The 56,125-nt window shown below is 73.4% G+C and carries 48 protein-coding genes and 1 riboswitch (2 of these 49 running past the window's edge); of the genes, 13 read left to right on the top strand and 35 right to left on the bottom strand.

Annotated elements, in window-relative coordinates:
- The 4 genes from fxsA to AB0O07_RS25735 form a co-directional block, all read right to left on the bottom strand.
- Positions 1-573, bottom strand: partial view of an FxsA family membrane protein gene (fxsA, locus tag AB0O07_RS25750; RefSeq protein ID WP_365637240.1) — the 5' portion only. The gene continues 15 nt to the left of window position 1, outside the view; 573 of the gene's 588 nt are visible here — the first part of the coding sequence; the start codon lies at positions 571-573; its stop codon lies off the left edge, out of view.
- A 115-nt stretch (positions 574-688) separates the two neighbouring features.
- Positions 689-1,498 (bottom strand): polyprenol monophosphomannose synthase, encoded by an 810-nt coding sequence (locus AB0O07_RS25745; RefSeq protein WP_365637238.1) that lies wholly within the window; start codon positions 1,496-1,498, stop codon positions 689-691.
- 568 nt (positions 1,499-2,066) lie between these two features.
- Positions 2,067-3,686: an amidohydrolase gene (locus tag AB0O07_RS25740; protein WP_365637236.1), complete on the bottom strand. Its 1,620-nt coding sequence runs from the start codon at positions 3,684-3,686 to the stop codon at positions 2,067-2,069.
- Between the two features lie 94 nt (positions 3,687-3,780).
- Positions 3,781-4,221, bottom strand: coding sequence for an Lrp/AsnC family transcriptional regulator (locus AB0O07_RS25735; protein WP_365637234.1), 441 nt, complete (start codon positions 4,219-4,221; stop codon positions 3,781-3,783).
- A gap of 227 nt (positions 4,222-4,448) precedes the next feature.
- Here AB0O07_RS25735 and AB0O07_RS25730 point away from each other — a divergent pair, with 227 nt between their 5' ends.
- The gene (locus tag AB0O07_RS25730; protein WP_365637232.1) at positions 4,449-4,895 is read left to right on the top strand and encodes a hypothetical protein; all 447 of its coding nucleotides are present in this window, start codon (positions 4,449-4,451) and stop codon (positions 4,893-4,895) included.
- A 61-nt stretch (positions 4,896-4,956) separates the two neighbouring features.
- Here the strand turns inward: AB0O07_RS25730 and AB0O07_RS25725 are convergent, their stop codons facing one another.
- Entirely contained in the window at positions 4,957-6,138 is a 1,182-nt protein-coding gene (locus tag AB0O07_RS25725; protein ID WP_365637229.1) for an acyl-CoA dehydrogenase family protein, read from the bottom strand.
- A 390-nt stretch (positions 6,139-6,528) separates the two neighbouring features.
- Between AB0O07_RS25725 and AB0O07_RS25720 the strand changes: the two genes are divergently transcribed.
- Entirely contained in the window at positions 6,529-7,809 is a 1,281-nt protein-coding gene (locus AB0O07_RS25720) for a glycoside hydrolase family 18 protein (RefSeq protein WP_365637226.1), read from the top strand.
- 216 nt (positions 7,810-8,025) lie between these two features.
- Here the strand turns inward: AB0O07_RS25720 and AB0O07_RS25715 are convergent, their stop codons facing one another.
- Positions 8,026-8,703 (bottom strand): TetR/AcrR family transcriptional regulator, encoded by a 678-nt coding sequence (locus AB0O07_RS25715; RefSeq protein WP_365637223.1) that lies wholly within the window; start codon positions 8,701-8,703, stop codon positions 8,026-8,028.
- Positions 8,704-8,822: 119 nt separating this feature from the next.
- Positions 8,823-8,996: an SCO1431 family membrane protein gene (locus AB0O07_RS25710; RefSeq protein WP_365637221.1), complete on the bottom strand. Its 174-nt coding sequence runs from the start codon at positions 8,994-8,996 to the stop codon at positions 8,823-8,825.
- 258 nt (positions 8,997-9,254) lie between these two features.
- Here AB0O07_RS25710 and AB0O07_RS25705 point away from each other — a divergent pair, with 258 nt between their 5' ends.
- Entirely contained in the window at positions 9,255-10,226 is a 972-nt protein-coding gene (locus tag AB0O07_RS25705) for an alpha/beta hydrolase (protein ID WP_365637219.1), read from the top strand.
- 149 nt (positions 10,227-10,375) lie between these two features.
- The gene (locus AB0O07_RS25700) at positions 10,376-10,903 is read left to right on the top strand and encodes an excalibur calcium-binding domain-containing protein (RefSeq protein WP_365637216.1); all 528 of its coding nucleotides are present in this window, start codon (positions 10,376-10,378) and stop codon (positions 10,901-10,903) included.
- Positions 10,904-10,958: 55 nt separating this feature from the next.
- On the opposite strand, the gene AB0O07_RS25695 is transcribed toward AB0O07_RS25700, so the two are convergent.
- Positions 10,959-12,344 (bottom strand): peptidase C39 family protein, encoded by a 1,386-nt coding sequence (locus tag AB0O07_RS25695; protein WP_365637213.1) that lies wholly within the window; start codon positions 12,342-12,344, stop codon positions 10,959-10,961.
- A 330-nt stretch (positions 12,345-12,674) separates the two neighbouring features.
- Between AB0O07_RS25695 and AB0O07_RS25690 the strand changes: the two genes are divergently transcribed.
- Together AB0O07_RS25690 and AB0O07_RS25685 are read left to right on the top strand one after the other, a co-directional pair.
- The gene (locus AB0O07_RS25690) at positions 12,675-13,349 is read left to right on the top strand and encodes a hypothetical protein (protein WP_365637211.1); all 675 of its coding nucleotides are present in this window, start codon (positions 12,675-12,677) and stop codon (positions 13,347-13,349) included.
- Positions 13,350-13,710: 361 nt separating this feature from the next.
- Entirely contained in the window at positions 13,711-15,642 is a 1,932-nt protein-coding gene (locus AB0O07_RS25685; protein ID WP_365637209.1) for an AAA family ATPase, read from the top strand.
- 143 nt (positions 15,643-15,785) lie between these two features.
- Here AB0O07_RS25685 and AB0O07_RS25680 read toward each other — a convergent pair whose 3' ends face one another.
- From AB0O07_RS25680 to AB0O07_RS25630, 11 genes are all read right to left on the bottom strand, one after another.
- Entirely contained in the window at positions 15,786-16,886 is a 1,101-nt protein-coding gene (locus AB0O07_RS25680) for a hemolysin family protein (protein ID WP_365637206.1), read from the bottom strand.
- On the bottom strand, positions 16,883-18,517 hold the full coding sequence (locus AB0O07_RS25675) for a CNNM domain-containing protein (RefSeq protein ID WP_365637203.1): 1,635 nt from the start codon (positions 18,515-18,517) through the stop codon (positions 16,883-16,885). Before AB0O07_RS25675 ends, AB0O07_RS25680 begins: the two co-directional genes overlap by 4 nt.
- 247 nt (positions 18,518-18,764) lie before the next feature.
- Complete coding sequence (locus tag AB0O07_RS25670) at positions 18,765-19,238, bottom strand: PH domain-containing protein (protein WP_365637200.1); 474 nt, start codon at positions 19,236-19,238, stop codon at positions 18,765-18,767.
- 30 nt (positions 19,239-19,268) lie between these two features.
- On the bottom strand, positions 19,269-20,117 hold the full coding sequence (gene hisG, locus AB0O07_RS25665; RefSeq protein WP_365637198.1) for an ATP phosphoribosyltransferase: 849 nt from the start codon (positions 20,115-20,117) through the stop codon (positions 19,269-19,271).
- Between the two features lie 95 nt (positions 20,118-20,212).
- Positions 20,213-20,485 carry a phosphoribosyl-ATP diphosphatase gene (locus AB0O07_RS25660; RefSeq protein ID WP_029383007.1) on the bottom strand — a complete coding sequence of 91 codons (273 nt, stop codon included), beginning with the start codon at positions 20,483-20,485 and terminating at the stop codon, positions 20,213-20,215.
- An 8-nt stretch (positions 20,486-20,493) separates the two neighbouring features.
- Complete coding sequence (ribH, locus tag AB0O07_RS25655) at positions 20,494-21,006, bottom strand: 6,7-dimethyl-8-ribityllumazine synthase (RefSeq protein WP_365637195.1); 513 nt, start codon at positions 21,004-21,006, stop codon at positions 20,494-20,496.
- A 130-nt stretch (positions 21,007-21,136) separates the two neighbouring features.
- Positions 21,137-22,552 carry a 3,4-dihydroxy-2-butanone-4-phosphate synthase gene (gene ribB, locus AB0O07_RS25650; RefSeq protein WP_365637192.1) on the bottom strand — a complete coding sequence of 472 codons (1,416 nt, stop codon included), beginning with the start codon at positions 22,550-22,552 and terminating at the stop codon, positions 21,137-21,139.
- Complete coding sequence (locus tag AB0O07_RS25645) at positions 22,549-23,208, bottom strand: nicotinamide mononucleotide transporter family protein (protein ID WP_365637190.1); 660 nt, start codon at positions 23,206-23,208, stop codon at positions 22,549-22,551. The genes ribB and AB0O07_RS25645 overlap by 4 nt, the downstream gene beginning before the upstream one ends.
- Positions 23,205-23,828, bottom strand: a complete 624-nt coding sequence (locus tag AB0O07_RS25640) for a riboflavin synthase (RefSeq protein ID WP_365637187.1) — start codon at positions 23,826-23,828, stop codon at positions 23,205-23,207. The genes AB0O07_RS25645 and AB0O07_RS25640 overlap by 4 nt, the downstream gene beginning before the upstream one ends.
- Positions 23,829-25,019: a bifunctional diaminohydroxyphosphoribosylaminopyrimidine deaminase/5-amino-6-(5-phosphoribosylamino)uracil reductase RibD gene (gene ribD, locus AB0O07_RS25635; protein ID WP_365637325.1), complete on the bottom strand. Its 1,191-nt coding sequence runs from the start codon at positions 25,017-25,019 to the stop codon at positions 23,829-23,831.
- 183 nt (positions 25,020-25,202) lie between these two features.
- A riboswitch (FMN riboswitch) is annotated at positions 25,203-25,333 on the bottom strand.
- Between the two features lie 257 nt (positions 25,334-25,590).
- Positions 25,591-26,853: an ROK family transcriptional regulator gene (locus tag AB0O07_RS25630; protein WP_365637184.1), complete on the bottom strand. Its 1,263-nt coding sequence runs from the start codon at positions 26,851-26,853 to the stop codon at positions 25,591-25,593.
- Between the two features lie 110 nt (positions 26,854-26,963).
- Here AB0O07_RS25630 and AB0O07_RS25625 point away from each other — a divergent pair, with 110 nt between their 5' ends.
- Positions 26,964-28,205 carry an MFS transporter gene (locus AB0O07_RS25625; protein ID WP_365637182.1) on the top strand — a complete coding sequence of 414 codons (1,242 nt, stop codon included), beginning with the start codon at positions 26,964-26,966 and terminating at the stop codon, positions 28,203-28,205.
- 293 nt (positions 28,206-28,498) lie between these two features.
- Complete coding sequence (locus AB0O07_RS25620; RefSeq protein WP_365637180.1) at positions 28,499-29,836, top strand: solute carrier family 23 protein; 1,338 nt, start codon at positions 28,499-28,501, stop codon at positions 29,834-29,836.
- 61 nt (positions 29,837-29,897) lie between these two features.
- Here the strand turns inward: AB0O07_RS25620 and AB0O07_RS25615 are convergent, their stop codons facing one another.
- The 7 genes from AB0O07_RS25615 to fmt form a co-directional block, all read right to left on the bottom strand.
- A complete protein-coding gene (locus tag AB0O07_RS25615) occupies positions 29,898-31,604 on the bottom strand; it encodes an NAD(P)/FAD-dependent oxidoreductase (RefSeq protein WP_365637178.1) in 1,707 nt (568 codons plus the stop codon).
- Between the two features lie 195 nt (positions 31,605-31,799).
- Entirely contained in the window at positions 31,800-32,609 is an 810-nt protein-coding gene (locus AB0O07_RS25610) for a carbon-nitrogen hydrolase family protein (RefSeq protein ID WP_365637175.1), read from the bottom strand.
- 209 nt (positions 32,610-32,818) lie between these two features.
- Entirely contained in the window at positions 32,819-34,261 is a 1,443-nt protein-coding gene (locus AB0O07_RS25605) for a GuaB1 family IMP dehydrogenase-related protein (RefSeq protein WP_365637173.1), read from the bottom strand.
- A 299-nt stretch (positions 34,262-34,560) separates the two neighbouring features.
- Positions 34,561-35,550 carry a sugar-binding domain-containing protein gene (locus AB0O07_RS25600; protein ID WP_365637323.1) on the bottom strand — a complete coding sequence of 330 codons (990 nt, stop codon included), beginning with the start codon at positions 35,548-35,550 and terminating at the stop codon, positions 34,561-34,563.
- A 184-nt stretch (positions 35,551-35,734) separates the two neighbouring features.
- Positions 35,735-36,418: a ribulose-phosphate 3-epimerase gene (rpe, locus tag AB0O07_RS25595; protein WP_365637171.1), complete on the bottom strand. Its 684-nt coding sequence runs from the start codon at positions 36,416-36,418 to the stop codon at positions 35,735-35,737.
- Between the two features lie 182 nt (positions 36,419-36,600).
- Complete coding sequence (locus tag AB0O07_RS25590; RefSeq protein WP_365637170.1) at positions 36,601-38,043, bottom strand: transcription antitermination factor NusB; 1,443 nt, start codon at positions 38,041-38,043, stop codon at positions 36,601-36,603.
- 313 nt (positions 38,044-38,356) lie between these two features.
- On the bottom strand, positions 38,357-39,286 hold the full coding sequence (gene fmt / locus AB0O07_RS25585; protein WP_365637167.1) for a methionyl-tRNA formyltransferase: 930 nt from the start codon (positions 39,284-39,286) through the stop codon (positions 38,357-38,359).
- A gap of 447 nt (positions 39,287-39,733) precedes the next feature.
- On the opposite strand from fmt, the gene AB0O07_RS25580 reads away from it, so the two are divergent.
- Complete coding sequence (locus tag AB0O07_RS25580; RefSeq protein WP_365637164.1) at positions 39,734-40,309, top strand: hypothetical protein; 576 nt, start codon at positions 39,734-39,736, stop codon at positions 40,307-40,309.
- 254 nt (positions 40,310-40,563) lie between these two features.
- Here AB0O07_RS25580 and AB0O07_RS25575 read toward each other — a convergent pair whose 3' ends face one another.
- Positions 40,564-42,708 carry a primosomal protein N' gene (locus tag AB0O07_RS25575; RefSeq protein WP_365637161.1) on the bottom strand — a complete coding sequence of 715 codons (2,145 nt, stop codon included), beginning with the start codon at positions 42,706-42,708 and terminating at the stop codon, positions 40,564-40,566.
- Positions 42,709-42,915: 207 nt separating this feature from the next.
- On the opposite strand from AB0O07_RS25575, the gene AB0O07_RS25570 reads away from it, so the two are divergent.
- The 4 genes from AB0O07_RS25570 (at position 42,916) to AB0O07_RS25555 (ending at position 48,340) form a co-directional block, all read left to right on the top strand.
- Positions 42,916-44,238: a helix-turn-helix domain-containing protein gene (locus AB0O07_RS25570; RefSeq protein ID WP_365637158.1), complete on the top strand. Its 1,323-nt coding sequence runs from the start codon at positions 42,916-42,918 to the stop codon at positions 44,236-44,238.
- A 111-nt stretch (positions 44,239-44,349) separates the two neighbouring features.
- Positions 44,350-45,105: a toll/interleukin-1 receptor domain-containing protein gene (locus AB0O07_RS25565; RefSeq protein WP_365637156.1), complete on the top strand. Its 756-nt coding sequence runs from the start codon at positions 44,350-44,352 to the stop codon at positions 45,103-45,105.
- Positions 45,102-47,171 carry a hypothetical protein gene (locus tag AB0O07_RS25560; RefSeq protein WP_365637153.1) on the top strand — a complete coding sequence of 690 codons (2,070 nt, stop codon included), beginning with the start codon at positions 45,102-45,104 and terminating at the stop codon, positions 47,169-47,171. Before AB0O07_RS25565 ends, AB0O07_RS25560 begins: the two co-directional genes overlap by 4 nt.
- Positions 47,168-48,340 (top strand): hypothetical protein, encoded by a 1,173-nt coding sequence (locus AB0O07_RS25555; protein ID WP_365637150.1) that lies wholly within the window; start codon positions 47,168-47,170, stop codon positions 48,338-48,340. The genes AB0O07_RS25560 and AB0O07_RS25555 overlap by 4 nt, the downstream gene beginning before the upstream one ends.
- A 135-nt stretch (positions 48,341-48,475) precedes the next feature.
- On the opposite strand, the gene metK is transcribed toward AB0O07_RS25555, so the two are convergent.
- The 8 genes from metK to carB form a co-directional block, all read right to left on the bottom strand.
- Positions 48,476-49,699, bottom strand: a complete 1,224-nt coding sequence (gene metK / locus AB0O07_RS25550) for a methionine adenosyltransferase (RefSeq protein WP_365637148.1) — start codon at positions 49,697-49,699, stop codon at positions 48,476-48,478.
- Positions 49,700-49,995: 296 nt separating this feature from the next.
- Positions 49,996-51,252, bottom strand: a complete 1,257-nt coding sequence (gene coaBC, locus AB0O07_RS25545) for a bifunctional phosphopantothenoylcysteine decarboxylase/phosphopantothenate--cysteine ligase CoaBC (protein WP_365637320.1) — start codon at positions 51,250-51,252, stop codon at positions 49,996-49,998.
- A 178-nt stretch (positions 51,253-51,430) separates the two neighbouring features.
- Complete coding sequence (gene rpoZ, locus AB0O07_RS25540) at positions 51,431-51,703, bottom strand: DNA-directed RNA polymerase subunit omega (RefSeq protein ID WP_003970369.1); 273 nt, start codon at positions 51,701-51,703, stop codon at positions 51,431-51,433.
- A 143-nt stretch (positions 51,704-51,846) separates the two neighbouring features.
- Positions 51,847-52,410 (bottom strand): guanylate kinase, encoded by a 564-nt coding sequence (gene gmk, locus AB0O07_RS25535; RefSeq protein ID WP_365637147.1) that lies wholly within the window; start codon positions 52,408-52,410, stop codon positions 51,847-51,849.
- A 38-nt stretch (positions 52,411-52,448) separates the two neighbouring features.
- On the bottom strand, positions 52,449-52,772 hold the full coding sequence (locus AB0O07_RS25530) for an integration host factor (RefSeq protein WP_329828420.1): 324 nt from the start codon (positions 52,770-52,772) through the stop codon (positions 52,449-52,451).
- A gap of 233 nt (positions 52,773-53,005) precedes the next feature.
- Positions 53,006-53,962 carry an orotidine-5'-phosphate decarboxylase gene (pyrF, locus tag AB0O07_RS25525; RefSeq protein ID WP_365637144.1) on the bottom strand — a complete coding sequence of 319 codons (957 nt, stop codon included), beginning with the start codon at positions 53,960-53,962 and terminating at the stop codon, positions 53,006-53,008.
- On the bottom strand, positions 53,959-55,104 hold the full coding sequence (locus tag AB0O07_RS25520; protein WP_365637317.1) for a quinone-dependent dihydroorotate dehydrogenase: 1,146 nt from the start codon (positions 55,102-55,104) through the stop codon (positions 53,959-53,961). The genes pyrF and AB0O07_RS25520 overlap by 4 nt, the downstream gene beginning before the upstream one ends.
- A 14-nt stretch (positions 55,105-55,118) precedes the next feature.
- Positions 55,119-56,125, bottom strand: partial view of a carbamoyl-phosphate synthase large subunit gene (gene carB / locus AB0O07_RS25515; protein ID WP_365637142.1) — the end only. It continues 2,314 nt past the right edge of the window; 1,007 of the gene's 3,321 nt are visible here — the last part of the coding sequence; the start codon falls outside the window, past its right edge; the stop codon is at positions 55,119-55,121.

Below are 56,125 nucleotides of genomic sequence, written 5' to 3'. Positions count from 1 at the left end.
TGGCCGCGGTCCTTCGCCGTCCGGCCGCCGCGGTTCGCCCTTGTCCTCCGGATGGATGACTTCGCCCTGGACGACCTTGCCGTCGGGCTGCCGCATGCGGGCCTGCTGGAAGGCGTCACCGAGGGAGCCGGGCGGCGCGGTGCGCATCCGGCGCTCCAGGGAGCGTTCCGCGTACCGGCCGAGCGCGGTCCGTACGGGCGGCACCAGGAGCAGCAGCCCCAGAACATCCGTGATCAGCCCGGGCAGCATGATCAGCAGCCCGCCCAGCATCAGGAAGCCGTTGCCGGTGGTCCCCGTCCCCGCCCCCGGCTCGGGAGCGGCGCCGGGGTGCTGCTGCCGCTGAAGCGTCTCGGTCAGGTTCTGGAAGGCGCGCCGCCCGGCGCTCTTGATCACCACGGCGCCGAGGACGACCGCGCCCAGCAGGAGCAGCAGGACGGTGAGGCCGCCGGCGGCTTCGGCCACCACGGTCAGCAGCCAGATCTCCAGCACCAGCCAGACGGCGATGGCGAGGGGGAGGAAGGTGCGGGCGCGGGAGCGCTTGGGAACGGGCCGGGGCGATTGCGCGGTCGTCATGGTTCCAGTGTGCCTGGCGGCCCACCGTTACGGGACAACGGGGAGCCGCCGACGATCTTGTCCGCGATCTTTTCTGTGATCTTTTCTTTGATCTTGCCGGGGACCGGCGGCGCGTTCAGGCCACGGGCCCGGAGGAGTCGGCCGACCCGACCGGCCTCCCGGCCGGTTTACGGCCGAGCAGCCGGTTGGCGCGGGCCTCGACGCCCCAGGCGGTGACCCGCCACAGCGCCTCCACGAGAATGTCCTTGCTCATCTTGGAGTCGCCGAGTTCCCGCTCGACGAAGGTGATGGGCACCTCGACCACATGGCAGCCGGCCTCGACCGCCCGGCGGGCCAGATCGACCTGGAAGCAGTACCCCTGCGAGGAGACGGCGTCGAGGCCGAGCGCCTCCAGGGTCTCGCGGCGGAAGGCCCGGTAGCCGCCGGTGACATCGCGGATCGGCACCCCGAGCAGGACGCGGGAGTAGGTGGAGCCGCCCCGGGAGATGAACTGCCGGCTCCGGGGCCAGTTGACGACCCGGCCGCCGGGCACCCAGCGCGAGCCGAGCACGAGATCGGCGCCCTTGAGCGCGGTGAGCAGCCGGGGCAGTTCCTCGGGCTGGTGGGAGCCGTCGGCGTCCATCTCGACGAGGACCCCGTAGCCGCGCTCCATGCCCCAGCGGAATCCGGCCAGATAGGCGGCGCCCAGACCCTCCTTGCCCTTCCGGTGGAGGACCTTGACCTGAGGGTCGGCGGCGGCCAGTTCGTCGGCGATCCTGCCGGTGCCGTCGGGGCTGTTGTCGTCGGCGATCAGGATATCGGCCGCCGGCACCGCGGCGCGCACGCGGGTGACGATGGGGGCGATGTTCTCGGCCTCGTTGAAGGTCGGGATGATCACCAAGGCTGTACCGAGCGGGCCGTACCGCCTCTGGCCACCGTCGTTCACTGCTGCCCCTTCATCGCCGTACGCAGAGGGCCCAGCTTAGCGAGCGGAGGGGCGGCGCCGTCCACGGCGGGCGGCCCGGTGTCGGGCGACTTGATGGCCGATGTCCGGAAACCGCCGATCGGAAAGCCTGTACGGGAGGTGAACTCATCGGGGGGGGCCTCGCTGCGGACCGGGACCCGGCGTCCTTCGGGCCGACCTCGGACCCGCTGGCTGCGGATCGACCGAAAGCCGTTGTCTACTGAACGCCGGGGCCCCGTCCGGGTCGCACCTGCCGCCCGGCGGAAACCTTCCCCTCGCCTCCGAGACGCGGGCGCTGGACCTGGCTCCCAGTGGTGGTGCGCCGGTGCGGCACACCGCCCCATGGCCCAGCGGCGTTCGACGACGTGTGCGGAGGTTGCCGGACGGACGTCCTGTGGTGGACCCGGCCGAACCTACCCGCCGGTGGCGGCTCGCTGTCAATACCCCTGTGACCTGGGACGTCTATGAGAAACCCCAGGTCAGCCCGGAGGATCCGCAGGTGACGGCGGGGCCCGGCGGCCATCGGTCGGCGGTACGAAATGTCCCTACGTCACTCGTTCGGGCCCACGAACACGGTCCGCCCGCCGACCACGGTCTCCAGGCAGACGGGGAGCGGCCGTCCCGGGGTGAGATCGGGCAGCCCCGGCGTCCCGGAGCGCGGGTCGGTGGACCAGCGCGCCACCCGGTCGTCGGGCGCCTGGACCACCAGTTCCTCGGTGCGCCAGAGCGCGTAGTCGGCGGGCGCCCCCGGCACCAGCGTCCCCGCGTCGTCCCGCCCGGCGGCCCGCCAACCGCCGCGGGTATGGGCCGTGAACGCGGCCCGCACGGAGATCCGGTGCTCCGGGTTCCGGTGAAAGGCCGCGGCCCGGACGGTGCCCCACGGATCGAGCGGGGTGACGGGCGCGTCGGACCCCAGCGCCAGCGGCACCCCGGCCCGCAGCAGCGCCGCGTACGGGTTGAGCGTCCGGGCCCGCTCGACGCCGAGGCGGCGCGCGTACATCCCGTCGTCGCCGCCCCAGAGCGCGTCGAAGGCGGGCTGCACGGAGGCGGTGAGCCCCAGTTCGGCGAAGGCCTCGACGGCCCCCGGAGTGAGCATCTCGGCATGCTCGACCCGGTGCCTGGCCGCGCGGATCCGGGCGATCCCCAGCTTCTCCGCGGCGGCCCGCACCCCGTCCACCACGGTACGGAGCGCGGCATCCCCGATGGCGTGGAACCCGGCCTGGAGCCCCGCCTCGGTACAGGCGGCGACATGCGCGGCCACCTCATCGGCACCGAGGTGCGCCGTACCCCCGTGCGGGGCATCGGCGTACGGCGCGCAGAGGGCGGCGGTGTGCGAGCCGAGCGACCCGTCCACGAAAAGGTCCCCGGCCGCCCCGACGGCCCCCAACTCCCAAACCTTTCCGGCCCCCTTGGCGTCGCCGACCCACTCCCCCCAGTACCCGAGGACCCGCGGCCCGGCCGCTTCCCCCGCGATCGCCAGCAGCCCGGTGAAATCCTCCTCGTCGGAGATGTCGGGCCCCGCGCACTCATGGACGGTGCCGATACCGAGCGAGGCGGCCCTGCGGAGCGCGGCGCGCTGCGCCTCGGCGCGCTGACGGCCGCTGACGGCGCCATGGGCGGCCGCGCGTACGGCGTGGTGGGCGGCGTCGGTGAGCGGCCCTTCGGCCCGGTATCCGGCCAGCGAGGCGACCTGGGGCACGAGATCGAGCAGGGCGGTGGTGACGACGGCGGAGTGCACGTCGATACGCGGCAGATAGAGGGGGCGCCCGCCGGCCGCCTCGTCCAGCTCCTCCCGCGTCGGCGCCCGCCGCTCGGGCCACCGCTCGGCGTCCCAGCCGTGCCCGAGCAGGATCCGCTCCTCGCTCCGCGCGGCGGCGTGCGCCCGTACGAGCTCCAGGGCCTCGGTGAGGCTCCGGGCGCCGGAGAGATCGAGCCCCGTGAGGGCGAGCCCGGTGGCGGTGGTGTGCACATGGGCGTCGGTGAAGGCCGGCGTGACCAGCGCCCCGTCCAGGTCCACGACCTCATCGGCCCCGGCGACGAACGAGTCGGCGGCCCCCTCCGACCCGACCCAGGCGATATGCCCGCGCTCGACGAGCATGGCGGTGGCGAAGGGGTCGGCGGGGCTGTGGACTTCTCCACGGCGGAGCAGAACGGTGCGGTGGTCACTCATACCCCTCAGTCTCCCCCTCCCCGCCACACCCCCGTCACGGGCCCCCGCACCCCGAGCCCTTCGCCGCGGGCCCGCCCGCCTCCGTCCGTACCACCTAAAAGGCCGGCCCCCGGGCCTCGTAGGGCGTGGAGAGCACGACCGTCGTCCGGGTGGAGACCCCCGCCAGCGACCGGATCCGGGTGAGCAGGTCCTCCAGTTCCAGCGGGGTGGAGACGCGGACCTTGAGGATGTAGTTCTCGTCTCCGGCCACGCTGTGGCACGCCTCGATCTCCGCGAGCCCGGAGAGCCGTTCCGCGATGTCGTCGGGGGCGCTGGGGTCGAAGGGTTTGACGGAGATGAACGCGGTGAGGGGGAGGCCGACGGCCTCCGGGTCCACCACCGCGGCGTATCCGCGGATCACCCCGCGCTGCTCCAGACGGCGTACCCGCTGATGTACCGCCGACGTGGACAGGCCGGTGGCCTTGCCCAGGTCGGTGTAGCTCATGCGGCCGTCCTTGACGAGCAATTCCACAATCTGCCGATCCAGCTCCTCCATGCGGATCAACCTATTGCCCCGAGCCCTCTCCGGCACAGTCGAACCCCGGCGGCCGGATGCCCCGCGGGCGGCGCGGGGGGCACCTGCGGGTGGCATGTGACGAAGACCACAGATCTCGGGCCGGGTCCTTCGAGACCTTACGGTTACCTGGCGCGCGCGACGGGAAGTGCTTGCTGTGGTCGAGACCACAAGTGCCTGGTCGGCCCATTCCGAGGGGGAATGTCTCCATGCAGAACCAGAAGCGCGCCGGTCGTATCGAACCGGCCCCCGTCGATCTCGACGACAGCGACGAGATCGATTCCTACAACTCCCACACCTCCGACGACGCCTACAGCTCCTACGACGCGTACGACACGTCGGAGATGTACCGGGTCGTCTGCCCGGACTGCGTCCGGCCGATCGGGGTGCTCGCCGAGGAGGACACGCTCCCGGAGCACGCGCTGTGCCCGACGCCGTGGAACCCGTTCGTGCTGTCGGTGTGCGCCGGTACGGGACGCGCCGCCTCGGAGGCCCGTCCCGTCGACGGAGCCGCCTCGCACGAGGCGCGGGAGCAGAGCACCGGGGTGGTGCTGACGCTCCCTCAGGGGCTGGACTGGCGTACGCAGCCCTTCTCGCACGTAGGCGGCCCGGGCTCGCGCCCCTTCAAACTGCCTGCGCTGCGCCAGGCGGCCTGAGCCGTCGCAGGACGGCCCGAGCCCCCGTCAGCCGGTCCGGGACTCCGTCACCGGCTCTCCGTCACCGGCTCTCCGGCCCCGCGAGATGGCGGGCGATCACCATCCGCTGGATCTGGTTGGTGCCCTCGACGATCTGCAGCACCTTCGCCTCGCGGAGATAGCGCTCCGCGGGGAAGTCCGCCGTGTACCCGTAGCCGCCGAGCACCTGGACGGCGTCGATGGTGACCCGCATCGCCATGTCGGTGCAGAACAGCTTGGCCATGGCCGCCTCGGCCGAGAAGGACCGGCCCGTGTCGCGCCGCCGTGCGGCGGCGAGGTAGAGGGCCCGTCCGGCCTCGATCTGGGTGGCCATGTCGGCGAGCAGGAAGCGCAGCCCCTGGAAGTCCGCCACCGGGCGGCCGAACTGGCGCCGTCCGGTGGCGTATCCGAGCGCCTCGTCCAGTGCGGCCCGGGCGACGCCGACGGCGCAGGCGGCGATGCCGAGGCGGCCCGAGTCGAGGGCGGAGAGCGCGATGGCGAACCCCTGGCCCTCCTCGCCGATCCGGCGGTCGTCGGCCACCCGTACGCCGTCGAAGTGAAGTTGGGCGGTGGGCGAGCCCTTCAGGCCCATCTTCCGCTCGGGCGGCGCGGCGTGGAGCCCGGGGGCGTCGCCCGGGACGAGGAACGCGGTGATGCCCCGGGGGCCTTCGCCGCCGGTCCTGGCGAGCACGGTGTAGAAGTCGGCGAGCCCGCCGTGGGTGATCCACGCCTTGGTACCGGTGAGGATCCAGTCACCGCCGCCCCCGCCGTCGCGCACGGCCCGCGTGGTGAGCGAGGCGGCGTCGGAGCCCGCTGTGGGCTCGGAAAGGCAGTACGCGCCGAGCAGCCCGCCGCCGAGCATGGCGGGGAGGTGCTCGGTCCGCTGCTCCTTGGTGCCGTAGCCGGCGAGGGCGTGGCAGGCCAGGGTGTGGACGCTGGCGCCGAGGCCCACGGTGAGCCGGGCCGCGGCGAGTTCTTCGAGGACCTGGAGGTAGACCTCGTACGGCTGGCCCCCGCCGCCGTCGGCGGTGTCGTACGGGAGGGCGAGCAGCCCGGACGTGGAGAGCAGCCGGAAGAGTTCGCGGGGGAAGTGCCCGGCGTCCTCCTCCTCGGCGGCCGTAGGGGCGATCTCGCGGCGGATGATGTCGCTCACGAGGGCGAGAAGGTCCTGGGCCTCCTCGGTGGGCAGCGGACGGTCCACCGGTCGCGGGGCGCGGTCGGTCATGGCGGCGCTCTCCTCCCTGTCGGGTCCCTGTCGGGCGCTGCGGCGTCGCGCGCGGGGTGGGCGCACGCCGCCGGTATGAGGATCCGGGTGGCCCCGGACGGTCGTACCTGCCCCGTCGATGGTGCCGTCCCGGATCACGGGAGCGGCTGATCAGCGGCGGTGGCGCGTTGAGTATGCCCGATCGGGGGGTGCGCGTCACCGGGTCGGTGATCACGTACGTACGTGGCCGCGGGGGCACGTAGTTGGTCCGAACCATTGACCCTAGTGGTCTAGTCCTTCTAACGTCCCTTCCGAAGCCCACCGCGCCCCTCGTACCACGGGCGCACCATCGGCCTCCCCCCACCTGCACGTCCCTGCACGTCCCGCTTCCTCTCCCCCACGAGGAGACACATGTTCAGGCTCCATCCTTCGCGCCATCCTTCGCGCCTTCCCTCACGCCGCCCTGCGCGCTCCCGCTTCCGGGCGCTGACCGCCGCCGCGTGCACCGCCGTTCTGGGCGTGACGCTGCTCTCCGGGGCGGGCGCCGCCTCCGCCGGTGAGAACCCGGCCGAGGAGACCACGGTGGCGGCGGCCGGCGACAAGGTCATCGGCTACTTCACCAACTGGGGCGTCTACGGGCGCAATTACCATGTGAAGAACATCGAGACCTCCGGCTCGGCCGGCAAACTGACCCACATCAACTACGCGTTCGGCAATGTCCAGGGCGGCAAGTGCACCGTCGGCGACTCGTTCGCGGATTACGAGAAGACGTACACGGCCGAGGAGAGCGTGGACGGCGTGGCCGACACGTGGGACCAGCCGGTACGCGGCAGCTTCAACCAGCTCCGCAAGCTCAAGGCGCTCCACCCCGGCCTTAAGGTGATCTGGTCCTTCGGCGGCTGGTCCTGGTCGGGCGGGTTCGGCGAGGCGGCGAAGGACCCGGCGGCGTTCGCGCGCTCCTGCCACGACCTGGTGAAGGACTCGCGCTGGGCCGATGTCTTCGACGGTATCGACATCGACTGGGAGTACCCCAACGCCTGCGGGGACACCTGCGACAGCAGCGGCCCGGACGCCTTCCGTGAGGTGGCCGCGGCGCTCCGCGCCGAGTTCGGCTCCGACCTGGTGACGGCGGCGATCACCGCCGACGGTACGGACGGCGGGAAGATCGACGCGGCCGACTACGCGGGCGCGGCGCAGTACTTCGACTGGTACAACCCGATGACGTACGACTTCTTCGGCGCGTTCGCGGCGCAGGGCCCGACCGCCCCGCACTCGCCGCTGACCTCGTACCCGGGCATCCCGACGCAGGGCTTCGACTCGGACACCGCGATCACCAAGCTGAAGAGCCTGGGGATCCCTTCCGAGAAGCTGCTGCTGGGCATCGGGTTCTACGGGCGCGGCTGGTCCGGCGTCGGCCAGGCGGAGCCGGGCGGCAGCGCGACGGGCGCGGCGCCGGGGACGTACGAGGCGGGCATCGAGGACTACAAGGTCATCAAGGACCGCTGCCCGGCCAACGGTACGGTCGGCGGCACCGCGTACGCCTACTGCGGTGACCAGTGGTGGAGCTACGACACCCCCGCGACCATCGCCGGGAAGATGGCCTACAAGGACCAGCAGGGCCTGGGCGGCACCTTCTTCTGGGAGCTCAGCGGCGACACGGCGGACGGCGAGCTGATCAAGTCCATCAAGTGACCGGCCGACCGACCGTCCGCCTGACCGGCCGACCGACCGTCCGGCTGACCGGCTGACTGACCGACCGGTCGCCTCACGGCGGCGAGTCCGCCACCGGGACGCGCCGGGGGCGGGGTGTGCGATCCACCCCCGCCCCCGGCGTCCTCATGCGGGTGGCCGTCTATACGGCCGCCCTTTTACATAGCCACGACTATGCAGATAGCTACGGCTATGCAGTCACCACGCGTCCGGCTCCGGGGTGCGGCCGGTGAACGGGACCCAGGTGAGGTCCTGCGGCGGGGCCGGGCACTCCGGGGCGAACTCCTCGATCGTGTCGAGCGTGTGGCGCAGCATCCGGACGAGCAGGTCGCGCGGGATCTCCCGGCGCACATCGTCGCGGTGCTCCAGCCATTCGAGCGTCAGCCACTCGACACTGCTGAGCCAGCCCAGCAGGGCGAGCCGGGCGATCGGCGGGATGTCCTGGTGGCCGTAGGCGCCCTCGGCGATGGTGGCGACGAGGCCGGTCCTGACCGCGTCACGGATCTCCTGGACCTGGGTGTCGAAGCCGACGCCGCCGGTGACGATGGTGCGGTAGGCCGCCTCGTTGTACTGGGCGAAGCGCAGATACGCCTCGACGGTGCGCTGCACCCGTTGGGTACGGGGCAGTTCGGCGCCGTCGGAGGCGAGCGCGACAAGTTCGGCGACCGAGTCCTCGACGATGGCGAGGTAATAGCCCCGCTTGTTCTTGAAGTAGTAGTAGATGAGCCCTTTGGCGACCCCGGCGTGCTGCGCGATGTCGTCCATCGACAGCGCGTCGTACGAGGTGTCGGCGAACAACTTCCGTCCGATTGAGATGAGTTCGGAGCGCCGAACCTGGGATCGCAGGGACGGTCCGCGCTGTTGACTACGATTCACATTCGCGTCCTGGTCTCCGGCTGCGACAGTGTTCCCGCAGGTAATCCGGCAGGAATTCACGCAGTATCGCAGAGATCACACGCGGTCCCTTCGCCCGGCCGGAGCGATCCCCTGTGATGTCAGAGCAGTCCCGTGTGGCTGACGAGGACGGCGAGCAGGACGACCAGGGTCCAGCCGAGCAGGTGCTCCAGCAGCCGGGGCCCGTCGTCCTTGGGGCCCCCGGTACGGGAGCGGGAGCGGCCGAGCGCCGGGGCGGAAGCGGCGGCGGTCAGGGATGCGGTGGCAGCAGTCATGGAGATCTCTTCGGTCGTACGGCGGTGGATGCCCCCCTCGGGGCCCAATGTGCCAGCCGATCGGGCGACCGGGTAGAGACGTACGTCACCGCCGCGCGGGTACGGTCGGGTACGGGCGCGTGACGACCGGGCCGTACGGGGCGGTATGTGCGGTATGCCACACCTCGTTTTGCCGGACCGGCAATATTTCTTGCCGGTGCCGCGGGCCCCTCGAACGATCACGGGACAGCAGCCCCGAGCAGAGGAGCAGGGAGAGCGATGTCGAACCCCCAATGGCACCACCGCATGGTGGAGGTCCCCGGCGGCCGGATCCATCTCGTGGAGGAGGGCACGGGCCCGCTGGTCCTCCTGGTCCACGGCTTCCCCGAGTCCTGGTACTCCTGGCGCCACCAGCTCCATGCGCTGGCCGCCGCCGGGTACCGGGCCGTGGCGCTGGACGTACGGGGGTACGGGCGCTCGTCCAAGCCGGCCGACGTGGCGTCGTACGGGATGCTGGCGCATGTCTCCGACAACGTCGGGGTGGTGCGCGCGCTCGGCGAGGAGAGCGCGGTGGTCGTCGGCCATGACTGGGGCTCCCCCATCGCCGCCAACTCCGCCCTGCTCAGGCCCGATGTCTTCACCGCCGTGGGGCTGCTGAGCGTGCCGTACACGCCCCGGGGCGGACTCCGGCCGACCGACGGCTTCCGCCTGATCGGCGGGGACGAGGAGTTCTACGTCAGCTACTTCCAGCGGCCGGGCCGCGCGGAGGCGGAGGTCGAGCCCGATGTCCGGGGGTGGCTGGCCCGGGCGTACGCCGGGCTCTCCGCCGACACCATGCCGGCCGAGGGCGCGGAACGCCTCTTCTTCGTGCCGGAGGGCGCCCGGCTCGTCGACCGCTTCCCGGCCGGACCGCTGCCCTCCTGGCTCTCGGAGGAGGATCTGGATTTCTACGCGGGCGAGTTCGAGCGCGGCGGGCTGACGGGGCCGCTCAACCGGTACCGCAACGTGGACCGCGACTGGGCGGACCTCGCCGCCTGGGACGGGGCGCCCATCCGGCAGCCGTCGCTCTTCATCGGCGGCGCGCGCGACTCCTCCACGTCCTGGATGGCGGACGCGATCGCGAACTTCCCCGCCACCCTGCCCGGACTGCACTCCTCCACCCTGCTGGAGGGGTGCGGCCACTGGGTGCAGCAGGAGCGGGCCGAGGACGTCAACGAGCTGCTGGTGGAGTGGCTGCGCACCCTCCCCTGAACCCCGCTCACCCTCTCCGTCCCCTTCCCGCCCTCTCCCCCCCGCATCCACACTTTGGTCACAACTCGGTCACCAACCGTACGCATGGCCCACACGGTGTGCACCCACACCGTTACGGTCATCCCCTCACGAACCATCCAGGGGGACCCATGTCGTACAACCACCCGCCCATGCCGTCTCCGGCTCCGTCGAACGCCCCACGTACGGCACCCCGTTGGGCGCGCAAGCGGTACGTACTGCCGGCTCTCGCCCTCTCCTTCTTCGTCGGCGTCGGCGCCGGCGGGGCGGACGGGACGGGGGCCGCGCCGGACGGCGCGGACGGGAAGGCCGCCTCGGCGGTCGGGCCCGCGCCCTCGGCGAGTGCGACCGCGACCGCGACCGTGACCGCCACGGCGACGGCGACGGCCACCACCACCGCCGAGGCGGAGCCCGCGCCGACCGTGACCGTGAAGAGCACCGAGACCGTACGGGCGACGGTCACCGTCCAGGCCCCCGGAACCGGAACCGGGGGCAGCGGCGGGAGCGGCAGCGGGGGCGGGGGCTCGGACGGCGGGGCGGCGTACTACGCCAACTGCACCGCCGCCCGGGCCGCCGGGGTCGCGCCGCTCCACCGGGGCGACCCGGGGTACGCCTCGCATCTCGACCGGGACGGCGACGGCGTGGCCTGCGAGAGCTGACCCGGCGGCACGTCACGGCGCGCCCCGGCGGGCTCCGGGCGGTCGGAGCGGTCTGTCAGAGCAGCCCGACCGCCCGGAGTGCCCGGTGCTGGGCGGCGGACGGCCGGGCGGGCCAGTAGACGTAGCAGACGCCGCCCGTGCCGGAGGAGACCCCGCCGGACGCGTTGTACCGCTTGGTGCGGAGCCAGACGGTCTCCCACTCGGCGCGGCGGTAGACCCGCCGTACGGCCGCGTTGCTGGGCGAGGCGGGGTCGTTGGCGATCACGTCGCCCTCGGCGGTGAAGCCGATGACCGTCATCAGGTGGCCGGCCGTGCCGTACCCCGCCCCCGTCAGCTCCTCCTTGAGGAAGGACTGCGAGGTGATGACCGGGATGCCGGCGCCGATGAGGGTCTCCACGTCGGTCAGCGAGCCGAGCCGGGTGACGGCCGCGCTCATGTCCCGGTACGTGGCGGCGTACGCGGCGTTGAACGGCCAGTTGCCGCACCCCTCGTACTGGTAGTCGTAGGTGTACCGGGCGGCGTGGCAGACCTGGGGGTCGGCGAAGGCCGGGTCCACCCAGGCGAGTTCGTCGGCGGTGGGGACCCGCCCCCAGTACTCGATGATCATCTGCGAGGAGGTGGGGCTGCACCAGGCCTCGCCGCCGTTGTCGTACTCCGGGTACTGCCCGACATGGGTGTTCTGCGAGTAGCGCGGTACCGCCAGCTCCCGCGCGAGCCCCGGGGCTGAGGCCGGGACGGTGAACCGGTCGGGGATGTCGGAGGCCATCGCGCCGGCCCGGTGGACGACGGGGGTGAGGCCGCTGCCGGGGGTGCGGTACAGGGTGAGGCGGAGCACGTACGAGACGAGGCGCGTGCCGCTCGCCGCGTCGTCCACCGCGAGGGTGTCGGTCCAGACGGTGGTCCGGCCGTCGCGCTGGCCGTCCAGCGAGGTGCGCCGGATGTCGCCGTCCCCGTCGCCGGAGGTCCAGCGGCCCAGCACGTACCAGGGGGTGTCGGTGCCGTCCTCGTACCGCCCGCGCACCTCGGTCTGGAGCCAGGTGCCGGCGGGGGTCAGCGCGTTCCAGGAGGCGATGATCTCGGTGGCGGGGACCCGGGAGGTCCGGCGGGGCGAGGTCCAGGTGGCGTACTCCCAGGTGGTGCTCGCCCCGGTGTGCGGGTCGGTGTACTCCGTGGTGCCGGCCGGGGCGCCGATGACCAGCGAGGGACGGACGCCGCCGACGGCGCGGGTGCCGGCGGCGGTGCCGGAGCGCCACTCCTCGTACGAGGCCCAGAACGCGTTGTCCACGAGCGGCGGCTCCGCCCGGCCGGCGGCGGCCGGCGCTCCAGGTGCTCCGGACCCGGCGGGTGCGGCGGCGGCCGGGAGGGCGGAGCCCGCGCCGGTGGCGGCGGTGACCGCGAGCGCGGCGGCGAGGACGGTCCTGCGCGACGGGGGACGGGTCATGGGGATACCTCCGGTCGACGGGGCGGAAGGGGAGAGAGGTGCGGAGACGGCGGGGCGGGAAGGGGGCGGCGGGGCGGAGACGACGAGGCGCGGAAAACGGTGCGGAGAAGGCGAGGTGACGGCCCGGCAGTGGTCCACTATCGCCGCTCGCGACGGGCTTCTGCCAGCGATTGTCACCGCGTCGGGCGGGCAATATTGGTCTCCGCCACTGGCGCGCCCCACGCCCCGCCCCCGCCCCGCCGGCCCCACCGGGCGCCCCGCAGGCCCTGCCGGGCGCCGGTCGGGCGCCGCGCCCCGCTCCCGTACGCCCCGGCTCGTACGCTGGAACATATGGACGATCTCCCCGCCGAGGGCCCCCCGGCCGAGGCCCGCCCCGCCGACGACCTCACCGCCGTGGCCGCGCGGCTGCGTGCCCTGCCGCCCTCCTGCGGCCCGGTGCGGCTGGTCGGGGTGGACGGCCACGCCGGTTCCGGCAAGAGCACCTTCGCGACCCGCCTCGCGGCGGCGCTGGACGGCGCGCCCGTGCTGCGGCTGGACGATCTCGCCAGCCACGACGCGCTGTTCGACTGGCTCCCCCGGCTGAAGGACCAGGTGATCGAGGCGTTCGTACGCGGCGCCGACGCCTCCTACGCGCCGTACGACTGGACCTCGCGCCGCTTCACCGCGCCCCGGCCCCTGCCCGCCGCCCCCGTGGTCCTCGTCGAGGGCGTCGGGGCCGGACGGCGGGGGGTACGGCCGTATCTCGCACGGCTGTTCTGGATGGAGCGGGGCGCGGCGGAGTCCTGGGAGCGCGGGCGGCGCAGGGACGGTCCCGGGCTCGCCTCCTTCTGGGACGGCTGGACAGTGGCGGAGACACGCCATTTCGCGACGGACCCGTCCCGTCCCTTTTCCGATGCTCTGGTACGAGAGCGCCGGAAGGGGTACGTGATTCGGCCGATGCCTCCCACGACCGCAAGACAGGACCAAACCCTCACTCGGAGTGACCGATCGGAGGCGCCGTACTGACCAGTCGGAAGCCGGGGCGCGCCGAGTGCCCAACTCGGCTTGACCAGTGGGCAGGACAGGTCTTACGTTCTTAATGTGCGGCTTTCAGGAGCCGCCGCGGACGCGAAGCCCCCGGTTGTTCCCCCGTGATCGGGGGCTTCGTTCTGCCCTCCGCGCCGCTTTCCCCGCCCCGTACGGCCTCATCCGATCACCCTGGGTCACCGGCCGACTCGGTGTGCGGCGCCCTTAGTCGCACACACTCTGCGCAGGTACGATGCCTCTGAGTGCGGTCAATTCCCGTCCGCGTCATGGTGGTTCAGTACGCTGCCGACGGGCGCCCGCCCGACGGGACATCACGGGGGCACGGTTTGTGGGGGACCTGATGGATATCGGCACGCAGGGCACGGGAGCCCCGGCCGACCTCGCCTGGGTGCGCGGGGTGGACGCCTACACCATGGGGGCCTACCCCCAGGCCGAGGAGGAGTTCAGGACCGCGGTCCGGCTCGACCCCGGGATGGCGGACGGCTGGCTCGGGCTGCACGCGCTGCGCGTCGAGACCACCACCGCCCTGCTCCAGATGTACCGCCACCGGGAACGCTTCGGCGAACAGCGCACCCGCCACCGCAGAACCCTCAACTCCTGGTACTGGCTGGGCTGGTGGGTGCAGCCGGTGCTGGAGAGCGGGCGCGACCTGCGGCTCGCGCACGCCTCGCACTGGCTGGACGGCCGTCATGTGCCGGAACTGGACCGGGCGTTGGCGGGGCTGCCGCCGGTGGACACCGACCCGCAGGTGCGCTTCCTGCACGCCTGCCGGGCGTATCTGGTCAAGGACTGGGACCAGTTGTGCCGCCATACCGAGCACCTGGTCCACGATCCGCTGCTCGGGATCGAGGCCGGGCTCTTCGGCGGGATGGCCCGGGTGCGGCTGGAGATGTTCGGCCAGGCCGAGCCGCTGCTCGCCACCGCGCTGATGCGGTGCCGCAGCGAGCAGCCGCAGCGCAAGGAGCTGCGGTACTGGCTGGCCCGCGCCCATGAGGGCACCGGGCGGAGCGCGGCGGCCCTGCCGCTCTACCGGGCGGTGCACCGGCTCGACCCGGCGTTCATGGACACGGCGGCCCGGCTCGCCGCGATCACCGACTCCGACGGGTACGACGGCTATGTCGGCCCGGACGACCCGATGGGGCTGGCGTCGGTGGCGCTGGCCGGACTCGGCCAGGAGACCGCCGACAGCTCCGACACCGGCGATCCGCAGGCGCAGGCCCAGCAGCAGGGCGACCCCGAGGGCCCGCTCGGCGCCGATGTCCTCCTCGGTGGTCAGCCGCCGCTCGGCGGGGCGCCGCCCGCCGTACCGGAGCCGCCGCGCGACAAGCTGCCGCCGCCCGCGCGCCCGCCGTCGCCGCGCTTCCCCGAGGGGCCGACCGACCCCGGGCTGCTCGCCGAGGCACTGGCCGAGCTGGAGCGTATGGTCGGGCTGGAACCGGTGAAGCGGCAGGTCAAGGCGGTCTCCGCACAGTTGCGCATGGCGCGGCTGCGGGCCGGTCAGGGGCTGCCCGTCCAGCCGCCGAAACGTCACTTTGTCTTCTCGGGGCCCTCCGGCACGGGGAAGACGACGGTGGCACGGATCCTGGGGCGGATCTTCTACGCGCTCGGGCTGCTCGGCGGGGACCATCTCGTGGAGGCGCAACGGGCCGATCTGGTCGGCGAGTTCCTGGGCCAGACCGCCGTGAAGGCGAACGAGCTGATCGACTCGGCGATCGGCGGGGTGCTCTTCGTGGACGAGGCGTACAGCCTCTCCAACTCCGGCTACTCCAAGGGCGACGCGTACGGCGACGAGGCGCTCCAGGTGCTGCTGAAGCGGGCCGAGGACAACCGCGACCACCTGGTGGTGATCCTGGCGGGGTATCCGGAGGGCATGGACCGGCTGCTCGCCACCAACCCCGGGCTCTCCTCGCGCTTCACCAGCCGGGTCGACTTCCCGAGCTACCGGCCGCTCGAACTCACCGCGATCGGCGGGGTGCTGGCCGCCGAGAACGGCGATGTGTGGGACGAGGAGTCGGTGGACGAGCTGCGCTCGATCAGCGGGCACGTGGTCGACCAGGGGTGGATCGACGAGCTGGGCAACGGCCGCTTCGTCCGGACGCTGTACGAGAAGAGCTGCGCCTACCGCGATCTGCGGCTCTCCGGCTACACCGGTACTCCTACGCGCGATGACCTGGCCACGCTGCGGCTGCCCGATCTGATGCAGGCGTACGGCGAGGTGCTCTCGGGGCGGGGCCCGGCGGGCCGGGGCCCGCAGGACCCTACGGCACCGTAGGGCAGGTCACGGTGGGGCGGGGCGCCGTGGGGCGGTTCACTCTGGGGCGGGGCGCCGCAGGGCGGTGTCGCGGCCGCAGGGCATGCCGCCTGGTTCCCGCCGCTCGCGGGACCGGCCGTGCGACCGGTCCCGCGAGCGCCGGTTCAGCCGGCCAGGACCTGGGAGGCCGGGTCCGTGCGCTGTTCGCCGACGAGGGCGGGGCGCGGCGCGACCGCCCGGTGGGCGGGGTCCCGTACCTCCCCGACCAGCATTTCGAGGACATCCTCCAGCGCCACCAGGCCGAGCACCCGCCCGGACGCGTCGGCGACCTGGGCGAGATGGGTGGCCGCGCGGCGCATGACGGTGAGGGCGTCGTCCAGCGGGAGTTCCGCGCGGAGCGTCAGCATCGGCCGCCACACATGCTGGGGTACGGCCCGGTCGGCCGTCTCCAGGTCGAGTACGTCCTTGACGTGGAGGTACCCCATGAAGGCGCCACCGCCCTCTGCGCAGACCGGGAAGCGGGAGTAGCCGGTGCGCACCGTCAGCTCCTCGATCTGGCGCGGGGTGACCGACGGGTCCACCGTGACCAGGGCGGCGCTGGTGAGGAGCACATCGGTGACCGGGCGGCTGCCCAGCTCCAGTGCGTCCTCCAGCCGCTCCTGCGCCTCGGGCTCCAGCAGCCCCGCCTGTCCCGCGTCCTCGACGAGCTGGTTGAGCTGCTCGCTGGTGAAGACGGCCTCCACCTCGTCCTTGGGCTCGACGCGGAAGGCCCGCAGGACGAGCCGGGCGCAGGCGCCGAGCCCGGCGGTGACCGGGCGGCAGAGCCGGGCGAAGCCGACCAGGCCCGGGCTGAGCCAGAGCGCGGTCTTCTCGGGGGCGGCCATGGCGAGGTTCTTGGGCACCATCTCGCCGATGACCAGGTGCAGGAAGACGACGAGCGCCAGGGCGATCACGTACCCCAGCGGATGGACCAGCCCGTGCGGCACCCTGACCGCCTCGAAGACGGGCTCCAGGAGGTGCGCCACGGTGGGCTCGGCCACCGCGCCGAGCGTCAGGGAGCAGATGGTGATGCCGAACTGGGCGGCGGCCATCATCTGCGGCAGGTTCTCCAGCCCGTACAGCGCCTGCCGGGCCCGCGCCGAGCCGCGCGCGGCGTGCGGTTCGATCTGGCTGCGGCGTACGGAGACGAGGGCGAACTCGGCGCCGACGAAGAAGCCGTTGGCGAGGACCAGGAGCAGCGCGAAGACGAGTTGCAGGACGCTCATCGGACCCCCTCCGCCAGCACGGGCGCGGGAGCCTCGGGGGACGTGGCCCCGTGCGCCATGGTGGCCTCTTGCGAAGCGAGGGCCCCGTGCGCCACGGGAGCCTCATACGAAGCCGGAGCCCCGTCCGGCCCCAGGGCCTCGTGGGAAGCTGCGGCCTCATGCGACCCCGGAGCCTCGTGGGAAACTGCGGCCTCGTACGACCCCGGAGCCCCATGTGTCCCCAGGGCCCCATGCGTCCCCAGCGCCTCATGCGGCCCGGGGGCCCCGTCGCTCCCGCGGGTCCCCGGGGACGCGGGGGACCCCGGCTCGGCCGGGCCCCCGTCCGTCAGCCGGATCAGCCGGACCCGCTCGGCCCGGTACCGGTCCACCAGGCGTACGGAGAGCCGCCAGCCGGGCAGCTCGGCGCGGTCGCCGGGGGCCGGGATCCGGCCGAGGAGGTCGGCGACGAGGCCGGCCAGGGTCTCGTACGGCCCGTCGGGCGCGTCGAGGCCGATACGGCGCAGGGTGAGCACGCGGACGCTGCCGTCGGCCTCCCAGGCGGGGCGGCCGTCGACCGGGTCGACGGAGGCGAGTTCGGGCCGCGCGTCGCCCTCGGCGTCGTGCTCGTCCAGCACCTCGCCGACCAGCTCCTCGACGATGTCCTCCAGGGTGACGACCCCGGCCGTACCGCCGTACTCGTCCACCACGGCGGCTATCGGCTGCTCGCTGCGGAGCCGCTCCAGGAGCTGCTGCACGGGCAGGGTCTCGGGGACGAGCAGCGCGGGTACGGCGATCCGGTCGACCGTCGTACGGAGCCGATCCCCCGCCGGGACGGCGAGCGCGTCCTTGAGGTGGACCATGCCGATGATCTCGTCGATGCGCTCCCGGTAGACGGGGAAGCGGGAGAGTCCGGTGGCCCGGGTGAGGTTGAGGACGTCCGCCGCCGTCGCGTCCGCCTGGAGCGCGCTGACCTTCACCCGGGGGGTCATCACGTTCTCGGCGGTGAGCCCGCCGAGCGCGAGGGTCCGTACGAAGAGGTCGGCGGTGTCCTGTTCGAGGGTGCCGGCCCGGGCGGAGTGGCGGGCGAGGGAGACGAGTTCGCCGGGGGTACGGGCGGAGGCGAGTTCGTCGGTCGGTTCCACCCCGAGTATCCGTACCAGCCGGTTGGCGACGGTGTTGAGCACCGCGATCACCGGCCGGAACACGGCGGAGAAGCGGTGCTGCGGACCGGCGACGAACCGCGCCACCTGGAGCGGCCGGGAGACCGCCCAGTTCTTGGGGACGAGTTCGCCGATCACCATCTGCACGGCGGCGGCGAGCAGCATGCCGGTCACCACCGCTATCCCGGAGACGGCCCCGGCGGGGAGTCCGGTCGCGGCGAGCGGCGCGCCGAGGAGTTCGGCGAGTGCGGGCTCGGCGAGCATGCCGACGACGAGCGAGGTGATGGTGATACCGAGCTGGGTGCCGGAGAGCTGGAACGAGAGTTCCCGGAGGGCCTTGACGACGGTACGGGCGCGGCGGTCGCCCGCCGCCGCGGCGCGTTCGGCGTCGGGGCGGTCCACCGTGACGAGGCCGAACTCGGCCGCCACGAAGAATCCGTTGGCCAGGATGAGAAGAAATGCCGCGGCGAGCAGCAGAAGGGGGATGGTCATGCCGCCGCCTCTTCGGAGGGGGCGGCGCAGGTACTACCGGACGATCCGTCCATTGCTGGAGGGAGTCACTCCTCGGGTCGCAGGGTGCCCCGCGGGCCGGTGCGGCCTTCTGGTGCGGGGCGGGGCGCGCTTGGCGCCACCGGCACCAGAGTAAACAAGACAGGGCCGGGGCGGACAGGACCTGGTGGTCCGTCGCGGGGCGTACGGGCGGGGCCGCCGGTGGCCGCCCCGCCGGGTACGGCCGCGGTCACTCCTGGGCGGAGCGGGATTCGGCCAGGTCGCGCAGGGCGCGGGCGTCGCGGATCGCGCGCTCCTTGGCCATGCCGGGCTGGATGCCGAGGGCGGGCAGGCTGCTGCCGTCGCTGAGGTCGAGAAAGACCCAGGGGTCGCCGGGGCGGAGGTTGACCCGGAGGATCTCGGCCCACTCCAGCCTGCGGGTGCGGGTGAGATTGACCACGGTGACGCCCGTGTCGTCGGCGACCACCTTGGGGCGGCTGAGCAGCGCGAGGACGCCGAAGAAGAGCAGGGCGGTGAGGATGAAGCTCAGCCGCTCCCCCGCGCTGAGCTGCTCCAGGGCGAGGCCGATGGCCGAGATGACCAGGAACATGACCGTGCCGACGGAGAGCAGCACCGTACGGGTGACGGTCGGCCGGAAGGTGACCGGCAGCTCCGGCAGGGAGGGGCCGGAGGGGACGGACGGCGTGGCGGAGGGCACGGACATGGGGGCGCGGCTCACTCGTCTCGGGGGTGGTCAGAGTCGGCAGGCGTGGATGGCCGTGGTGAGGATGGCGCGGGCGCCGAGCTCGTAGAGGTCGTCCATGATGCGCTGGGCCTCCTTGGCGGGGACCATGGCGCGGACGGCGACCCATCCCTCGTTGTGGAGCGGGGAGACGGTCGGCGATTCGAGGCCCGGGGTGAGGGCGACGGCGCGCTCCAGGTGCTCGGCGCGGCAGTCGTAGTCCATCATCACGTACGTACGGGCGACCAGGACGCCCTGGAGGCGGCGGAGGAACTGACGGACCTTGGGCTCCTCGCCGTCGGCGCCGGTGCGCCGGATGACGACCGCCTCCGAGGTCATGATCGGCTCGCCGACCACTTCGAGGCCCGCGTTCCGCAGTGAGGTGCCGGTCTCCACGACATCCGCGATGACCTGGGCGACGCCCAGTTCGATGGCGGTCTCGACGGCGCCGTCGAGGTGGACGACGGAGGCGTCGACGCCGTGCTCCGCGAGGTGTCCGGCCACGATGCCCTCGTAGGAGGTGGCGACCGTCATCCCGCCGAAGTCGGCGACGCCGTGCGCGGTGCCGGGCTTGGTGGCGTAGCGGAAGGTGGAGCGGGCGAAGCCGAGCGGCAGGATCTCCTCGGCGTCGGCCCCCGAGTCGAGGAGCAGGTCGCGTCCGGTGATGCCGATGTCGAGCCGGCCGGAGCTGACGTAGATCGCGATGTCGCGGGGGCGCAGATAGAAGAACTCGACCTCGTTCTCCGGGTCGACCAGGACGAGTTCCTTGGACTCCTTGCGCTGCTGGTATCCGGCCTCATGGAGCATCGCCGACGCAGGCCCGGAGAGTGAACCCTTGTTGGGGACGGCGATGCGCAGCATGAGGTCGTGTTCCTTCGTGCGGAGGGCGGATATGTGCGGGGGTGAAGCGGGGTGGTGCAGGGGTGCCCGGGGCGTGTGCGCCCCGGGGGAAATGCTCAGAGGTGGGCGTATACGTCGTCAAGGGAGATTCCGCGCGCGACCATCATCACCTGGACGTGGTAGAGGAGCTGCGAGATCTCCTCGGCGGCGGCTTCCTTGCCCTCGTACTCGGCGGCCATCCAGACCTCGGCCGCCTCTTCGACGACCTTCTTGCCGATGGCATGGACGCCCTTGTCGACCAGTTCGGCGGTGCGGGAGGTGGCGGGGTCCCCGTGGGCGGCCTTCTGCTGGAGCTCGGTGAACAGCTCCTCGAACGTCTTCTTGGACATGGTGGCGTTCACTTTACGCGGCTGCCGGAAGCCTCCGAGCGCCAGGGCTCCGCGAGGGTGCGCAGGGTGGTCGCGGTGGCGACGGCCGCGGTGACCGCCTCGTGCCCCTTGTCCTCGTGGGAGGCTTCGAGACCGGCCCGGTCCAGCGCCTGTTCCTCGGTGTCGCAGGTCAGTACGCCGAAGCCGATGGGGACCCCGGTCTCCACGGAGACCTGGGTGAGGCCCTGGGTGACGCCCTGGCACACGTAGTCGAAGTGCGGGGTGCCGCCCCGGATGACGACGCCGAGGGCGACGACCGCGTCGTACCCGCGGTCCGCGAGCACCTTGGCGACGACGGGCAGTTCGAAGCTGCCGGGCACGCGCAGCAGCGTCGGCTCGTCGATGCCGAGTTCGGCCAGGGCCCGCAGGGCGCCGTCGACCAGGCCGTCCATGATCTTCTCGTGCCACTGTGCCGCGATCACGGCGACGCGGAGGTCTCCGCAGTTCTTCACGGTCAGTTCGGGTGCGCCCTTGCCGCTCACGTCTCTCCTCGGGGGCTGTGCTGGTGGTCGGGTGCCGGTGGGGCGGGGGGTGCCGTCCCGGTCGTACGGTCCTCTTGGCTCTCGTACGGTCCTGACTGTCGTACGGTGCCGGCTGTCCTGTCGTACGGTCCTACTGGTTGCCGCAGGTGGCAGCGGCGGCCGTCGCCGTGTCGAGCCAAGGCAGGTCATGGCCCATCCGGTCGCGCTTGGTGCGCAGATAGCGGAGGTTGTGCTCCCCCGCCTGGACGGGCACCGGCTCGCGCCCGGTGACCCGGAGGCCGTGCCGGACGAGCGCGGTGGTCTTCTCGGGGTTGTTGGTCATCAGCCGCAGGCTCGCCACCCCGAGGTCACCGAGGATCCGGGCGCCCGCCGCGTAGTCCCGGGCGTCGGCGGGGAGCCCCAGCTCCAGGTTGGCGTCGAGGGTGTCACGGCCGCGCTCCTGGAGTTCGTACGCGCGGAGCTTGGAGAGCAGCCCGATGCCGCGCCCCTCGTGGCCCCGGAGGTAGACCACGACGCCGCGCCCCTCGGCGGTGACGCGCTCCATGGAGGCCCGGAGCTGGGGGCCGCAGTCGCACCGCTGGGAGCCGAAGATGTCACCGGTCAGGCACTCGGAGTGGACCCGTACGAGGATGTCCTCGCCGTCCCCGAGGTCGCCGTGGACCAGCGCGACATGCTCGACGCCGTCGGCGGTGGAGCGGTAGCCGTACGCGGTGAACTCGCCGTAGGCGGTGGGCAGCCGGACCTCGGCCTCGCGGCGGACCTCGGGCTCGCGGCGGACCAGGGCCGGCCGGCCGGGGACCGCCGGGCTCGCGGGCCCGGGCGTCGCGCCCTCCTCCGGTCCGGCCAGGCCGGCGGGTGTCGCGCCCTCTTCCGCTCCGGCCAGGGCGACGGGCCCCGGCCTCTCCTCGGCTCGGCGGTAGGCGATCAGGTCCTCGATGGAGATGATCGTCAGGCCGTGCTTGCGGGCGAAGGGGATCAGCTCGGGGAGCCGGAGCATCACCCCGTCCTCACCGGCGATCTCCACGATCGCCCCGGCGGGGCGGAGCCCGGCGAGCCGGGCGAGGTCGACGGCGGCCTCGGTGTGGCCGTTGCGGGCCAGCACCCCGCCGGGCCTGGCGCGGAGCGGGAAGATATGGCCGGGGCGGACGAAGTCGCCGGGCCCGGCCTCGCCGGAGGCGAGGAGCCGGAGGGTGGTGGCCCGGTCGGCGGCGGAGATCCCGGTGGTGACGCCGTGCGCTGCGGAGGCGTCGACGGTGACGGTGAAGGCCGTCCGCATCGACTCGGTGTTCTCGGCGACCATCTGCGGCAGGTCCAGCCGGTCCAGCTCCGGGCCCTCCATGGGGGCGCAGATCAGGCCGCGGCACTCGCTCATCATGAAGGCGATGGTCTCGGGGGTGATCTTCTCGGCGGCGACGACGAGGTCGCCCTCGTTCTCGCGGTTCTCGTCGTCGACGACCACGACGGGGCGGCCGGCCGCGATGTCGCGTATGGCCTGGGCGACCGGGTCCAGGAGGAATTCCTCGGCGGCGGTCATGGCGGTGGTCATGCGGCGGCTCCTTCGAGGGTCGGGGCGTCGGCGCGGGAGCGCAGCCACCAGTCGCGCAGCCCCCAGAGGACGAGGGCCAGGTAGATGACGTAGACGAGGCCGGAGAAGGCGAGCCCGCTGGTGAAGGCGAGCGGGACGCCGACGAGGTCGACCAGGAGCCAGGCGAGCCAGAACTCGACGAGTCCGCGCGCCTGGGCGACCATCGCGGCGAGGGTGCCGGTGAAGATGTACGCGTCCGGCCAGGGGTTCCAGGAGAGTTCGGGTACGGCGGTGAAGAGCCCGCCGACGAGGAGGGTGCCCAGGGCCGTGGCGCCGAGGAGCATGCCGCGCTCGCGCCAGGTGGCGAACCGTACGGCGATATGGCCGATCGTGCCGTCGGTCTCCCGCTCCCTGCCGCGCTGCCACTGCCGCCATCCCCAGAGCGCGACCCCGATGACCAGGAGCTGCTTGCCGACGCCGCCGCTGAGGTGGGCGGCGGCGTACGCGCCGACGAGGATGACCCCGGAGAGGAGCTGGGCGGGCCAGGTCCAGATGGAGCGGCGCCAGCCCAGGGCGAGGGCGGCGAGACCGACCGTGTTGCCGATCATGTCGGACCAGATGATGTGCTGACCGAAGGCCGCGAAGGCCTCCTGGTTCAGCCAGGACAGGACGTTCACCGCGCCGACTCCTCCGTCCGGGCGGCCTGGTGCGCGGGGCCCAGCAGGCTCTCGACGTACTTCGCGATGACGTCGACCTCCAGGTTGACCGGGTCGCCCGGTCCCTTGAGGCCGAGGGTGGTCAGCGCGAGGGTGGTGGGGATGAGGCTGATGGTGAAGTGACCGGGGGCCGCTTCGACCACCGTGAGGCTGACGCCGTCCACGGTGATGGAGCCCTTCTCCACGACATAGCGGGTGAGCGCGGCGGGCAGCGCGACCTTGACGACCTCCCAGTGCTCGGAGGGCGTGCGCTCCAGGATGGTGCCGGTGCCGTCGACATGGCCCTGCACGATGTGCCCGCCGAGCCGGCCGCCGAGCGCCATGGGGCGCTCCAGGTTGACGCGGGAGCCGGTCTTGAGGGCGCCGAGGCTGGAGCGGTCGAGGGTCTCGGCCATCACATCGGCGGTGAACTCGCCGTGGCCGCACTCCACGACCGTGAGGCAGACGCCGTTGACGGCGATGGAGTCGCCGTGCCGGGCGTTCTCGGTGACGACGGGGCCGCGGAGACGGAAGCGGGAGGAGTCACCGAGATTCTCCACGGCGGTGACCTCACCCAGTTCTTCGACGATTCCGGTGAACACTCAACGCTCCTTCGTGGTGGGGACGGCGGGGACGGCAGGGGTGGCGGCCGCGCGAACGGCGGCGGGGGCGGCCGGGGCGGCGGCGGTGGCGCTCCCGGCGGAGGGGGCGGCGCTCCCGGCGGCCGGGGCCGCCTGCGGCTCGGGGAGCGCGGTGATCCGCAGGTCGGGTCCGAGCCGTACGGTCTCGGTCATCCGCAGCCGCAACGCCGAGGCGATCGTGGTGATTCCGGCGTCGCCGAGCGCGGCGGGCCCCGCGCCGAGCAGGACCGGGGCGAGATAGCCGACGACCCGGTCGACCGCGCCGGCCGCGACGAAGGAGCCGGCCAGTGCCGGGCCGCCTTCGAGGAGGACGGAGCGGACGCCGCGCTCGTACAGGGCGGCCAGCAGGGCGGGGACGGCGAGCCCCCGGCCGCCGTCGGCCCGGGGCAGCCTCAGGACCTGGGGGCCGGGGAGATGGCGGGCGTCGGCGTCCTCGGCGACCGCGATCAGGGTGGGCGCGGCACCGTCCAGGACCCGGGCCCCGGGCCGTACGGCGGTGGCCCCGGTGTCCACGACGACGCGCAGCGGCTGTACGGCGCCCTCGATGCCCCGGACCGCGAGGTGCGGGTCGTCGGCGCGGGCGGTGCCGGCGCCGACCACGACCGCGTCGGCCTCGGCGCGCAGCCGGTGGACATCGGCGCGCGCCTCGGCGGAGGTGATCCAGCGGCTGGTGGTGTCGGCGGCGGCGATCCGGCCGTCGAGGGTGGCGGCGTACTTCCAGACGACGTACGGGCGGCCCCGGCGCACAGCGGTCAGCCAGGCGGCGTTGGCCTCCTCGGCCTCGGCGGCGAGCAGTCCGGCGGTGGCCGGGATCCCGGCGGCGCGCAGGGTGGCGGCGCCCCCGGCGGCCTGCGGGTCGGGGTCGGGGACCGCGTAGTGGACGCGGGCGATCCCGGCGTCGGCGAGGGCCTGGGCGCAGGGTCCGGTACGGCCGGTGTGGGCGCAGGGTTCGAGGGTGACGTACGCGGTGCCGCCCCGGGCCCGGGGGCCCGCCGCGCGCAGTGCGTGGACCTCGGCGTGCGGTCCGCCGGCGCGCTGGTGGAAGCCCTCGCCCGCGAGGTGTCCCGAGGCGTCCAGGATCACGCAGCCGACGACCGGGTTGGGGCTGGTGGCGCCGAGGGCGCGGGCGGCGAGCGCGACGGCCCGTCGCATGGCGTCGGTGTCGCCGACGCGTCCGGTGGGGGTGGCCACCCGGGTCCTCCTGCCTCTTCGGGCACGGACTCCGGGGCCTGTCGATGACGACAGAGAAACGGGTGTACACACGAGAACGCCGAGGCCGGGGCAGGGACCCGTCCGGAGGACGGACCGCCGCGGCGGCGTACCGGTGACAACCCGCCGCGCACTGCCTCCCATCCGGACTTTCACCGTCGGTCCAGGAATCTCACCTGGTCAACCGGTCACTGGAGGTGACCGGGTCGCGGACTGTAACCGCCGGTTCGGAATTGCACCGACCCCGGAGTGCGCTGCTGCTGGTACGTCGAACAGTGTGCCACGGCCGGTCGCCGGCGATCCGGGGGAGCTCTGTGGCCTGACTCACAGGGCGGCCGGGAATGTCCGTACGGCCTTCCGTGCCACCGCTCCCACCTGCGCCGACGGGACGAGAACGGGTCTTCGGATACGGTGCGGAACGGTCAGCTCCGGCCATTCTCCGATACCCACGTCTCACATTCCGAGCACATCCGAATGCTTCCGGGCAGGCTCGTGCGTTCCCGGACGCTTCCGGTCAGCCGCCGGGCGCGAAGAGCGCGTCCTGTGCCGCGTCGCGCGCCGTGAGCAGCGCGCCCCTGAGCACCCCCGCACCACCGAGCGCCCCCGGGCGGACCTCCGTACGGAGCGGGGACATCGCCGCGAGCCGCCGCTCGACCCGGCCGGCCAGCGCCTCGCCGCCCGCGTGGCCGACCTCCCCGGAGAGCACGACAAGACCCGGGTCGAGGACCGCGGTGACCGCCGCGGCGCCGATGGCCACCCGTTCGGCGAGCGCGTCCAGAAACCTTCCGGCACCGGGCCGCCCGTCCCCGGTGGCCGCCCGGACCAGCGCGGCGGACGGCGGCTCCTGGGGCGCGCCCGGGGCGGGCACCAGACCGTACCCCTCGGCGAGCGCGCAGACCGCCGCCGAGCCGGCGAGGCTGTGGAAGCCGCCGTCGCAACTGGTCGCCGAGGGCGGCCCCGGGGTGCCCGGCACGGGCAGGAAGCCGATCTCGCCCGCGCCGCCCGAGGCGCCCCTGCGGAGCCGGCCGTCGAGCACGACCGCGGCGCCGACGCCATGGCCGATCCAGAAGAGGACGAAGGTGTCCTGGCCCCGGGCGGCGCCGAGGCGCTGCTCGGCGAGGGCGGCGAGGTTGGTCTCGTTCTCGACCAGGACGGTGGCGGGCAGCCGCTCCTGGAGCACGGCGACCAGCCGCCGGTGCCACTCCGGCAGCCCGGTGGAGTCGCGGAGCTCCCCCGTGACATCGACCAGACCCGGGGCGCCGATGCCGACGCTGTGCAGCGGGAGGGCGCCGGCCCGCCGGGCGGTCTCCTCCAGCAGGGCGGCGGCCCGGTCGGCGGCGTCCGCGTCCGTGTCCGTGCCGGTGCCGATGGGCAGCCGGGCCTCCGCGAGGGTGACGCCGAGCAGGTCGGCGACGATGACGGCGACGCTGTCGGTCCGGACGTCCAGGGCGGCGAGATGGGCCCGGTCCGCGGCGATCCCGTACAGCCGGGCGTTGGGGCCCCGGCGGCTGGCACCCGTCTCGCCGACCACCCTGACCAGGCCCGACTCCTGGAGCCGGTCGACGAGATCGGCGACGGTGGGGCGGGAGAGCCCGGTCAAGGTCTTGAGCTGCGCCGCCGTCAGCGGGCCCTCCCGCTGGAGCAGGCGCAGGGCGAGCCGGTCGTTGATGGCCCGTGCGGTGCTCGGGGATGCGGCCATGCCGGGATCCTTCCAGTTCGCTGCGGGAAAATGCGCCGCCGGAACACTGCCGGAACAGAGGGGCGGAAGAAGGCCCATTGTTCCCCTTGCCGCGCTCTATTTATCAGGCAGGGTTCCTGATAATTTACTGCCGCACCGGAGGCGGTGTGTCATGGGCGGGGGCCGGCCCCCAGGGAGGACGGAACGGCATGCGGGCTTCGGAGGTCAACGGTACGGAGGGGCTGCGGCGCGCCCGCTTCGCCATCGCCGCCGTCTTCTGCGCGCACGGCGCGGTCACCGGCAACTTCGCCACCCGGGTCCCCTGGATCCAGGAGCACGCCGGGCTCAGCGCCGGGCAGCTCGGTCTCGCGCTCGCCTTCCCGGCCATCGGTTCGGTGACGGCGATGCCCCTCGCGAGCGCCATCAGCCACCGCTTCGGCGGCCGGGCCGCGCTGAGCGGGCTACTCTCGCTCTGGACGCTCTCCCTGGTCCTGCCGTCCCTGGCGCCGAACCTCCTCGTCCTCTGTGCGGCGCTCTTCGTCTACGGCGCCTCGTCCGGGATGTCGGACGTGGTGATGAACGCGATCGGCCTGGAGACCGAGACCCGGCTGGGCCGGTCGATCATCTCCAGCCTGCACGGCATGTGGAGCGCGGGCGCCCTGATCGGCTCGGCGGCCGGCGCCGTCGCGGCCCATCTGGGCGCGGACGCGCGGCTGCACCATCTCCTCGCCGCGCTGGTGCTCACGGCGGTGGGCCTGCTCGCCTGCCGGAGCGTGCTGGACGTACGGAGCGCGCCGGAGGCCGAGGCCCCGCCGCGCTTCGCGCTGCCGCCCCGCTCCGCCCTGCTGATCGGGGTGGTCGGGTTCTGCGCGGTCTTCGCGGAGGGCGCCAGCCTGGACTGGTCGGCGGTCTATCTGCGGGACGTCCTGGACACCTCGCCGGGGGTGGCCGCCGCCTCCACGACGGCCTTCGCGCTCACCATGGCGCTCACCCGGCTCGGGGGCGACCGGGTGATCGACCGGTTCGGCGCGGTACGGACGGTACGGACCGGCGGGGTGTGCGCGGCGGCGGGCGGTCTGCTGGTGGTGGCCGCCCCCCAGCCGCTGGTCGCGATGGCCGGATTCGGACTGCTGGGGCTCGGGGTGGCGGTCGTCGTCCCGCTGGCGTTCGCGGCGGCCGGACGCTCGGGCCCCAACGCGAGCCAGGCCATCGCGGGGGTCGCGACGATCACGTACACCTCCGGTCTGATCGCCCCCTCGGCGATCGGCGCGGTGGCCGACGCGACCTCACTGGTGGTCTCGTTCGGCCTGGTCACCTTCCTCGCCTGCGGGCTGGTCGTCGGGGCGGGGGTGCTCCGTACGGGCTCCAGGGCCGGCACCGGGGAGACCGCCGGGGCCACCGCGGGCGAGCGCACCGGCGACCAGAAGGCGGCCCCCGACCCACTGGCCTGACGGCCGTACGGAGCCGACGGCGGTACGGGGCCGACGGCCGAACGGAGCCGGGGCGGGTCCGGCCCGGCGGGCCCGCGCACAACCGCCGTCACACCCAGGTGACCGTTGCGTACACACGTACGGACGGAGAACAGGCGGTGGCGGCGCGGCACGTACCATGGGCGCTGATCTTTTTCGGCCAGGCGTCCGGCCGTCCGGCCCGCCGCCGCGTCCCCCGCGCCCGGCGCCGGCCGCACCGGACCCCGGGCGGCTCCGGACCGTACCGGACGCGACCCAGAAGTGGAGCCCCACCCATGAAGCTCGGCGTGCGCTGGACCCTGCACGGAGACGGGCGCACGCCCGCACCGGGCGCCGTCGTCCGCCCCGACGAGCGGCTGTCGTGGCCCCGTACGGCCGGACTCGGTGCCCAGCACGTGGTCGCGATGTTCGGGGCGTCGTTCGTCGCTCCCGTGCTGATGGGGCTCGACCCCAACCTCGCGATCATGATGTCCGGGGTCGCGACGGTGATCTTCCTGCTGGCGACGCGCGGCCGGGTGCCCAGCTATCTGGGGTGCTCGCTCTCCTTCGTCGGGGTGGCCGCCGCCATCCGGGCCTCCGGCGGCGACAGCGCCACCGTCACCGGGGCGATTCTGGTCGTGGGCGGGGTGCTCGTACTGGCCGGGCTCGCGGTACGGCGGTTCGGCGCCCGGATCATCCACGCCGCGATGCCGCCCGTGGTGACCGGCGCCGTGGTGATGCTGATCGGCTTCAACCTGGCGCCGGTGACGGCCGCCACGTACTGGCCGCAGGATCAGTGGACCGCGCTGCTGGTGATGGTCTTCACCGGCCTCGCCGTGGTCTGTCTGCGCGGCTTCTGGTCCCGGATCGCGATCTTCCTCGGGCTGGTCTTCGGGTACGGGATCTCCTGGCTCTTCGACCGGGTCCTCGGCCGGATCCACTCCCCCGCCGGCGGCGCCGAGGCGGTCGACCACTGGCGGCTCGACCTGTCGGGCGTCGCCAAGGCCCCCTGGGTCGGGCTGCCGGAGTTCCACGGGCCGAGCTTCGAGTGGTCGGCGATCCTGCTGGCGCTGCCGGTGGTGATCGCGCTGATCGCGGAGAACGCGGGCCATGTGAAGGCGGTCGGCGAGATGACCGGCGACCCGCTCGACGACGAGCTGGGCACGGCGATCGCGGCGGACGGCGCCGCCTCGATGCTCTCCACCGCCGTCGGCGGCCCGCCCAACACGACGTACTCCGAGAACATCGGGGTCATGGCCGCGACCCGTGTCTACTCGACCGCCGCCTACTGGGCCGCCGCCGGCTTCGCGCTGCTCTTCGGGCTCTGCCCCAAGTTCGGCGCGGTCGTGGCGGCGATCCCGGGCGGGGTGCTCGGCGGGATCACCGTCATCCTGTACGGGATGATCGGCCTCCTCGGTGCGCAGATCTGGACCAACGCCGGGGTGGACCTGCGCAATCCGCTCAACCTGGTGCCGACGGCGGCGGGCATCATCATCGGGGTCGGCGGGGTGAGCCTCAAGGTCACGGAGAACTTCGAGATCGGCGGCATCGCACTCGGCACGATCGTGGTGATCACCGGCTACCACGCGCTGCGCGCCTTCGCCCCGGCCCATCTCAAGGAACCCGCCGCCTGATCCCCGGATCCCGGGTCCCGGGTCCCGGGTCCTCAGTTCCCGGGCCCCCGTCGCCCGCCCCTCAGTTCTCCGGGAGTTCCACCGGCGCCAGTTCGTCGAAGAGGTCGCCCGGGCCCGGGTTGGTCGGGTCGGTGGTGCCGCCGAAGTGGCGCAGTACGCCCCATACCGCGTTCAGCGCGGTCTGTACGGCGCCCTCGGCCCACCCCGCCGTCCAGGAGATGTCGTCCCCGGCCAGAAAGATCCCGCGCCGGTCGGCGGGGAGCCGGTCCTGCATGAAGTGGGTGAACAGCCGCCGCTGGTAGCGGTAGTGGCCGGGCAGGTTGGCCTTGAAGGCGCCCATGAACCAGGGTTCGTTCTCCCACGACACGGTGACCGGGCCGCCGATGAGGTGCTTGCGGATGTCGACCTTCGGATAGATCTCGCGGAGCGAGGCGAGCATGACCTCCATCCGCTCCTCCGGCGAGAGCGGGAGCCACTTGAGGCTGTCGTCGCACCAGGTGTACGAGAGGCAGATGACGGCGGGCCGGTCGGGCCCGTCGTCCAGCAGATAGGTGCCCCGGGTCATCCGGTCGGTCAGCGTCATCGACATCGTGTCGCGCCCGGTCGGCCGCCCCTGGTCGTCGGTGGCCTCGTCGAGCCAGAACGGCCGGTCGACCGGGACGAAGAGCTTGGACGACTCCATGTAGTGGGTGCGCTCCAGCGCCGTCCAGTGGTCGATCGGGAAGAGCGACTCGTCGCAGGCGATCTTGGAGAGCAGCAGCCAGGACTGGGCGGTGAAGACGGCGGCGCGGTACGTACGGATCGCCCCCGAGGCGTCCGTCACGGTGATCCGGTTGCCCGCCGTACGGTGCAGCCGGGTGACCGCCGGGCGCGGCGTGCCCTCGTGCAGCGAGGCGAGCGAGGTGCCGGCCGGCCAGTGGGTGAGCTTCTCGGGCGACCGCTCCCAGAGCCGCTGGGGCAACTGCTGGCTGCCGCCGACGATGGCGCGGTGGTGGTCGTCGGCCTCGGTGTAGACGACGCGCAGGATCTCCAGGATGGAGTTGGGGAAGTCGGTGTCCCACCCTCCGGTGCCGAAGCCGACCTGGCCGAAGATCTCGCGGTGCCGGAAGGAGGCAAAGGCCGGGGAGTCGCAGAGGAAGCCGTAGAAGGTCTGGTTGTCGAGCTTCTCGACCAGCTTCGACCAGATCTGCCGGATCCGGGGCACATCGCGTTCGCGCAGGGCCCGGTTCATGGCGGAGAAGTCGGCGCCTTCCTCCAGGCAGGTGTTCCAGGCGTCCATCACCTCGCGGAAGACCGGCGGCAGGTCCTCGGCGGTGCGCGCGTAGTGGGTGGTGCCCTTGAGGTCGACCACGGTGGACGGGGTGCCGGGGGCGAGCGGGTTGGGGAAGGGCCGGGTCTCCAGGCCGGTCAGGCCGATGTAGTGGCCGAGCGCGGTGGAGGAGGGCGGGAAGCGCATCGCGCCGAGTTCGGCGGTGAGCCCGGGGTCGCAGCCGTCGAAGCCGACGGTACGGAGCCGCCCGCCGATCCGGTCGGCCTCGTACACGACGGGCCTGAGCCCCATGCGGAGCAGTTCGTACGCGGTGACGAGACCGGAGAGCCCGCCGCCGATGACGGCGACCTCGGCGCCGTGCTCGGTCGCGGGTATCTGGCCGAGCCCGGCGGGGTGGGCCAGATAGTCGTCGTACGCGTAGGGGAAGTCGGGACCGGCCATGGTGATCGGCGGTTGCGCGTCGGTGTGGTGGACGGCGGTGGGCACCGTGGACGTCATGGGGTAAGGACTCCTCGCGGGCGCGGGTACACAGGCGGGTACCGGTGGGGATACGGGTGGGGTACGGGCGCGGTCGGCGGCCCGTGGCCGGTCGGCGGCCGGTGGGCCGGTGGACCGGGTCGGTGGGGCGGCGGTCGCCTCGCCGTGGGCGGGTGACCGGCCGGGGGGGTGGGTGACCGGCCGTTGGCGGGGTGGTCAGCCGAGGGTGGTGTAGAGGCCGGGGCGGCGGTCGCTCAGATACGGGTTGGCCGCGCGCGAAGCGGCCAGCAGCGCCCCGTCGACCTCCCCGATCAGCAGCTCCTCGGCACGCCCGGCGCGGACCCGGGTGGCGCCGTCGGGGCCGGCGAGACAGCTCAGCCCGACGAAGTCGAACTCGCCCTCCTGGCCGGTCCGGTTGACGTACGCCACGTACATCTGGTTCTCGAAGGCCCGGACCGGGACGACGGATTCGGCGACGAAGTGGAACGGGTGCATCTGGGCGGTGGGCACGAGCAGCAGATCGGTCCCGGCGAGCGCGTGGGCGCGGACGTTCTCGGGGAACTCCACGTCGTAGCAGACCAGGATCCCGAGCGTCAGCCCGCCGAGTTCGGCCTGGACGACCGGGGTGTCCCCGGGGGTGAACCAGGTGCGTTCGAAGCAGCCGTACAGATGGGTCTTGCGGTAGTTGGCGAGGCGCGCGCCGTCGGGTCCGATCAACTGCGCGGAGTTGAAGACCGCGCCGTCGTCCCGGTCCCCGGCCCGCTCGGGGTAGCCGTAGAGCACCGCGAGCCCGTGGCGTACGGCGATCTCGGCGACGGCCGCGGAGCCGGGCCCGTCGGCGGGTTCGGCGAGCCGGGCCACCGCGTCGCCGATCGCGTACCCGGTCAGGAACATCTCGGGGCAGACCAGCAGCCCCGCCCCGGCCGCCGCCGCGCGCCCGGCGGCCTCGTCGAGGACCCGCAGGGAGCCGGCGGCGGAACCGGGCGTTCCGGAGCTCTGGAGCAGGGCGGTGCGGAGCGCGGGCATGGCTGACCTCGGGCGGGGTGCGTAGGGGGTCCGGCGGGGGGCCGCCGGGGGACACTCCGACCGTACGGCCGGGGGTTCGGGCACGACAAGAGACGTCCGTTGCGCGCGAACCATCGATCCGTTGCGTGATCGGCGTCAGGGGCGGCGATTCGTTGTCCGGGCCCCGGGGGAATGCCCCGGGGCCGGTTTCCCGCCGTCAGCCCAGGTCGTCAGTTCCAGCTATGGTGCAGCGGCTTGCCCTCGGCGTATCCGGCGGCGCTCTGGACGCCGACGATCGCCCGGTCCGCGAACTCCGCCAGGGAGTTGGCGCCCGCGTACGTGCACGAGGAGCGGACGCCGGCGACGATGGAGTCGATCAGGTCCTCGACACCGGGGCGGGCCGGGTCCAGGAACATCCGGGAGGTGGAGATGCCCTCCTCGAAGAGCGCCTTGCGGGCCCGGTCGTACGCCGATTCCTCGCTCGTACGGTTCCGTACGGCGCGGGCCGAGGCCATGCCGAAGGACTCCTTGTAGAGCCGCCCGTCGGCGGACTGCTGGAGGTCGCCCGGGGACTCGTAGGTACCGGCGAACCAGGAGCCGATCATGACGTTCGAGGCGCCGGCGGCGAGCGCCATCGCGACATCGCGCGGGTGCCTGACCCCGCCGTCGGCCCAGACGTGCTTGCCGTGCCTCCGTGCCTCGGCGGCGCACTCCAGCACGGCCGAGAACTGGGGCCGCCCCACCCCGGTCATCATCCGGGTGGTGCACATGGCGCCGGGGCCGACCCCGACCTTGACGATGTCGGCGCCGGCCTCGATCAGGTCCCGTACGCCCTCCGCCGCGACCACGTTGCCCGCGACGACCGGCACCGCCGGGTTCAGGGCCCGGACCGCCTTGACGGCGCTGATCATCGACTCCTGGTGGCCGTGGGCGGTGTCCACGACGAGGGTGTCGACGCCCGCGTCGAGGAGCTGCGCCGCCTTGCCCGCGACATCGCCGTTGACACCGACGGCGGCGGCGATCCGCAGCCTGCCCCGGGCGTCGGTGGCGGGGGTGTAGAGGGTGGCGCGGAGGGCGCCCTTCCGGGTGAGCACCCCGGCGAGCCGGCCCTCGGCGTCGACGGCGGGGGCGAGCTTGCGGTTGGCGGTGTCGAGGGTCTCGAACGCCTCGATCGGGTCGAGGTCCGCCGCGATCAGCACCAGGTCCCTGGACATGACCTCGGAGAGCTGGGTGAAGCGGTCGACGCCGCTCAGGTCGTGCTCCGTGACGATGCCGACCGGACGGTGGTCGCCGTCGACCACGACCCCGGCGCCGTGGGCCCGCTTGGGCAGCAGGGAGAGCGCGTCGCCGACGGTCTGGACCGGGGACAGCACGATGGGCGTGTCGAGGACCAGATGGCGCGTCTTGACCCAGGAGATGACGTCGGTGACGACCTCGATCGGGATGTCCTGCGGGATCACCACGAGCCCGCCGCGCCGGGCGACGGTCTCGGCCATCCGGCGGCCCGCGATCGCGGTCATGTTCGCGACGACGAGCGGCACGGTGGTGCCCGTACCGTCCGGCGAGGCGAGGTCCACGGCCTGCCGGGAGCCGACGGCGGAGCGGCTCGGCACCATGAAGACATCGTCGTACGTCAGGTCGTACGCGGGCGTGACGTCGTTGAGGAAACGCATACTGACTCTCTCACCTGCTGTTTCGCTTGAGGGGCGGGTGGGGAGTCAGCGCGGCGCCCGGGCGGGCCCGGCTGCGGCTCCTACGCCATCATCACCGATCCGGCGGTGTTCTGGCGAACGTGACGGGCGGCTCTGTACGTTCCGCCGAGGGCCCGGGACGCTCTTCGAAGCATCCTCCGAAAGGGGACCACGAGACGGGAGCGGCGCTGGTCCGCGGCCTCCTCGGCCCTCGGCCCCTTAGCCCTCGCCCCTTAGCCCTCGCCTCTCAGCCCTCGGCCCTCAGCCCTCGGCCCCGGTCCTCAGTCGTCGTCCGGGTCGGCACGCTCCAGCGCCGGGTGCGGCGCCGGGGTGAACTCCGTCAGCAGGAAGTCCGCCGCCGCCGTGTCCGTGACCAGGCTGGTGACCAGTCCGGAGCGGAGTACGGCCCCGATCGCCTCGGCCTTGCGGAGCCCGCCCGCGATCGCCACCACCTCCGGGATCCTGCGCAGCCGGTCGGCCTCCACGGTGATGCACCGTTCGCCCAGGTCACGGCCGACTCTGCGGCCCTCGGCGTCGAAGAGGTGCGCGGACATCTCGGCGGCGACGCCCAGCGAGGCGTAGTGGGCGCGCTCCTCCTTGGTGATCATGTCGTGGACGGTGGAGATCCCGGGCTCCCAGGAGCCGATGGAGACCGCGGCGACGGTCACCTTGTCGAAGTACTCGAAGGCGCGCGCGATCCCGGTCTGGCTCCGCAGCGCGGCGGCGGTGGCCGGGTCGGGCAGCAGCATCGGGGCGTAGATGGGGTGCGCCTCGCCGCCGGATACCTGGGCGGCGCGCCGTACGGCCTCCACCGAGCCGCGCTCGGCGGTGCCCGCGTCGTACACCCCGGTGAGCTGGACGACCGTACAGGGCGGCAGCCGGTCGAGGGCGGCGGCCATGTGGATGGTGGAACGGCCCCAGGCGAGGCCGAGGACATCGCCCTCGACCACCAGTTCGCCGAGGAGTTCGGCGGCGACCTCCCCGAGGTTCTCCGGGTCGGGCGACTCGTCCTCGCCCTCCGCCGGGGACTCCACGACGACCGCGTGCCGCAGGCCGTAGCGGGCGCGCAGGGCGTCGGAGCGCTCCGCGTCCAGCTCGGAGGGGACACGGATCTCGATCCGTACGAGGTCGCGCTCCAGCGCGGTCTCCAGGACCCGGGCCACCTTGAAGCGGCTGACGCCGAACTCCTCGGCGATCTGGATCTTGGACTTGCCCTCCAGGTAGAAACGGCGGGCCATGGCCGCCGCCTGCACCAGCTCCGCGGGTCCCATCCGCAGTGCCGGACGACCCGCCGAGATACCAGGCACCCCGATCTCCTCACCTTTGTTCACACTCTGGGCTCGCTGTTCATCCTGTCAGATCCAGCGGTCCTTGATCGGCCCCGGAAGGCCCCGTTCATGTTCCTGTGGCTCACCTGTCGCCCTGCGCGGACGGTTCGCCACGGTGCCGCTGCGCTCAGTGGCCACAGGCCCAGGCGGCCGTCGCGGTGGCCTCGGCCGCCTGGTTCCGCAGCATCCGTACCGCCGCCGCCGGGTCGTCCGCCCCGTACACCGCGGACCCGGCGACGAAGACGTCCGCGCCGGCCTCGGCGCACCGCTCGATGGTGGTCGCGGAGACCCCGCCGTCGACCTGGAGCCAGAGTTCGAGGCCGTGCTTGGAGATCAGCTCACGGGTGCGGCGGATCTTCGGCAGCATGATGTCCAGGAACGCCTGCCCGCCGAAGCCCGGCTCCACCGTCATGATCAGCAGCATGTCGAGTTCGGGGAGCAGGTCCTCGTACGGCTCGACGGGCGTCGCCGGCTTCAGCGCCATCGAAGCCCGCGCGCCCTTGGCCCTGATCTCCCGCGCCAGCCGTACCGGGGCGGCGGCGGCCTCCGCGTGGAAGGTCACCGAGCCCGCCCCGGCCTCGACGTACCGCGGGGCCCAGCGGTCGGGTTCCTCGATCATGAGATGGCAGTCCAGCGGGGTCTCCGTGGCCCGCGCGAGCGACTCCACCACGGGCACGCCCAGGGTCAGATTGGGCACGAAGTGGTTGTCCATGACATCGACGTGGAGCCAGTCGGCGCCTTCGACGGCGGCGGCCTCCTCGGCGAGGCGGGAGAAGTCGGCGGAGAGGATGCTGGGGTTGATCTGGGCCATGTGCCAAGCCTGCCATGCTCCGGGCCACTTCCTGACCGCCCTGGGAACCCGGGTACGACCGATCTCGTACGAGAATGGGCACAGTCCGCGCAATCCTCGCGTTTCTCCGGACAGATCCGGGTTTACCCAGCGATCGGTTTGACGCCGGAGGGAGGCTCCCCGAGGTGCCGCCCGGCGCCCGCTCAGCCGGTACGGCGCAGCAGGGCCAGATACATGGCGTCGGTGCCGTGGAGATGAGGCCAGAGCTGGACGTCCGGGCCCTCGCCGAGCGCCGGGACGCCCGGCATCAGGGGGCGGGCGTCGATCCACTCGGCCTCGACGGGGGCGCCGCCGCGCCCCTTGAGGACATCCTCGACGACCGCCCGGGTCTCGGCGAGATGCGGGGAGCAGGTCGCGTATCCGACGACGCCGCCGACCCGTACCGCCTGGAACGCCTCCCGCAGCAGCCCGCGCTGGAGCGGCGCGAAGCCGTCCAGGTCGGCCGGGCGGCGCCGCCAGCGCGCCTCCGGGCGGCGGCGGAGCGCGCCGAGCCCGGAACAAGGGACGTCCAGCAGGACCCGGTCGAAGGAGCCGGGGCGCCAGGGCGGCCGGGTCCCGTCGGCGGCGATCACCTGGTAGGGGCCCGGGTTCCCGGCGAGGGCGCGGGCGACCAGCCGGGCGCGGTGCGGCTGTTTCTCGGCGGCGAGCAGGGTGGCGCCGCGCCCGGCGGCCACGGCGGCCAGCAGCGCGGCCTTGCCGCCGGGGCCCGCGCAGCCGTCGAGCCACCGGGTGTCGGGGCCCTCCAGCGGGGCGGCGGCCAGGGCCAGGGCGACGAGCTGGCTGCCCTCGTCCTGGACGCCGGCGCGGCCCTCCCGTACGGCCGCCACGGCGCCCGGCTCACCGCCCTCGGCGAGCCGTACGGCATGGGGCGACCAGCGGCCCGGCAGCACCTGGTCGGCGCCGAGCGCCTCGGTCAGCTCCTCGGCGGTGGCGCGGCCCGGGCGGGCGACGAGGGTGACCTCGGGGCGTTCGTTGTCGGCTTCGAGCAGGTCCTCGATGCCGGCCCGGCCGCCGCCGAGGGCGTCCCAGAGCGCGGAGACGATCCAGCGGGGGTGCGAGTGGACGACCGCGAGATGGTCCTCGGCGTCCTCGTCGTACGGCGGGGCGACCCGTTCCACCCAGGTCTCCAGGTCGCTCTTGGAGATCTTCCGGAGCACGGCGTTGACGAACTTGGCCCGCCCGTCGCCGAGCACCACCCGGGCCAGGTCCACGCTGGCGGAGACGGCGGCGTGGGTGGGGATCCGGGTGCCCAGGAGCTGGTGCGCGCCGAGCGCGAGCACATCGAGCACCGGCGGGTCGACCTCGCGCAGCGGCCGGTCGACGCAGGCCGAGATGATCGCGTCGTACGTGCCCTGGCGGCGCAGCGTCCCGTACACCAGCTCGGTGGCGAGCGCCGCGTCCCGTGCGTCGAAGTCGCCCTTCTCCCGGGCCTTCCTGAGGAGCGGCGGCAGGACGAGGTTGGCGTAGGCGTCCCGCTCGTCGACGGCCCGCAGCGCCTCGAAGGCGAGGAGCCGCACCGGGTCCTTCTGGGGGCGGCGGTAGGGCTTGGAGGGGCGTGGCGGACGGCGGCCGGCCTGCTCGTTCAAAGGTGCTCCGCGGTGAGAAGAGTCGAACTCCCCCACCTTACGCGGGACACCCCGCACCCGGCCGTTCAGCCCGCTTCGGGCCGGGTGCACGGGTTTCCCGTACGGCGCGGGGCGGCACACGGATTTCCCCGTACGGTGCGGGGCGGCACACGGATTTCCCCGCACGGTGCGGAGCACGGCTCCTCCGTCGTACGTACGGGTCAGGAGCGGCCAGGTCCGGGCGCACGCCCCCCGGCGCGCCCCCTGACACACCCGCTGGCGCCCACCCAGGCACACGCCCCCAGGCGCACGTCCCCGGACGCACCGCCCGGGGTCAGCCCAGGCGCTCGCCCTGGGCGATCCGCACGCCGCGGGCCCAGTCGGCCGCGCGCATCGGCTTCTTGCCCTGGGGCTGGACCCAGAGCAGCTCGACACCGTGCGAACCGGTGCCGACATGCACGGAGTTCTTGCCGACGGCCGGCTCCCCGGGAGCGAGCCCGGTGGTCTCCGGCGCGGGTGCGACCTGGACCAGCTTCAGCCGTTCGCCCCGGAAGAGCGTCCAGGCGCCGGGCGCCGGGGTGCAGGCGCGGACGACCCGGTCGACGCGGAGCGCGGGCGCGGCCCAGTCGACCTGCGCGTCCTCGACGGTGATCTTCGGCGCGAGGGAGACCCCGTCGGCGGGCTGCGCCACCGGGACCAGCGAGCCGTCCGCGATGCCGTCCATGGTCGCGGAGAGCAGCCCCGCCCCGGCGAAGGCGAGCCGGGTCAGCAGATCACCGCTGGTGTCGGTGGGACGTACGTGCTCGGTGATCACGCCGTACACCGGCCCGGAGTCGAGCCCCTCCTCGATCTGGAAGGTGGCGGCCCCGGTCATCTCGTCCCCCGCCATGACGGCGTGCTGCACGGGCGCCGCGCCACGCCACGCGGGCAGCAGCGAGAAGTGCAGGTTGACCCAGCCGTGGAGCGGCACATCGAGCGCGGTCTTCGGCAGCAGCGCGCCGTACGCGACGACGGGGCAGCACTCCGGGCCGATCTCGCGGAGCCGGGCGAGGAAGTCCTCGTCGCGCGGCTTCGCCGGCTTCAGCACCTCGATGCCCGCCTCCTCGGCGCGCTGGGCGACCGGGCTGGCGACGAGCCGGCGCCCGCGCCCGGCGGGCGCGTCGGGCCGGGTCACGACGGCGACGACATCGTGCCGCTCCGAGGCGATGAGGGCGTCCAGGGCGGGTACGGCGACCTCGGGGGTGCCGGCGAAGACGAGCTTCATCGGTGGCTGACTACCTCTCGGAACTGTCGGAACGGTCGGAACTCTCGGAACTGACGGGCTGTGGGGCTGTGGGGCGGCTGTAGGGCTGCGGGAGCCGCCGGAACGGATGGCCGGACGGCGGGCCGGCGTCCGAACGGCGGCGGCGCGCCCCGGCCGGCCTCCGCCCCCGTGGGAGCGGCGCACCAGTCTAGGGCGTGTCCGCTCCAGGGCGCGTCCGCGCACTCCCGCCCGCTGTCCGGGGCCCCGGCGGGGGCTCGGGGCTCGGGGGCTCGTACGCCAGGGGGCGCACAACGGCCCGTGAACGGCCCGCGCGCCCGGCGCATATGCCTATACACCTCCGTGGCGTGACCACATGGCCCGGTGGCGCGTTGGTCAAGCAGAGATTGACCAGCGGGCCGCACCGGTGCGGCCCGGACCCTTTTCCACACCGGTTCGAGAGGCTTGTTCATGGCCGACCACGCAACCCACGACGCACAAGCCCGGGCAAGTCTGCACCTGTTGGTGCGGGACATCGAGCGGGTCAGGCGGCAGGTGGACGCGTTGCGCACGCTCACCGCCCAGTTGGGGAATGTCTACCGCCCCCGCCGCTCAGGCCCCTCCACGGGCTTCGTCGTCTACGGCCGGGCACCCGCCCCGACCGTCCGCCTCGCGCAGGAGCTGAGGGACAGCGTCGAGACGCTGGTGACCGCGGCGGTCGACTTCGACCGCTCGCTCGGCTTCTCGTGGGACGCGGTGGGTTCGGCGCTGGGCGTCACCAAGCAGGCGGTGCACCGGCGTTACGGTACCCGCCGCGCCGCCGAGCGGCAGTCCGCCGTGGCCGAGGCGGAGCGCGCGCAGGGCCGCCTCGGCCAGGACCAGGGCGCGGCCCGCTCCCCGCTGCCGGGCGCGGCGGGCACCGTACCGGCGGTGCCCGCGGCCCGGTCGATGCCGCCGCAGCCGTCGGCGGGGCTTCCCCCGGCGGGGGTGGCCGCGCTCCGTGAGGAGGGCCGCCCGAACGCCTTCCCCGGCCCGCGCAGCGGCTGACGCCTGAGCCCCGTCCCGCCGAGGAGCCGCCCGTACGCGCGACCCCACCCCCATGTCCGCGCGTACGGGCCACGGAGCGCGGTGCGGCCGACAGCCGCCCGGCCGCACCGCCCCTCCCGCCCGCTCCCCTCACCCGACGGCTCCCACCCGATGCCAGGGGCGCTCCTCCGCCAGGGGCACTCCTCCCCTTGACCCGATGCCAGGGGGCGCTCCTCCGCCGAAGAACGCTCCTCCCCTTGACCGGATGTCAGGGATCACCCGATGTCGGGGGGGTCGATCCTCACCCGTACGGGATCACCGCCGCCCCGCGAGAGCCGCGCCGCCTGCGCCGCCTTCAGGGCCCCTGCCAGCGCGGCGCCACTGCCCGGCGGCACCCTCAGCAGGGCGCGCTCCCAGCGCTCCCCCGGCGGCGGGTCGCCCGGCCTGCGCGGTCGTCCCGGGTCCCCGGGCGCCAGCGGTACGGGCCCCAGCACCTCGGCGTCCGGCGGCAGTTCGGCCGAGGCGAGAAACGCCCCCACCGCCTCCGCCGACCCGGCCACCGAGGCCATCCGGGAGACCGGCGGGAAGCCCAGCTCGGTCCGCTCGGCGAGTTCGCGCCGCGCGTGGCCCACCGGGTCCCAGCGGACCAGCGCCTGCACCGGGCGGAGCGTCGGCTCCGCGACCACGACCACCGTGCCCCCCTCGGCCTGGCCCCGTACCAGGGCGGCCGCGTGGATCCAGCGGCGCAGCGCCTCCTCTCCGGCGCGCAGGTCGGGGCGGGTGAGCATGGCCCAGCCGTCGAGCAGCAGTGCCGCCGCGTACCCGCCCTCGGCGACCGGTTCGGCGCCCGGGGTGCTCACCACGAGCGCGGGCCGGCCCGGCACGGAGTCGAGCACATGGTCCCGGCCCGACGTACGGACCGGGACGGCCGGGAACGCCCGGCCGAGCTCCTCCGCCGTGCGCCGGGCCCCGACGATCCGGGCCCGCAGCCGGGGGCTCCCGCAGGCCGCGCAGTGCCAGTCGGACTCCTCGCGCCCGCACCACCCGCACCGCAGCTCCCGTTCCCCCGGCGCCTCCAGCGGCCCCGCGCACTGCCGGCAGCGGGCGGGCGTACGGCACAGCACGCAGGCCAGCCGGGGTACGTAACCCCGCCGGGGCACCTGCACCAGCACCGGGCCGCTCTTCAGCCCGTCCCTGACGGCCCCCCAGGCGAGGCTGGGCAGCCGGGCGGCGCGGGCGGCCTCGTCCCGGGCCAGCTCGCCGTCGCCGATGGTGCGGACCAGGGGGGCGGCGGCCCGTACCCGCTCCCGGTCGGCGGCGAGGGGCAGCGCCCAGCCGGTCGCGACGAGCTGGGCCGCCTCGACCGTGCACGCCGTACCGCCCAGCAGGAAACCGCAGTGGTCGTGTGCGGCCCGCAGCAGCAGCACCTCGCGGGCGTGCGGCTGCGGGGCGTGCGGCTCGCTGTGGCTGGCGTCGCCGTCGTCCCAGATGACCACCAGCCCCAGGTTCCGTACCGGAGCGAACATCGCGGCCCGGGTGCCGACGACGGCCCGCACCGCGCCGCGCCGCACCGCCAGCCACTCCCGGTACCGCTTCTCGGGCCCCGCCTCCGCCGTCAGCAGCGCGTGCCGCCCGGTGCCGAGCAGCGCCGTCAGCGCCGCGTCGACCCGCCCGGCGGCCCGCCCGTCCGGGACGACGACCAGCGCGCCGCGCCCCGAGGCGAGCGTCGCGCCCACGGCCCGCGCCACCTCGTCCGCCCACCGCTCCCCCGGCAGCGCGGTCCACACCGCCCGGGGCGCCCCGCCCCCCGCGAGCGCCCCCAGAAACGCCGGCCCGTTCCCATACCGCTCCCAGCTCCCCGGCTCCGGCACAGGGGGCGGCGGGGCGGGCTCCGGCGAGGGCTTCGCCTCGGCCCGCGCGTTCCGTGGCGGAACGGCGAGCTGGAGGACGTCAGCGAGGCTCCCCGCGTACCGGTCGGCGACCGCCCGCGCGAGACCCAGCAGCTCAGGGCCGAGCACCGGCTCACTGGAGACGACACCCGCCAGCGCCGCGAGCGGCCCCGCGTAATCCGACTCCGCGCGCCGCTCCACCAGAAACCCGTCGATCAGCCGCCCGCCCTCCCGCCGCCCGCCCCGCACCTGGTGCGCCCCGGCCCCGAACCGCACCCGCACCCGCACCCCGGGCTGAGCCGCCGCGTCCAGCTCCGCGGGCACGGCGTAGTCGAAGAACTGATCGAGATGGAGCACCCCCTTGTTCACCACCACCCGCGCCACCGGCAGCGCCTCCGCCAGCGCGGCCCCCCGCCAGGTCCGGGGCTTGGCCCGGGGCACCTGAGCCTTCCGCACACTCTCCCGAATCAACGCAAGCTGCTCGGGCCCACCCCCCGCAGGCTCATCAGGCCGCTCGTCGTCGCTGCTCACAGCTTCATACCTACCAGACGGCACCGACAGCGGCGTACGGAAGACAGCACGGGCCAGCGCCCCATCGGGCGAGCCCCAAGAGGACCGGGCCGGCCCCCCAAAGAGGAAACGGGAAACCCTCCAGGCCGTCTTGCGACCGTCCCCCGGCCCGCACGAGGCTGGCAGCCGACGACCGACAGCAGCACCGACGACAGGGGGAGACACCGCATGCTGGAAGAGCCCGCCACGTTCGGCAGCAGGCTGCGGGAGGCACGGTTGGCGGCCGGAATGACGCTCGTCGGACTCGCCAACGCCATCCACTACAGCAAGAGCCAGCTCAGCAAGGTCGAAACGGGACGGAAGCGCCCCAGCCCCGAACTGGCCCGCCTCTGCGACGCGGCGCTCGGCCGGCGGGGCGCGCTGATCGCCCTCGTACCGACGACGCCACGCGGCGGTAAGCCCGCCACGTCGCCCCCCGCCCAGGACGCGGTCGCCCTGAGCCCCTCCCCCGCCGCCGCGTCGGACGACCGCGCCCTGCCCGCGGCGTGGGCGCCGCCCGGGCGGCGCCAGGTGCTGGGGGCGGGCGCCGGCTCCGTGCTCGCTGCGGCCACGCCCGCCGCCGCCCTGCCCACTCCTGCCCTGGCGGACGGCTCGCTGCTCGACGTGTCCACCGCTCTGTTCGACCAGTTCCGCCGGGTGGGGCAGGCCGCGCCGCCCGGAGCCGTGCTGCCCGCCCTGGCCGAGCAGACCCGGACCCTGCGCGCGCTCGCCGCCCGCACCGGCCCCCGCACCGGCCGGGGGCTGCTCACGCTGTGCGCCCGGTACGCCGAGTTCGCCGGGTGGATGGCCCAGGAGGCCGGCGCGGACGCGACCGCGCTGCGCTGGACGGAGTACGCGGTGGAACTCGGCGCCGAGTCCGGCGACGCCGACCTCGCCTCGTACGCCCTGGTCCGTCAGGGTCTGGTGGCCTACTACCGGGGCGACGCCGCCCGGACGGTCGCCCTGGCCCAGGGCGCGCGCTCGGACCGGCTGCCGTACCGCATCCGCGGCCTCGCCGCCCAGCGCGAGGCCCAGGGGCACGCGCTCGCCGGTGACGACACGGCGTGCCTGCGCGCCCTGGACCGGGCGCGCGGACTGCTCGCCCGCGCCGAGGCGGAGCAGGACCCGGCGGGGCCCGTCCTGGGTACGACGCATCTGCGCGATCCCGCTGCGATGACGACCGGATGGTGCCTGCTCGACCTGGGCCGGCCGAGCGAGGCCGCCCGGGTTCTCGACCAGGAGATCGAACGCATTTCCGCGAAGGCGATGCGGACACAGGCACGTTATGGCGCACGACGCGCTCTGGCGCACGCGCTGGCCGGCGAGATCGACCAGGCGTGCGCACACGCCCGGGAGCTGCTGAGCACGGCCCACACCGTCGCCTCGGCGACCATCGCCCTGGACCTCCGCAGGCTCTCCCGCGCCCTCGACCGCCACCCCCGGAACCCGGCCGTACGAGAGGTGGCGCCGCTGCTGGCGTTCGCGCTCTCCCCCACGGCACTCGCTCTGTAGCACCCCGGCACCACGCCCCCGCACCACGCGCCCCGCCCCTTGGCACGCGCCGCGTGGCACGCGCGGCTGCCTCCCAGAGCCCCGTACACCGGAGAAAGGACCCACCACACCATGCCTGATGTGTTCATCAACTACCGAACGGGCGACGGGGAGGAGACCGCGGTCGCCTTCTACAACGCCCTCACCGAGCGCTTCGGCAAGGGACGCGTCTTCCGGGCGAGCTCGTCCATCCGGCCGTCGGAGCTGTACGACGACAAGCTCCTGGCCGGCGTCAGGACCAGCTCCGTCCTCCTCGCGGTCATCGGCCGGGAGTGGGCCGAGCACCCCGGTCTGCGTCAGCGCGACGACTGGGTGCGGAAGGAGATCCTGGAGGCGTTCCGCTGCGCCCTTCCCGTGGTGCCCGTCCTCGTGGGCCGGGAGACCAGGCGGCTGCGGCCCGAGACACTGCCCACCGCTCTGCGCAGACTCGCCCGGATCCAGTCGCTCCGCTACGACACCCAGAACGCGGAGTGGGACCTGAGGCACATCGGGGACCACCTCGCGGAAGAGGTACCGGCGCTGGCCGAGGCGGAGAAGGCGATCGCGAAAGGCGCGGGCAAGGACGGCGAGGACACGGACACGTCCGGTTCCGTACGCAACTCCATGGACTCGATCAGCGGCGGCACCAATATCCAGGCCAGGGACATCACCGGAGACATCGCCGGGAGCGGCGGCACGGTCATCAGAAGGATGGAAGGGCCGCTCCACACCGGAACGGGCGCCCAGCACGCACCCCAGCAGACGGGCGACGGCGCGTCCTACGTGGCCGGGGACCAGCACGGGGGCGGGAACACCGTGGAGCGCCGACGCCGGGACGAGGACCGATGAGCACCACGACCACCCGGATCGACGGAGTGCGGGGACACATCCACACGGGCCCCGGCGACCAGCACATCCACCTGCCTCCGGGCGCGCTGACCGAGGACTCCAAGGGCCGCACCCCCCGCGCCATCGCCGACGCCGAACTCCACTGGCTCCGCAAGCACTTCGTGGAACCGGAGGGCTATGTCGAGGCCCAGGAGGCCCTGGAGGACCACCGGCTCGTCCTGCTCGACGGAGCCGCCGGCGCCGGGCGGAGCGCGACCGCCCGCGTGCTGCTCCACCGGCTCCCCTCCCCCGGGCGGCGCTCCATGCACGAAGTGCTGCTGGAGAAGGACGACGAGAACTCCCCGCGCGCCCTCGACCCCGAGCTGATCGAGGAGGACGGCCGGCTGCTCCTCGATCTGGCCGACGAGAGCGACCGGCGGTGGCCGGCCGTACGGGACGAGCTCTCCGCCCTCCGCGCGGTGCTGCCCGAGCGCCGGGCCGCTCTCGTCGTGGTGCTGCCCCACGGCGTACGGCACCTCGTCCCCACCGCGATGTCGGAGCTGCACCACGTCGTCTCCCGCGCCCCGGGCCAGGAACTCGACATCGTCAAGCGTCATCTGCGGGCAGCGCGCCTGGACCCGACGCTCGCGGACTCCGCGCCGCCCGACCTGGTCACGTTCCTGGAACGCGCGCCCGCATACCCGCTCTCCGAGGTGGCGCGGTTCGCCCAGTATCTGTGCCGGGCGGCGGCAGCGGCCCCGCTCACGTCCTTCGGCTCCTGGTGCGAGCAGGCCCACGCGGCCCTGAGCGAACGCGCCAAGGACGCGCAGGACCTTCTGCGCAGGACGGCGAAGGGCGCCCCACGGGCCCTGCTGGTGGCGGCGGCCATGCTCCACGGGGCGCGCGGCGACGCCGTACACAGCGCGGCCTCGCGGCTGCTCGCCGACGACCAGACCGTACGGGTCTGGCCTCCGCTCCGGCATCGGCCGCTCTCCGAACGCCTCGAAGCCATCGAAGCGCACACGGACGCCGACCACCGGGTCCGGTTCACCGGAATCGATCTGGACGCCGCCGTCCGCGGCCAGGTGTGGGCCGACTTCCCCGCGCTCAGGGACGCCCTGTGCGACTGGGTCGGCGAGATCCTGACCCTGCCCGAGCTGGACGAGCCGGACCGGGAGGCGCTGGTCTCCCGGTTCGCGGTGGAGTCCCTGGCGGCCCGGCGCCCCGACGATCTGCTCGCTCTCTCGGAACGGTGGACCGGCGCCCCCGCCGAGCGGACGCGGCTTCTCGCGGCGGCGCGCGCCCTCCGGCACGGGCTCCACCACCGGGAGTTCGGCCGGCGGTTCCGTGGGCGCATCTACGACTGGGCGCGCAGCCCGCGCCTCTCCACCGCCCAGCGGCAGGTGCTGGTCGATGTCTGTCTGGCCGACATGGCCGTACGCCATCCCCACGCGGCCCTCGTCCGCCTGCACCATCTCGCCCGCCACGAACGGCCCGGCACCCTCGCGCGCGACGCGCTGAAGGAGCTTCTGCGGGACGACCCCCGGCTGCTCCGCTGGATGCTGAACCGGCTCACCGGCGCGCACACCTCCTTCTGGGAGGCGGACGCCGGCATCTTCCTCACCGTCGCCGAGCCCGGCCCCCTCGCCGACCCCGGCCCCCGGGCCCGGCCCCTCATCGCGGAACCGGTGGTACGGCACGACCTCACCGTCGGCTGGACCAGAGTGTTCCGCACCCTCCCCCCACCGGAGTGGACCCCGCGGGTCCACTCCTGGCTGGCGGCGGCCTGCGGCCCCGCCCCGGACGGCGAGCTGTTCCTCGATGTCCTCGTCGCCGCCTGCGGGCTGCGCGGGGACCGGTTCGGGGCGCTGTACGACGCCGGGTCGCGCTGGGCCGCCGGGCAGCCCGTGACGCACGGCCGGGCCAGGGCGGTGCCCGAACGGCTGCTCGACAAGATCAGCGGCGCCCAGCGGGCCGCCGCCACCGCCGCGCGCGCCGCCGCCTTCCGGGCAGGGAAGGCGTCCGAACCCGACCCGTCCGTACCCGACCCGTCCGCGCGCGAGACAACGGAGCCACCGACGCCATGACCTCCGGCCACAAGACCGTGACGGTCTTCCTCGTCCTCATCTTCGGCCTGGTGCTCACCATCGCCGGGTTCTCGCTGCGCTGGCCGCCCTGGGCCTGGGCGGCCGGCGCGCTCGCCCTGGCCGCGGCGGTCCTGGTGGCGGTCCTGCTCGCACGGCGCCGGCAGGATCCCTTCGAGCCCCGCTACCTCCAGGAACCCGACCTGCCGCTGCCCCCGGTGGAACGCCGCGAACTGCGGATCACCGGGGTGGCGCTGCCGAGCCTGCTCGACGACTACGACTTCCTGCTCTCCGCGACCGTGCGGTGGTGCCCGCTCTCCGTGCCCAGCGGTTCGCCGCCGGTCAACCCCGGCGGGCTCGCCGTGGAAGCCGTACTCGCCCGGGCGAGCCGGGTCACCGCCGAGCGGCACCCCGCCCGCAGCTCGCTCGTGGAGCATGAGCTCAACGGGGCGCTGGCCACCATGGCGGAGGATGCCCTCGGCCGGGTGCAGGCGATGGCGCTCGATGTGAGCCTCGGGCTCGCCGAGGAGGACGCCGCGCGGCTCGCCAAGCTCGCGGCCGTCCGCAAGGACGAGGCCGTATGGGAGCACGAACGCAAGTACGAGGAGAGCCGCCGGGCCTATCTCGGCGGGGATGTCCTCCGGAGCACGGGCAGCGCGGTCGTGTGGTGGCTGCACCGCAACGAGGAGCAGATCGACAAGACCGTCAAGGATCTCGGCCTGCTCGCCCAGCTCACCTCGGCCGCCAACGACACGGATGTCTCGGAGCGGCTCCGGCACCTCGTACCGTGGCCGCCGCCCCCGGAGGATCCGGGCGGGGACACCCTCTGGCCCGCCGCCCCTGAGCCGTCCCCCGCGGGCCCGCCCCCGGAAGGCCGGGTCGCGCACGCGCTCGGGGAGCTGCTGGAGGCAGCGGGGCTCTCACCGGAGGACGGGACGAGCCGCATGGTCGCCGATTTCCTGGCCGGCACGTTCGACTATCTGGACGGGGACCAGTCGGAGCAGATCCGCCGGCGCTTCGGCGCTCCGTACCCGCCAGGCCCCGGTCCGGACGACGACGGAGCCCCCGAGACCCCCGGGCCGCCGGGCCCGGCAGGACCGGCCGGCTCCCCCTCGATGAACGGCGCGGGACCGGGCACCGTCCCCCCGCCCGAAGCCTCCGTCCCCTTCTGACACACGGGGTGGCCACGGATACGTACGTACGGGTACGACACGCGCCGCGCATACGAAGAGGCCCCGGGTACCGCGACAGCGGTACCCGGGGCCTCCCCCATCAGTCCGAACCAGTGGCTGCCCGGCGGTCCGGGCTCAGAGGCCCGCGGCCGTGCGCAGCGCGTCGACGCGGTCGGTGCGCTCCCAGGTGAAGTCGGGGAGTTCGCGGCCGAAGTGGCCGTACGCCGCCGTCTGGGCGTAGATCGGGCGGAGCAGGTCGAGGTCGCGGATGATGGCGGCCGGACGGAGGTCGAAGACCTCGGCGATGGCCTGCTCGATCTTCTCGGAGTCGACCGTGGCGGTGCCGAAGGTCTCCACGAAGAGGCCGACCGGCTCGGCCTTGCCGATCGCGTACGCGACCTGGACCTCGCAGCGGGCGGCGAGGCCCGCCGCGACGACGTTCTTGGCGACCCACCGCATGGCGTACGCGGCCGAGCGGTCGACCTTGGACGGGTCCTTGCCGGAGAAGGCACCGCCGCCGTGGCGGGCCATGCCGCCGTAGGTGTCGATGATGATCTTGCGGCCGGTGAGTCCGGCGTCGCCCATCGGGCCGCCGATCTCGAACCGCCCGGTCGGGTTGACCAGCAGGCGGTACCCCTCGGTGTCCAGCTTGATGCCGTCGTCGACCAGCTCCTGGAGCACATGCTCGACGACGAACTCGCGGACGTCGGGGGCGAGCAGCGAGTCCAGGTCGATGTCGGACGCGTGCTGCGAGGAGACGACGACCGTGTCGAGGCGTACGGCCTTGTCGCCGTCGTACTCGATGGTCACCTGCGTCTTGCCGTCGGGGCGCAGGTAGGGGATGGTGCCGTTCTTGCGGACCTCGGAGAGGCGGCGCGAGAGCCGGTGCGCGAGGTGGATCGGGAGCGGCATCAGCTCGGGGGTCTCGTCGCAGGCGTACCCGAACATGAGGCCCTGGTCGCCGGCGCCCTGCTTGTCGAGCTCGTCGCCCTCGCCGTCGCTCTCGGCGCCCTGGACGCGCTTCTCGTAGGCCGTGTCGACGCCCTGGGCGATGTCGGCCGACTGGCCGCCGATGGAGACCGAGACACCGCAGGAAGCGCCGTCGAAGCCCTTCTTCGACGAGTCGTAGCCGATCTCCAGGATCTTGTTCCGCACGAGCTGGGCGATCGGCGCGTACGCCTTGGTGGTCACCTCTCCGGCGACATGCACCAGCCCGGTGGTGATCAAGGTCTCCACGGCGACACGGGAGGACGGGTCCTCCTGGAGGAGCGCGTCGAGAATGGTGTCGCTGATCTGGTCGGCGATCTTGTCGGGGTGACCTTCGGTCACGGACTCCGAGGTGAAGAGACGGCGGGACACATCGCTCCCTGAGGTTGCAGCGGCTGCTGGCTGATCATTGGCGGACCGTACGGGGCGCTGCACGCCCCGCGACGTTCCTCGACCACTTTATCGGTCGAATCGGGCCACGGGGGCAAGTGTCTCGATCTGTGGAGCCCCCGCGGACGCGATCCAGCATTATGCGCCACCCGGATCGCCCCTGGCCAGAGGCGCCGGAAAGGTGTGACAGAAGCCCCACCGGAGGAGCAAGGAGTACCTATGGGGGTGAATCGCGTCAATCCGGTGTCCCCGAGGAGCTCGTACGGGCGATCCGCGCCTCAGCTCCGGTGCTGGGTTTCGGACAGCAGCCGGGGGGCCACGAGGTCCCAGACCGTGTCGGCCAGGTCCTCCTTCGGGCCGTACGGTACGGGGGTCTCCGCGCCGTCCGCCGCGAGGACGACGGCCTCGTTCTCCTCCGCGCCGAAGGCCTTCCGGTCGCCGACCTCGTTGACGACGAGCAGGTCGCACCCCTTGCGCCGCAGCTTGCGGCGCCCGTTGGCCAGGACGTCGTCCGTCTCGGCTGCGAAGCCCACGACGACCTGCCCGGGGCGCGGGCGCTCGGCGGCGACCTCCGCGAGGATGTCCGGGTTGCGGACCAGGGCGACCGGCGCGGGCTCCTCGCCGTCCTTCTTCTTGATCTTGCCCTCGGCGTAGACGGCGGGGCGGAAATCGGCCACGGCCGCCGCCATGACCACGGCGTCGGCGTCCGGGGCGGCCTTCAGGACGGCCTCGCGGAGCTGGACCGCCGTACCGACGTGCACCACGTCGGCGCCGGCCGGGTCCGGCAGCCCCGTGTTCGCCGCCACGAGGGTGACCCTGGCGCCTCTGGCCACGGCGGTACGGGCCAGGGCGTACCCCTGCTTGCCCGAGGAGCGGTTGCCCAGGTAGCGGACCGGGTCGAGCGGCTCGCGGGTACCGCCGGCGCTGATCACCACATGGCGTCCGGCCAGGTCGGGGGCGGGGACGCCACGGGCCAGGACGCGGCGGCAGAGCTGGAAGATCTCGTCCGGGTCGGGCAGCCGGCCCTTGCCGGTGTCGACGCCCGTGAGGCGGCCCACGGCGGGCTCGACGACGACGGCGCCCCGGGCCCGCAGCGTCGCGACGTTCTCCTGGGTGGCGGGGTGCTCCCACATCTCGGTGTGCATGGCGGGGGCGAAGACGACCGGACAGCGGGCGGTGAGGAGCGTGTTGGTGAGCAGGTCGTCCGCGAGGCCGTGGGCCGCCTTGGCGAGCAGGTCGGCGGTGGCCGGGGCGACCACGACGAGATCGGCGCCCTGTCCGATCCGTACGTGCGGCACCTCGTGGACGTCGGTCCAGACCTCGGTGGCGACGGGGTTCCCGGAGAGCGCGGACCAGGTCGCCGCGCCGACGAAGTGGAGCGCCGAAGCGGTCGGCACCACGCGCACATCATGGCCGGATTCGGTCAGTCGGCGGAGCAGCTCGCACGCCTTGTACGCGGCGATCCCCCCGGCGACCCCCAGCACCACCTTCGGCCGGCCGGCCCCGCCCCGCCCCGGCTCCCGGCCCCGCTCCACCGCGTCCGTCTCCGATGTCCCCACCGTGCTCTCCCCTCCGATGTGTGCACATGGCACACGGCTCAGCGACACTTACACACTCAGCGACACTTACACACCCACATACGAAACCACGGGCCCGGCGACCATGCCGCCGGGCCCGTGGTGCGAAAGCGTGTGCCGTGTGCCGGGTAACCGCCTACTGGGCCGGGCCCTCGATGGCCTCGGAGGTCAGCAGACCCGCGTTGATCTCGCGCAGCGCGATCGAGAGCGGCTTCTCGTGGACGTGGGTGTCCACGAGCGGACCGACGTACTCGAGCAGGCCCTCGCCGAGCTGCGAGTAGTACGCGTTGATCTGGCGCGCGCGCTTGGCCGCGTAGATCACGAGGCTGTACTTCGAGTCCGTGGCTTCGAGCAGCTCATCGATCGGCGGGTTGATGATGCCCTCGGGCGTGGTGATGGAAGAGGACACTTCTCTTGCCTTCCGAAGAAAATTCAGGGAAAAACTGCTGGTCGCGCGCTGTCGGAGCGTGGACCGCTGGTCGGAGCGTGGACCGCTGCCGGGCCGGCCAAGCCGGGCGAGTCCGTTGGATCCACCCGGAAACCGACAAAAGATCATGCGACGTTCATCAAGGCTAGCAGCTCGCGCGCGACGTCCTCGACCGAGGTGTTGACCAGCGTCGTGTCGAACTCCGACTCGGCGGCCAGCTCCACCTTCGCCGCGGCCAGCCTGCGCTCGATCACCTCGGGCGACTCGGTGCCCCGCCCGGTGAGTCTGCGCACCAGTTCGTCCCAGCTCGGCGGGGCCAGGAAGACCAGCCGGGAGTCCGGCATCGACTCCTTGACCTGCCGGGCGCCCTGGAGGTCGATCTCCAGGAGTACGGGCTCCCCCGCGGCCAGCCGGTCCAGCACCGCCTGGCGCGGGGTGCCGTACCGGTTGCCCGCGAACTCGGCCCACTCCAGCAGCTCCCCGTTGGCCACCGACTTGTCGAACTCGTCGTCGGTGGCGAAGAAGTACTGGACGCCGTGGCGTTCACCGGGGCGCGGCTTCCGGGTGGTGGCCGACACCGAGAGCCATACCTCGGGGTGGACCTTGCGCATATGGGCGACGACCGTGCTCTTGCCGACCCCGGAGGGGCCGGAGAGCACGGTCAGCCGCGGTCGTACGTCTGCTGCCATGCGGCGATTATCCAGGTTTCCGGAGGTGCCCGGAAACGTCAGGCGCCACCGCCGCCGAACTCACGCTCCAGCGAAGCGATCTGATTGGAGCCGAGGCCCCGCACGCGACGGCTCTCGGAGATCCCGAGCCGCTCCATGATCTGCTTGGCGCGGACCTTGCCCACGCCGGGCAGCGATTCGAGGAGGGCGGAGACCTTCATCTTCCCGATGACGTCGTTCTCCTGACCCTGCTTGATCACGTCATGGAGCGAAGCGCCGGAGTGCTTGAGTCGATTCTTGACCTCGGCCCGCTCCCGGCGAGCCGCGGCGGCCTTTTCGAGCGCGGCTGCGCGCTGTTCAGGGGTAAGGGGCGGAAGAGCCACGCCTACGTCACCTCGGATGTCGAACTGTCGGATACGGACCGGTGCGGAACCACATCGCCCCACACCAGGCGAGCAACGGGCAACGAACTGCGCGTTGGCTCTCGACGGAGACTAGCGGCCAACTCCGCCCGAGTCAGCGAGAACAGACGAAAAGTCCTGGTCAGCATCGATCAGGGGTGACATTTTGGTCATTTTGCCCAACTTTTTGGACAGGAAGCCGCGCATTGCCTCCGTCACCCGCCCGCCGTGCCTCCGCCGACCGCCGCCCGTACCTCCGCCGCGAAGCGGTCCGCGGCGCTCCGCAGCGCCCCCGCGTCGGGACCGTGCCGGAGCACCCCCCGGCTGACGCTGGGGAGCACGTTGCCGGCCGCCGCGCCGAAGACGGCGGGCAGATCGGCGGGGGTCGCGCCCTGCGCGCCGATGCCCGGGGCGAGCAGCGGCCCGTTGATCGCGAGGTCCACTCCGGCGTCCCCGAGGTCCCCCAGGGTCGCCCCGACGACCGCGCCGGCCGAGCCGAGCGGGGCCGCGCCCGCGTTCTCCTCGGCCAGGTGGTCGAGCATGACGCGGGCGAGCGGGCGCCCGTCGGCGGCGGTGGCGCGCTGCACCTCGGCGCCCTCCGGGTTGGAGGTGAGCGCGAGGACGAAGACCCCGCTGCCGGCCGCCGAGGCGGCGTCCAGCGCCGGACGGAGCGAGCCGAAGCCCAGGTACGGGGAGAGCGTCACCGCGTCCGAGAAGAGCGGCGATGCCGGGTCCAGGTACGTCGCCGCGTACGCGGCCATCGTGGAGCCGATGTCGCCGCGCTTGGCGTCCATCAGGACCAGCGCCCCGGCGGCCCGCGCCTCCGCCACGGCGGTCTCCAGGACGGCGATGCCGCGCGAGCCGAAGCGCTCGAAGAACGCGGACTGCGGCTTGAGCACGGCGACCCGGCCGGCCAGCGCCTCGACGGTGGTACGGGTGAACCGCTCCAGCCCCGCGATGTCGTCGCCCAGGCCCCACGCGGTCAGCAGCGAGGCGTGCGGGTCGATGCCGACGCAGAGCGGGCCCCGGGTGTCCATCGCCCGCCGCAGCCGGGCCCCGAAGGGCACCGGGGCGGACGGAGCACCCGGAGTACCCGAGGCACCCGGAGCACCCGGGGACCCCGTACCGCCGTCGCGGCCCTCGGCGGGGGTGGGGGCGGTCGGTGCGCTCATGCGTCGGCCTTCTTCCGGTTCATGGCCTCCCGGGTGGCCGCTCCGACGGCCTCGGAGAGGGTCGCGTACGGGGAGGCCGCGAGCCGGGCCGCGAGCCCCTGGTGGATCTCACGGCTCCAGAACGGGCCCCGGTAGATGAACGCGCTGTACCCCTGGACCAGCGTGGCCCCGGCCAGGATGCGCCGCCAGGCGTCCTCGGCGCTCTCCACGCCCCCGACGCCCACCAGGGTGATCCGGTCGCCCACCCGTGCGTAGAGCCGGCTCAGCACCTCCAGGGAGCGCTCCTTGAGCGGTGCCCCGGAGAGCCCCCCGGTCTCGCCGGTCAGCGCCGGTCCCGAGACCAGCCCCAGACCCTCGCGGGCGATGGTGGTGTTGGTGGCGATGATGCCGTCCAGGCCCAGCTCCACGGCGAGGTCGGCGACGGCGTCGACGTCCTCGTCCGCGAGGTCGGGGGCGATCTTGACCAGGAGCGGGACGCGGCGCCGGGTGACGGTGCGGTCGGCGGCCTCCCGTACGGCGGTGAGCAGCGGCCCGAGCTGATCGACCGCCTGGAGGCTGCGCAGCCCGGGGGTGTTGGGGGAGCTGACGTTGACGACGAGGTAGTCGGCGTGGCGGGCCAGGCGCTCGGTGGAGAGCACATAGTCCGCGACAGCTTCACTCTCGGGGACGATTTTGGTCTTGCCGATGTTGACGCCGACGGTCGTCTTGAAGACCGGCCCCCGTGCGGTACGGGCGGCGAGGCGCTCCGCCACGGCGGCGGAGCCCTCGTTGTTGAAGCCCATGCGGTTGATCAGCGCCCGGTCGCCGACGAGCCGGAAGAGCCGCGGCTTCGGGTTGCCGGACTGCGGTTCGCCGGTGACGGTGCCGATCTCGACATGGTCGAAGCCGGTCATGGCGAGGCCGTCGATGCCCACGGCGTTCTTGTCGAACCCGGCGGCCAGCCCGAACGGACCGTGCATACGGAGCCCGAACGCCTCCGTGCGCAGCTTCGCGTACCGGGGCGCGAGCGCGGCGGCGAGGAAGGTGCGCAGCACCGGGACGCGGGCGGCCAGCCGGATCCACCGGAAGGCCAGGTGGTGCGCGCGTTCGGGGTCCATCCGCCGGAAGACCAGCCGGAAGAGGAGCCGGTACGCGGTGTCCATGACGTCCATACGGGTCAGTCCTCGCGCGCCGAGATCAGGTGGTGCGCGTGCTCCTGGAGGGAGCGGACGCCGACCTCGCCGTGCTTGAGCGCGTCGATGCCCTGGACGGCGGCGGCGAGCGCCTGGACCGTGGTGAGGCAGGGCACGGCGCGCGCCACGGCCGCCGTACGGATGTCGTACCCGTCGAGCCGGCCGCCGGTGCCGTACGGGGTGTTGACGATGAGGTCGACGGCGCCCTCGTGGATGAGCTGGACGATGGTCTTCTCGCCGTCCGGGCCCTCGCCCTCGAACTGCTTGCGGACGACGGTGGCCTTGATCCCGTTCCGCTTGAGCACCTCGGCGGTGCCGGAGGTGGCCAGCAGCTCGAAGCCGTGGGCGACCAGCTCACGGGCCGGGAAGATCATCGAGCGCTTGTCGCGGTTGGCGACGGAGATGAAGGCGCGGCCCTTGGCGGGCAGCGGCCCGTACGCCCCGGCCTGGGACTTGGCGTACGCCGTGCCGAAGGCCGAGTCGATGCCCATGACCTCGCCGGTGGAGCGCATCTCCGGGCCGAGGACGGTGTCGACGCCGCGCCCGTGGATGTCGCGGAAGCGCGACCACGGCATCACGGCCTCCTTCACGGAGATCGGCGCGTCGAGCGGCAGTGTGCCGCCGTCGCCCCGGGCGGGCAGCAGCCCCTCGGCGCGCAGCTCGGCGACGGTGGCGCCGAGGGAGATCCGGGCGGCGGCCTTCGCCAGCGGTACGGCGGTGGCCTTCGAGGTGAAGGGGACGGTGCGGGAGGCGCGCGGGTTGGCCTCCAGCACGTACAGGATGTCCCCGGCCATCGCGAACTGGATGTTGATCAGACCGCGCACGCCGACGCCCCGCGCGATCGCCTCGGTGGAGGCGCGCAGCCGCTTGATGTCGAAGCCGCCGAGGGTGATGGGCGGGAGGGCGCACGCCGAGTCGCCGGAGTGGATACCGGCCTCCTCGATGTGCTCCATGACGCCGCCGAGGTAGAGCTCGGTGCCGTCGTAGAGGG

Origin of the sequence: Streptomyces sp. NPDC093085 (assembly GCF_040683935.1) — a bacterium.
Taxonomy (GTDB): Bacteria; Actinomycetota; Actinomycetes; order Streptomycetales; family Streptomycetaceae; genus Streptomyces.
The sequence above is the reverse complement of the archived record's forward strand: the minus strand, read 5'-3'. Positions and strand labels throughout refer to the sequence as shown.

Excerpts from the sequence above, each read along its gene's own strand:
- AB0O07_RS25740 (WP_365637236.1), bottom strand. The coding sequence starts at position 3,686 with ATGAGTGACCACCGCACCGTTCTGCTCCGCCGTGGAGAAGTCCACAGC.
- AB0O07_RS25735 (WP_365637234.1), bottom strand. The coding sequence starts at position 4,221 with ATGGAGGAGCTGGATCGGCAGATTGTGGAATTGCTCGTCAAGGACGGC.
- AB0O07_RS25730 (WP_365637232.1), top strand. The coding sequence starts at position 4,449 with ATGCAGAACCAGAAGCGCGCCGGTCGTATCGAACCGGCCCCCGTCGAT.
- AB0O07_RS25725 (WP_365637229.1), bottom strand. The coding sequence starts at position 6,138 with ATGACCGACCGCGCCCCGCGACCGGTGGACCGTCCGCTGCCCACCGAG.
- AB0O07_RS25720 (WP_365637226.1), top strand. The coding sequence starts at position 6,529 with ATGTTCAGGCTCCATCCTTCGCGCCATCCTTCGCGCCTTCCCTCACGC.
- AB0O07_RS25710 (WP_365637221.1), bottom strand. The coding sequence starts at position 8,996 with ATGACTGCTGCCACCGCATCCCTGACCGCCGCCGCTTCCGCCCCGGCG.
- AB0O07_RS25705 (WP_365637219.1), top strand. The coding sequence starts at position 9,255 with ATGTCGAACCCCCAATGGCACCACCGCATGGTGGAGGTCCCCGGCGGC.
- AB0O07_RS25700 (WP_365637216.1), top strand. The coding sequence starts at position 10,376 with ATGTCGTACAACCACCCGCCCATGCCGTCTCCGGCTCCGTCGAACGCC.
- AB0O07_RS25695 (WP_365637213.1), bottom strand. The coding sequence starts at position 12,344 with ATGACCCGTCCCCCGTCGCGCAGGACCGTCCTCGCCGCCGCGCTCGCG.
- AB0O07_RS25690 (WP_365637211.1), top strand. The coding sequence starts at position 12,675 with ATGGACGATCTCCCCGCCGAGGGCCCCCCGGCCGAGGCCCGCCCCGCC.
- AB0O07_RS25685 (WP_365637209.1), top strand. The coding sequence starts at position 13,711 with ATGGATATCGGCACGCAGGGCACGGGAGCCCCGGCCGACCTCGCCTGG.
- AB0O07_RS25680 (WP_365637206.1), bottom strand. The coding sequence starts at position 16,886 with ATGAGCGTCCTGCAACTCGTCTTCGCGCTGCTCCTGGTCCTCGCCAAC.
- AB0O07_RS25675 (WP_365637203.1), bottom strand. The coding sequence starts at position 18,517 with ATGACCATCCCCCTTCTGCTGCTCGCCGCGGCATTTCTTCTCATCCTG.
- AB0O07_RS25670 (WP_365637200.1), bottom strand. The coding sequence starts at position 19,238 with ATGTCCGTGCCCTCCGCCACGCCGTCCGTCCCCTCCGGCCCCTCCCTG.
- hisG (WP_365637198.1), bottom strand. The coding sequence starts at position 20,117 with ATGCTGCGCATCGCCGTCCCCAACAAGGGTTCACTCTCCGGGCCTGCG.
- AB0O07_RS25660 (WP_029383007.1), bottom strand. The coding sequence starts at position 20,485 with ATGTCCAAGAAGACGTTCGAGGAGCTGTTCACCGAGCTCCAGCAGAAG.
- ribB (WP_365637192.1), bottom strand. The coding sequence starts at position 22,552 with ATGACCACCGCCATGACCGCCGCCGAGGAATTCCTCCTGGACCCGGTC.
- ribD (WP_365637325.1), bottom strand. The coding sequence starts at position 25,019 with ATGCGACGGGCCGTCGCGCTCGCCGCCCGCGCCCTCGGCGCCACCAGC.
- AB0O07_RS25630 (WP_365637184.1), bottom strand. The coding sequence starts at position 26,853 with ATGGGCCTTCTTCCGCCCCTCTGTTCCGGCAGTGTTCCGGCGGCGCAT.
- AB0O07_RS25625 (WP_365637182.1), top strand. The coding sequence starts at position 26,964 with ATGCGGGCTTCGGAGGTCAACGGTACGGAGGGGCTGCGGCGCGCCCGC.
- AB0O07_RS25620 (WP_365637180.1), top strand. The coding sequence starts at position 28,499 with ATGAAGCTCGGCGTGCGCTGGACCCTGCACGGAGACGGGCGCACGCCC.
- AB0O07_RS25615 (WP_365637178.1), bottom strand. The coding sequence starts at position 31,604 with ATGACGTCCACGGTGCCCACCGCCGTCCACCACACCGACGCGCAACCG.
- AB0O07_RS25610 (WP_365637175.1), bottom strand. The coding sequence starts at position 32,609 with ATGCCCGCGCTCCGCACCGCCCTGCTCCAGAGCTCCGGAACGCCCGGT.
- AB0O07_RS25605 (WP_365637173.1), bottom strand. The coding sequence starts at position 34,261 with ATGCGTTTCCTCAACGACGTCACGCCCGCGTACGACCTGACGTACGAC.
- AB0O07_RS25600 (WP_365637323.1), bottom strand. The coding sequence starts at position 35,550 with ATGGGACCCGCGGAGCTGGTGCAGGCGGCGGCCATGGCCCGCCGTTTC.
- rpe (WP_365637171.1), bottom strand. The coding sequence starts at position 36,418 with ATGGCCCAGATCAACCCCAGCATCCTCTCCGCCGACTTCTCCCGCCTC.
- fmt (WP_365637167.1), bottom strand. The coding sequence starts at position 39,286 with ATGAAGCTCGTCTTCGCCGGCACCCCCGAGGTCGCCGTACCCGCCCTG.
- AB0O07_RS25580 (WP_365637164.1), top strand. The coding sequence starts at position 39,734 with ATGGCCGACCACGCAACCCACGACGCACAAGCCCGGGCAAGTCTGCAC.
- AB0O07_RS25570 (WP_365637158.1), top strand. The coding sequence starts at position 42,916 with ATGCTGGAAGAGCCCGCCACGTTCGGCAGCAGGCTGCGGGAGGCACGG.
- AB0O07_RS25565 (WP_365637156.1), top strand. The coding sequence starts at position 44,350 with ATGCCTGATGTGTTCATCAACTACCGAACGGGCGACGGGGAGGAGACC.
- AB0O07_RS25560 (WP_365637153.1), top strand. The coding sequence starts at position 45,102 with ATGAGCACCACGACCACCCGGATCGACGGAGTGCGGGGACACATCCAC.
- AB0O07_RS25555 (WP_365637150.1), top strand. The coding sequence starts at position 47,168 with ATGACCTCCGGCCACAAGACCGTGACGGTCTTCCTCGTCCTCATCTTC.
- gmk (WP_365637147.1), bottom strand. The coding sequence starts at position 52,410 with ATGGCAGCAGACGTACGACCGCGGCTGACCGTGCTCTCCGGCCCCTCC.
- pyrF (WP_365637144.1), bottom strand. The coding sequence starts at position 53,962 with ATGAGCGCACCGACCGCCCCCACCCCCGCCGAGGGCCGCGACGGCGGT.
- AB0O07_RS25520 (WP_365637317.1), bottom strand. The coding sequence starts at position 55,104 with ATGGACACCGCGTACCGGCTCCTCTTCCGGCTGGTCTTCCGGCGGATG.